Source organism: Micromonospora tulbaghiae, assembly GCF_900091605.1.
GTDB lineage: Bacteria > Actinomycetota > Actinomycetes > Mycobacteriales > Micromonosporaceae > Micromonospora > Micromonospora tulbaghiae.
On record NZ_FMCQ01000003.1, the window covers coordinates 292,554 to 347,413 of the forward strand.

The window sequence follows — 54,860 nt, forward strand, 5'->3', positions numbered from 1 at the left end:
GCCCGGTGGCGTGTGCGAATCCGGTGCCCACCGTCAGGAACCGGCCGGCGGCGGTCTGGTCCCGGCCGGTCGCGTCCAGCACCTTCGGGAACGCCGCGCCCACAGTCGGGTCGTCCAGCTCGGCCACGAGCCGCTCGATCGCGCCCGGCCGCACCAGGATGTCGTTGTTGGACAGCACCACCCGGGACCGGGTGCTGTGCCGGACACCGAGGTTCATGCCCTTGGCGTAGCCGAGGTTCGTCTCCGAGCGCACGTACCGGGCGCCGGTCTCCGCGCACATGGCCCGCAGCCGGTCGCTGATCTCGGCGGCGCTGCCGTTGTCCACCACGACGGCTTCCACGCCGTCCGGCAACGAACGGACGCAGCCGTCGGTGCGCTCGAAGTCTTCCCAGGTCAACACGACGATTGAGACGTCCACCGCTAGGCCATCCGATTGACGAGGAGGTGCGTGGACCGCTGGAGTCGCTGCCGGGTGCGCAACGCGTAGACGCCGTAGGCGACCGACGACGCGACCGCGGCGCCGAGCGCGCCGGCCCACGGGATGAGCAGAACGTACAGCACCACCGACACCGACATGGTGACGAGGGCCACGGCGGTGGTGGCCTGCTCGCCCGCGCGCTTGAGCAGCGCCGCGCTCCACGTCTTGCCGGCCGACAACGCCAGCGTCCCGGGCAGCAGGAGCAGCCCGAAGATCCAGGCGTCGCGGTAGTCCGGCGCCAGCACGCCGAGCCCCGCCAGCCCGATCACGGCGAGCGCGGCGATCGGCAGCGCCGACCTGACGACCTCGCGGCCGTGGTCGCCGATCGCGTCCGGGTCACGCTCGGCCAGGATCCGCTGCGCCCGTACCACCGCGCCGGACTGCGCGAACTCCAGCGCTGCCACCGCCAGCGCGAACACGCCGAGCGCGCCCGCGCCGGCGAAGCGGGCCACCAGGACCTGGCTCAGCCGGTACGTCAGCATCTGCGCGCACACCCCCACGTGCAGCCGGCCCACCGCGAGCAGGTCGGCGCGGTACTCCGTGCGCCCCGCCGTCGCCGCCGGCACCGGCCCGAACCGCCGCGCCCAGCCCAGCACCGCCACCCCGAGCACCGTGGCGGTGGCGACCTGGACGCCCAGCCACAGCACGCTCCACAGGCCACCGTCGAGCCGATGGCCCAGCCAGAACAGCCCGTACCCGGCGACCAGCACCGCGCCGCCGAGCGCCCGCATGGTGTAGACGAACCAGAACCGCTTGAGGCGCAGGCCGAGCGCGGCCGCCGTGTTGAACACGGTGAGCGCGCAGCCGGCCCCGATGCCCACCGGGTGGCTGCCCAGCCCGGCCAGCGTGGTCAGCAGCGCCGCGGCCAGCGCGGTGAGCCCGAGCGAGACGGTCAGGATGCCGGCGATCCACAGGCGACCACGCGACATGATCCAGCCGGCCGGGCGGGACAGCAGGAACGTGTCCACGGACAGGCCACCGAGTGCCGCGCCCACTGTGGCGCTCACCATGTTCGCCGCGAGTTCGCCGCGTTCGGCAGCCGGCAGCGTCACCGACACCAGCGCGGCGAGCCCGGTCAGGCCCAGGGCGACCAGATAGAGACGCTCGGGGGAGACGATCCGCCGGACCCGGCCTAACACCCGGCGCCCAGGCGCCGGTGCCGGCCGCGAGCCGGCCACGCGGAATCCACTCGTCTTCCCCCAAGATGCGCGGATGGTGCGGGCTTGTTCTACCCGACATGAGCGCCGTTGCGCAATGGACCCGGCGGGCGGGTACGCCCGCGGCGGTCCGCCGCCGGTAGGGTGACGCGTCGTGGACCTCGCCCACTTCCGCGACACGATCGGCAGGCGGTGGCCGATCGTGCTGGCGCTGACGCTGCTGTGCGGCGTGCTCACCGGGGTCCTCGCCGAACGCCGGCCACCGGTCTACCGGGCCGAGACCCAGATGGTCGTCACGTTCGCCGCCGAGAAGTCGGCCACGCCCCAGCCCCGCCCGCCGGCCGACGAGGCGGGCCGGCTGATGCAGCGGCGGGTGAAGACGTACGCCACCATGATGAACACGCCCCGGCTGACCCGCCCGGTGATCGACTCGCTCGGACTGCCGTACACCACCGACGACCTGGCCGGTCGCGTCGTCGCGTCGTCCACCGTCGACTCCCTGGCGATCGACGTGGCGGTCACCGACCGGTCCGCCGGCACCGCCGCGGCGATCGCCGCCGCGCTCGCGGCCGAACTGCAACGGATCGCCGAACGCGACCTGCCGCCCGCCGGGCTCGGGCTCAAGGCCCAGGTCGCGGTGGTCCGGGCCGCCGCGCCGCCGCCGCGTCCCGAGCCGGTGCGGTGGCAGTGGTACGCGGCCGGCGGCGGGCTCGGCGGCCTCGCCGTCGGGGTCGGGATCGCCCTGGTGCTCGGCTACCGCCGGGCGGGTACGCCGGTGAGCGCGGACGTGCGGACGCTCTGGGCGACGACGGTGCGCCGCCGTCCCGCCGAGGCCGTCGCGGAGCCGGCGGATTCAGAGGCTCCGAGAACGCCCGTCCCGGACGCGGCCACCTCCGGACCGGACGCGGTCGAGGACTCGGCCGGGGTGCCGGGTCAGAGCGACGGCCGGGTGTCCAGCGCCGCGGTGAAGGAGCGGCAGGCGTCGTAGTCGGGCAGCAGCCCTGCCGCGCGTGCCTCGGCCAGGCGCGGCGCAGCCGCGTCCCGCCTGGACAGCAGCGGCGTCGGCGCCGGCCAGTCGATCCCGAGATCCGGATCCAGCGGGTACAGGGTGTACTCGGCCGCCGGGTTGTACGTCGCGGAGCAGAGGTAGCTGAGCGTCGCGTCTTCGGTGAGCGCGCAGAACCCGTGCCCCAGTCCTTCGGCCAGGTAGACGGCCCGCCGGTCGGTGTCGTCGAGGCGTACCGCCTCCCACCGGCCGAACGTCGGCGAGCCGACCCGCACGTCCACCACCACGTCCAGCACCGCGCCGCGTACGCAGGTGACGTACTTGGCCTGGCCGGGCGGTACGTCGGCGAAGTGGATTCCGCGCACCACGTCCCGCGCGGACACGGAGAGGTTGGCCTGCGCCAGCCGCAGCGGATGGCCGACCGCCTCGGCGAGCCGGTCGAAGCGGTACCACTCCAGGAACAGGCCCCGGGTGTCGCCGTGCTGGCGCGGGGTCACCTCCCAGGCGCCCTCGATGCTCAGCGGACGGATCTTCACGACGCACTCCCCGAACCGGACTGTCCGGCCAGCAGACTCAGCAGGTAATCACCGTAACCGCTGCGGGTCAGCGGGTGGGCCAGCATCCGCAACCGCTCGTCGTCGATCAGTCCGGACCGCCACGCGACCTCCTCGACGCAGCCGATCTTCATGCCCTGGCGTTCCTCGATCACCCGGACGAACTCCGCGGCCTGCATCATCGACGTGAACGTGCCGGTGTCCAGCCACGCGGTGCCCCGGTCGAGCACTGTCACGGTGAGTTCGCCCCACACCCGGTACGTCTCGTTGATCGCGGTGATCTCCAGCTCGCCCCGGGCGCTCGGGGTCAGCTTCCGGGCGATGTCGACCACCCGGTTGTCGTAGAAGTAGAGGCCCGGCACCGCGTACCGGGACCGGGGACGGGCCGGCTTCTCCTCGATCGACAGCACCCGGCCGGCGTCGTCGAACTCGACCACGCCGTAGTCCTGCGGGTTGGCGACCGGGTACGCGAAGACCCGCCCACCGGCCGGTTCGCCGTGCTGGGCGAGCTGCCGGCCGAGCCCGACGCCGTGGAAGATGTTGTCGCCCAGGATCAGCGCCACCGACTCCTCGCCGATGAAGTCCGCGCCGAGCAGGAACGCCTGCGCGATGCCCTCCGGGCGGGGCTGCTCGGTGTACGTCAGGCGCAGCCCCCACTGGCTGCCGTCGCCCAGCAGCCGCTCGAACTGGGCGCGGTCGTCCGGCGTGGTCACCACCAGGATCTCCCGTACCCCGGCCATCACCAGAGTGGAGAGCGGGTAGTAGACCATCGGCTTGTCGAACACCGGCATCAGTTGCTTGGAGACGGCCCGGGTGATCGGCCAGAGCCGGGAACCGGTGCCGCCGGCGAGAAGGATTCCACGCACCCGCGGAGACTACCCGCGACGCCGCCGCCCCCGCGGCCCGTCGACGTCCCGCCCGGGCTGCCGGCACGGCGTAGACTCCACGACCCGTGAGGATCCTCGTCACCGGCGGCGCCGGCTTCATCGGGTCGGAGTACGTGCGGATGCTGCTGGGCGTGCCCGGCGGCGACGCGGCCGGGGTGCCGGTCGAGGGCCCCGACGCGCTCACCGTGCTGGACAAGCTGACCTACTCCGGCAACCTGGCGAACCTGGCCTCGGTACGCGACGACCCCCGGCTGCGCTTCGTGCGCGGCGACATCTGCGATCCGGCGCTGGTCGACGAGGTGGTGCCCGGGCACGACGTGATCGTCCACTTCGCTGCCGAGTCGCACGTGGACCGGTCGATCACCGGCGCCGCCCCGTTCGTCACCACGAACGTGCTCGGGACGCAGACGCTGCTCGACGCCGCGCTGCGGCACGGCGTCCGGCGGTTCGTGCACGTCTCCACCGACGAGGTGTACGGCTCCATCGACTCCGGCTCGTGGACGGAGAGCTGGCCGCTGGCGCCGAACTCGCCGTACTCCGCCTCGAAGGCCGGGTCGGACCTGCTGGCGCTGTCCTACCACCGCACCCACGGCCTGGACGTCGTGGTGACCCGCTGCTCCAACAACTACGGGCCGTACCAGTTCCCGGAGAAGGTCGTCCCGCTGTTCGTGACCAACCTGCTCGACGGCGGCACCGTCCCGTTGTACGGCGACGGCGGCAACGTCCGGGACTGGCTGCACGTGCACGACCACTGCCGGGGCGTGGCGATGGTGCAGGAGAAGGGGCGGGCCGGCGAGGTCTACCACATCGGCGGCGGCACCGAGCTGACCAACCGGCAGCTCACCGAGCGGCTCCTGGCGGCGTGCGGGGCCGGCTGGGACCGGGTCGTGCCGGTCACCGACCGCAAGGGCCACGACCGCCGCTACTCGCTGGACATCAGCAAGATCAGCAGTGAGCTGGGGTACGCCCCGAGCATCGACCTCGACCGGGGCCTGGCCGAGACGGTCCGCTGGTACCGGGACAACCGGGCCTGGTGGGAGCCGCTGAAGACGGCCGGCCACTGATGACCCGGGTGCTCGTCACCGGTGCGGGCGGGATGCTCGGGCGGGACCTGCTCGCCGTGCTGCGGACCCGGCCGGACCTGTCGGTCACCGTCGCCGCCCGCGCCGACCTCGACGTCACCGACGCCCACGCGGTCCGGGACGCGGTGGGCGGGCACGACGTGGTGCTCAACGCCGCCGCCTGGACCGACGTGGACGGCGCCGAGACGCGCGAGCGGGACGCCACAGCCGTCAACGGCGACGCGGTCGCCGCCCTGGCCCACGCCTGTGCCGTGTCCGGCGCGCGCCTGGTGCACGTCTCCACCGACTACGTGTTCGCAGGCGACGCCACCGAGCCGTACCCGGAGGACGCGCCGACCGGCCCGGTCAACGCGTACGGGCGCAGCAAGCTCGCCGGGGAACTGGCGGTGGCCCGGCTGCTGCCCGAGACCGGGTACGTCGTGCGCACCGCCTGGCTCTACGCCACCCACGGGCGCAACTTCGTCAAGACGATGCTGCGGCTGGCAGCCGAACGCGACCGGCTCGACGTGGTGGACGACCAGTACGGGCAGCCCACCTGGTCGTACCGTCTCGCGGAGCGTCTCGTGGCGCTCGCCGACGCGGCGCTCGCCGGCGACGCGGAGCCCGGGACGTACCACGGCACCGCCGCCGGCGAGACGACCTGGTACGGCCTGGCCCGCGCCGTCTTCGCCCTGCGCGGTCTCGACCCGGACCGGGTCCGGCCGACCACGAGCGACCGCTTCCCGCGCCCGGCGGCGCGTCCCCGCTACAGCGTGCTGGCGCACGGCCGGTGGGAGGCGGCGAAGCTGCCGCCGCCGGGGGACTGGTACGCGGACCTGACCGACGCGCTCAGCGCCCCCCGCCCCGGAAGACCTCGGTGACGGTACGCAGCACGATCTTGATGTCGAGCCAGAGCGACCAGTTCTCGACGTAGTAGTTGTCGAACCGGGCCCGGTCCGAGATCGGCGTGTCCCCGCGCAGGCCGCTGACCTGCGCCAGACCGGTGAGCCCGACCGGTACGCGGTGACGCATCGCGTACCTCGGGTATTCCATGGAGAACTTCTCCACGAAGTAGGGCCGCTCCGGCCGGGGCCCCACCACGCTCATCTCACCGCGCAGGATGTTCCACAGCTGCGGCAGCTCGTCCAGCGAGGTGCGCCGCATGAACCGCCCGATCGGCCCGACCCGCTCGTCGTGCGCGATGGACCAGGTGGTCTGCGACTCGTGCTCGTCGGCCGGGCGCATCGACCGGAACTTGATCACGTGGAACGGCTTGCCGTACCGGCCGATGCGCTCCTGGCGGAAGAACACGCCCCGGCCGCCGTCGAGGAACGTGGCGACGGCGCAGAGCAGCAGCAGCGGGCTCAGCAGCACCAGGGCGGTCACCGCGAACACCACGTCGGAGGCGCGCTTGAGCCGCCACCGGGGACCGGTGAGCGTGGTGTCGCCGATCTTGATGAGCGGGATGGCGCCGATGTGGTCGGGGTAGCCGCCCTGCGACCGCGACCCCCACAGGCGCGGCACCGCCCACAGGTCACAGCGGGAACTGGCCGGACGCAGCAGCGCCTCCATCAGGTCGGCCTCGGAGCAGTCCGGGTCCGCGATGATCAGGACCTCGCACTCCAGCATGTCGGCGAGCTTCTCCAGGTCGTCGATCGTGCCGATGAGCGGCAACGCGCCGATCCGCGGCCGTGACGGGGCGTCGACAGCGCCGACGAACCGCAGCCCGTACTGCGGGTAGCGACGCAGCAGCCGGGCCAGCTCGCCGCCGATCGGCCCGCCGCCGATGACGATCGCGTTGTGCTCCACCCACCGTCGCTTGCGGGCCAGGAGGATGAGCCGGCTGTTCAGCGCCCGCCCGACGATCACCAGGCCGGCGGAGAGCGCGACGCCGCGCATGAACCCGCTGACGTACGGCACCGAGTCGTGCCGCAGCGCCGCGATGATCGCCCCCACCGCGCCGGAGGCCAGCAGCCGGCCGCCGAGGCTCGGCAGCTCGTCCAGGATGCTGATGTGCCGGCGCGGCCGGTAGAGCCCGCCCGCGGCGAACAGCCCCACGGCGAGCGCGGCGTTGAACAACGTGCCGCGCCAGTAGTTCTGCGTGAGCAGCAGCGGCGCGAGCAGCGCCGCGACGTCGATGGGTGCGGTCACCATCCAGGCTCGCAACCAGCGGGTACGCGTCGACGCCCGCGAACCCGCGTACGGCAGCACCGTCGTCGTGTCCAGGCCACTGTCCATCGGCGTGTTCATGGCCACACCGGACGGTGGCGCGGACGAATGCTCGAACGCCGGCAGGCGTGGCATGGTCGATCCTCCCCCGTGACGCCCCCGGCCCGGATGCAGAGACCGACGGCGATCGCAGGATACGAGCGGCCCCGCCCCGCCGCCAGCACCGGCATGACAGATCGACGTCCTACTTTCCGCTGATGGCGAGGATCTCGGGGACCGAGTCGCGGCGGACCGCGTCGAACAGCGTCTTGGAACGCGCCGCATCGGGGAACACGACGCTCTCACTGCCGACCCGGCCGGTGCCCTTCACCGGGCAGGTGAAGAACGTCAGGTTGCCGCCGCGCAGGCCACGCATCTCCATCGCCAGATCCACCAGCGACAGTGACTTGTCGACCGCCACCGAGTCCGACGTGGCGCGGACGAACGAGTTCAGCTTGGCCGGGTTGGTCAGCACACCGCCCGAGGCGGCCTTGTCCAGAATGGCCTTGATCACCTGCTGCTGGTGCCGGATCCGCGCGAAGTCACCGTCGGGGAAGGCGTGCCGCTCCCGCGCGTAGTCGAGCGCGGCGGCCCCGTCCATGGTCTGCCGGCCCTTCTCGAAGGTTCGCGTGCCGATCAGCGAGTACTTCGTGGTGAAGCCCTTCTCCACGTCGATCTCGACGCCGCCGAGCGCGTCGATGATCTCCTTGAAGCCGGCGAAGTCGACCATCGCCACGTTGTCCACCCGTACGCCGCTGAACTTCTCCACCGTCTGCACCATCAGCGGCACGCCGCCCCACGCGTACGCGGCATTGATCTTCGCGTCGCGACCGCCGCGGCCCTCCTTCGACTTCGGGATGGCCGTCCAGGTGTCCCGGGGGATCGAGATGAGCTGGGCGCTCGACCGGTCCTTCGGCAGGTGGGCCAGGATGATCGTGTCGCTGCGCGAGCCGCCGGTGCTCTCCGGATCGCGGGAGTCGCTGCCCAGGATCATGATGTTCATGGCGCCCTTGGCCTCGACCTGTGGGCGCGACTCCTCCGGCACCCCCTCGAAGGCGTCGACCCGCTCGATGGACTTGTCGACCGAGCGGTAGTAGAGGCCACCGGCCAGGGCGCCCCCGCCGGCGAGCAGCACGACCACCAGCAGCACGATCAGGGCGATCCGCCGGCCCCGGCGGCGCCGGGGCCGCTTCTCCTCCACGGGCCCGCCCGGCTCCATATCGGAGCCCTGCTCGCGTGGGTCGGAATCGGTGAGCTGGTGGCGATCTGACATGCCGCGATGCTACTGATTCGCGTCGCACCGTGTGGACCCGCGCCCGGACGGTGACGCCCCCGGCGGCGCTCGACCGCCGGACCGAGGTGGCGGCTCCGGGCCTCGCCGCCGGGCACCCGCCGGATCCGGTGTCCGGCGCGTCCGCCTGGAGGGCTCGCTGCGGCAGCACCCCGACCTCGCCGGCGGCAGGGGGAGGGGAGTGGCCTCACCGTCCGCCGCCACCAGCTCGGCAACAGTGGTCAGATTCCTCCGGGCTGGCCGGTGTCGTCTCCAGCGCCCGCGCGCTGCGCCCGGTTTAGCTTTCGCTTAGCTCGCTTGTCGGGCGGCAGACCGGTCCGGCAGCATCGACCGGCGTGACCGACGGCACCGCACCCCACCCGCCGACCGCCGGCGACACGTTCGGACCCGCCACCCCGGACGGTCGTCGCCGCGCCGCCGCACGCCGTCGCCGTCTGGCCGCCGCCGGTCTGGTCGCCGTCGCCGCCGCGGTCGCGGTGACCCTCGCGGTACGCGGCGGCGCCGCCCCCGCCTGCGCGGCCCCGCCTCCCCTCGCTGCCGGGGCACCCGTGGTCGCCCTCCCGCCCATGGTCGCCGCCCTCCCGCCGGGTGCCGCCGCCCTCCCGCCCGTGGCCGCCCTGCCGGTGGCCGCCGCCCCGCCCCTCGGCGGCGCGACGCGCAGCGGCAAGGCGACCTTCTACGACTCCGAGGGCGCCGGCGGCAACTGCTCCCGGCCGGGCGCGCCCGCCGACCGGATGTACGTCGCGCTCGGCCCGGGCGAATACGCCTCCGGCGCCTCCTGCGGCGGCTTCCTCGACGTCACCGGCCCACGGGGCACCGTGCGGGTGCAGGTGATGGACCAGTGCCCGGAGTGCGCGCCGGGTCACCTCGACCTCTCCGCCGAGGCGTTCGCCCGGATCGCCGATCCGGTGCAGGGGGTGGTGAAGGTCAGCTACCGCGCGGTGGTGAACCCGAGGTTGACCGGTCCGCTCACGTTCCGGATGAAGGAGGGCTCGTCGCAGTGGTGGTTCGCCGTCCTCGTCGGTGACCACGGCAACCCGCTGCGCTCGGTCGAGGTGCGGCAGAACGGCTCGTGGCGTGCGGCGCAGCGGCAGGACTACAACTACTGGCTGATCGAGTCAGGGGCCGGTCCCGGCCCGTACGAGATCCGGGTCACCGACGTGTACGGCCACCGCGCGACCGCCACCGGCATCCGGATGCTCCCCGGCCAGGTGCAGCGCAGCAAGACCCGCATGTACGGCACCAATGCCGCCACCCCCAAGCCCACCCCGAAGAAGCCGAGCCCCACACCCCCGAGCCCCACCCCCAGCCCTTCCGCCACCACCCCGGTTCCGGCTCCCGCCGCACCCACCGAGCCCGTGATGCAGGCAGCCGCCGCCCCACCCACCCCGGCTCCCTGCTCCTGACGCCGCCCGTCTGCTCCTGCCCTGCCAGCGGCCCCGCCCGCCCTCAGCCCTCGTCGATCTTGCACTCGCGGCCCCTCCGTTGCCGCACAAGCACCTTTCGCCCGGGCACCAACCGCAAGATCGCCGGGAGCCGGGAGCCGGGAGCCGGGAGCCGGGAGCCGGGAGCCGGGAGCCGGGAGGGGTCGGCGAGAGGGCGGCGCCTCGTGGCCAGCCCTCGCCGATCTTGCACTTGCTGCCCTGCATCTGTCCTGGATGCGGTTTTTGTCGGGGCTATAAGTGCAAGATCGCCGGGCGGGGCCGGGTAGGGCCGAGCCGAGCCCGAGTCAACCCAAGCCGGGCCGAGTCGAGCCGGGGCGAGTCCGGGGTGGCCGGGCCGGGCCGGGGCGGGTCAGGTTGGGGTGGGGAGGTCTCGCCACATGAGGATCTCGTCCCGGGCGTCGGTGGGGGACAGGCGCAGCGCGGCGGGGAGGCGGCCGATCTCGCGGTATCCGAGGCGCTTGTAGAAGCGGTCCAGTCCCAGACCGTCGCGGACCGTCACGTGCAGCGCCGTCAGGCCGAGCCCTCCGGCGATCCGCTCGGCCTCGCGCATCAGCGCCGCGCCGTACCCGTGTCCCTGGGTGTCGGGGTGCACCATGACGCGCTTGAGCACCCGCCAGTGCGTCTTGAGGTGGAACCGGTTGTCGGCGACGACCAGGACGGCGACCAGGCGTTCGCCCTCGTAACCGGCGAGGAGCCGGTCCGGCCCGTCCGCCACCTCGTCGAGCGTCGAGGTGGCGAGCGGGCGTACCTCGTCCGCCGTCACGGGGGCGACGAAGCCGACGGCGCCGCCGGCGTTCGTCACGTCCACCCAGAGCGCGATGATCTGTTCGCGCAGCTCGGGGGTGAGGTCGGGGTCGAGTACGAAACGCAGGTCCACGACGCCATCCTGCGCGTGGCGACGCGGCCCGCACCCGCGTTCGTGATGGGCGTGACACCGCTGATGGTGCGGGAGGGGGGTTTCGAACCCCCACGTCCTTTCGGACACAGGCTCCTAAGGCCTGCGCGTCTGCCGTTCCGCCACTCCCGCCCGACCCGCCGAGTTTAGAGTGTCGCGCCGGAGCCGTGTGTACTCCGGGCCGCGACCGGCCGCGACCGGCCGCGACCGGCCGCGATGCGACGAGGCGCTCCGGGCCGGTGACCTCAGTCGAGACCGAGGTCCCGGCGCAGCTTGGCGACGTGACCGGTGGCCCGCACGTTGTAGAACGCCTGCTCGATCTTGCCGTCCTCGTCCACCACGAACGTCGAGCGGATCACGCCGGTGACGGTGCGGCCGTACATCTGCTTCTCGCCGAACGCGCCGTACGCGGTCAGCACCGCCTTGTCCTCGTCGGAGACCAGCGGGAACGTGATGGCGTCCCGGTCGCGGAACTTCGCGAGCTTCGCCGGCTTGTCCGGCGAGATGCCCACCACCTCGTAGCCGGCGGCCTGGAGGGAGGCGAGCGAGTCCCGGAAGTCACACGCCTGCTTCGTGCAGCCGGGCGTCATGGCGGCCGGGTACGCGTACAGGATGACCTTGCGGCCGCGCAGGCCGGCCAGGGACAGCGTGCCGCCGTCGTCGGTGGGGAGGGTGAACTCGGGGGCGGGGTCGCCGGGCTTGAGGCGGTCGGTCATGGCGGTGACGATACCGCCGGGCCGGTGCGGTCGGCGGACGGCGACGCGCGGGCGCGGTGACGGGCACCATGTGTAGTTGCAAGATATTGGCAACAGTGCCTTCCTGGAAATAAGCTGAGCCCGTGGACACCCTGGCGATGCACATCTCCAACGGGATCATCAACGGCCCGGTCGCCGCGATCTTCGCGGCTCTCGCCCTCGCCGCGCTCGCCTTCTGCGTGCTGCGGGGCCGCGCCGACCTCGACGACCGGCTGGCTCCGATGGCCGGGCTGGTGGCGGCGTTCATCTTCGCCGTGCAGATGCTCAACTTCCCGATCTTCACCGCCGGGGTCAGCGGTCACCTGCTCGGCGGCGCACTGGCCGCGCTGCTCGTCGGCCCCTGGGTCGGCGCGCTCTGCGTCGCCGTGGTGCTGATCGTGCAGGCGCTGGTCTTCGGTGACGGCGGGGTCGCGATGCTCGGCCTCAACATCACCAACATGGCGCTGCTGGGCACCGCCGCCGCGTACCTGCTGATCGCGCTGCTGCTGCGCGTGCTGCCGCGTACCCCGGCCGGGCTGGCCGTCACCGCGTTCGTCTCCGCGCTGGTCAGCGTGGTGGTCGCGTCCCAGGGCTTCGTGCTGCAGTACTGGCTGGGCGGCACCACCGACCTCGGCGGCAACCTCACCGGCCTGGCCGGCACCATGGCCGTCGCCCACCTGCTCATCGGCATCGGCGAGGGCCTGATCACCGCGACCACAGTGGTCACCGTCGCGAAGGTCCGGCCCGACCTGGTGTACGCGCTGCGCGCCCTCAAGCCGGCCACGCCGGCTCCCGCCGTCCCGGTCGCCGGAGGTGCCCGATGAGCAAGCGTCACTGGCCGTTCCTGCTCGGCGGCCTGCTGGTGGCCCTGCTGCTGGCCGGCGTGGTCAGCAACTACGCCTCCTCGCACCCGGACGGGCTCGACTCGTCGCTGCTCAAGGGCTGCACTGTGAACGCCGACGACGAGATCACCGGCGGCAGCTGCCCGGCCCAGCAGGCCAAGGACCACGAGCTGGCGGACAGCCCGCTCGCCGACTACGGCGTCCGCGGGATCGGCAACGACTTCGTCTCCACCGGCCTGTCCGGCGTGCTCGGCGTGCTGCTCACCTTCGCGCTCGGCGGCGGCCTGTTCTGGCTGGCCCGCCGCCGCACCCCCGCCACGAACGCCACGCAGGCCGCACCCGCCACGAGCGCCGACCCGGTGGAAGAGGCCGCGACCCCGTCCACCGGCACACGCTGACCATGGGTGCCGGGCACGCGCACGTGCTCTATCGCGAGTCTGGCTCGCCGGTGCACCGCCTCCCGCCGGAAGTGAAGATCGCCGCGATGGTGCTGTTCACCGTCGCGGTGGTGGCCACGCCCCGGGAGGCGTACTGGGCCTTCGGCGGGTACGCGCTCCTGGTCGCCGTGGTGGCCGCGCTGGCCCGGGTCGGCCCGCGCTGGCTGCTCAGCCGGGCTTTGATCGAGCTGCCGTTCGTACTGTTCGCGTTCGCGCTGCCGTTCCTGGGCGCGGGGGAGCGGGTCGAGGTGGCCGGCCTCGCCCTGTCCGTGGACGGGCTGCACGGCGCGTTCAACATCCTGGCGAAGGGCACGCTCGGCGTACTCGCGTCGCTCCTGCTGGCGGCGACCACGACGACGCGTGACCTGCTGGTCGGCCTGGACCGGCTGCGGTGCCCGCAGATCCTCACCCAGATCGCCACGTTCATGCTGCGCTACCTGGAGGTGCTCGTCGGCGAGGCCCGGCGGATGCGGGTGGCGCGGGTGTCCCGGGGTGACGACCCGCGTTTCCTGTGGCAGTTGCGCGGCTTCGCGGCCGGGGTCGGCGCGCTGTTCCTGCGCGCGTTCGAGCGCGGCGAGCGGGTGTACCTGGCGATGCTCTCCCGCGGCTACACCGGCCGGATGCCGGCGGTGTGGCAGGGGGCCGGCGCGGCCACCGCCGGCCAGTGGGCGGCCGCCGCGACGGTGCCGGCGATCGCGGCCTCCATCGCCGCCGTCGCACTCGTCCTGCGATGATCGGGTACGTGCAGCAGCCGCCCTCCCTCGACATCAGTGGCGTCCGGTACGCGTACCCGGACGGTCACGTCGCCCTGCACGGGGTGGACCTGACCGTGCCGCGCGGCGAGCGGGTGGCGCTGCTCGGGCCCAACGGCGCCGGCAAGACCACGCTCGTGCTGCACCTCAACGGCATCCTCACCCCGACCGAGGGCACGGTGAGCGTCGGTGGCCTGACTGTCAGCCGCGACCGGGAGACGCTGGCCGAGGTACGCCGCCGCGTCGGCATCGTCTTCCAGGACCCGGACGACCAGCTGTTCCTGCCCACCGTCGCCGAGGACGTCGCGTTCGGCCCGGCGAACCTGGGCCTGCGCGGGGCCGAGCTGGCCGCGCGGGTCGACGAGGCCCTCGCGGCCGTCGGGATGAGCGAGCACCGGGACCGGGCGCCGCATCACCTGTCGTTCGGGCAGCGGCGCCGGGTGGCGGTGGCGACCGTGCTGGCCATGCGCCCGGAGATCCTGGTGCTGGACGAGCCGTCGTCGAACCTCGACCCGGCCGCCCGCCGGGAGCTGGCGGAGATCCTGCGCGGGCTGCCGGTGACGCTGCTCATGGTCACCCACGACCTGCCGTACGCGGCCGAGCTGTGCCCCCGCTCGGTGATCCTGGACGGCGGCCGCATCGTCGCCGACGCCCCCACAGCCGATCTCCTGTCCGACGAGGCACTCCTCAAGGCTCACCGCCTGGAACTCCCTTACGGCTTCGCCCCCCGCCCGACCTGACCCCGCCCCTTCACACCCTCCGCCCGTCCGCGATCTTGCACTTCCCGCCCGGGCATAACGGGACAGAAGTCACGCCCAAGGGTCAGCAACTGCAAGATCGCCGGGGTCGAGGTCGCCGAGGGCTGGGCGGGGAGGCTTGGGCTAGGAGATTGAGGTGCGGGTTGGGTTGGGGTGTGCGGGGGTGGGGCGGGCTGCTCGTGCGGCGGTGCGCAGGCGCAGCAGGCCTGCCGCCACCGCGCCGGCGCCTGTCGCCAGGCCGACCACCACGAGCACCCGGACCAGCACGGCCGGGCCGGCGGCCGGGGGGATCGAGCGGGACAGCGCGGCCAGGTTCGTCACTCCGGCGAACAGCGTGAGGCAGGCGCCGGCGAGCGCCAGCACGAAGTCGGCGGCCGGGCGGCGGGCCAGCGCGTACCCGCCGGCGGCGAGCGCACCGAGCCCGGTGAGCAGCGTCCACACCTGACCGGTGACCAGCTCGGCGAGCGTTCCGCCGACGCCGGGGGGGCCGGTGTCCAGCGCGCGGGCGACGGTGAGCGCCACCGTCGCCGCGCCGCCCAGTGCGAGCAGCGCGCCCACCGCGCGCAGCGCCCGTACCCCGGCGGCGGTGCCGCCCGGTGCCAGTCCCGCCGCGCCGATGAGCAGGAAGCCCAGCGTGGCGGCCACCCACCAGGGGTACGGGTCGGGCGGCGGTACCCAGTCCAGCGTGCCGCGTACGGCCCCGGTGGTGTCACCGGCGCGCAGCGGCACCGTCCAGTCGCGTACCCGGTGTTCCCGGTCCGGGTCGGCGGCGACGGCGGCGGGCGGGGCGTCCTCCCGCCACAGCGTGCGCTGGTCGTGCCAGCGGGCGGTGGGTCCGTCGTCGATCCGCCGCCAGTCGGGCGCGGCGGCCGGGTTCGCCTCGGCGGGCAGCCGGGTCTCCCCGGCCAGCGTCCGGTTCAGGTAGGTGGCGGGGGAGCGGGTGTTCTCGTACACGCCGACCGGGCCGATGCGCAGGTACGGCTCACCGGAGTAGCCGAGCACCGTGACGTCGGCGTCGGTGTCGTTCGTCAGCTCCAGCCGCGCACCGGCCTCCACCATGCGCGCGGTGAGCCCGGGACCGTCCGGGTCGACGCCGCTGATGGTGGCGCGGTAGTCGGTGCCGTCGGGCGCGTCGGCACCGTGTGCGGCGGCCGGCGCGGCGAGTGTGAGCAGGGCGGTTGCCGCGACGGCGAGCACCAGCGCGGCCCGGCGCAGGGGTGTGATCACTTGCCGGCCGCCTCCACCGCCGACTTGAGCCCCTCCGGGCTGCGGTCCTGGAGTTCACTGCCGTTGATCTTGATGGTCGGGGTGCCGGTCACGCCGGACTTGCTCGCCTCGTCGGTGACGTGCTCGGTCCACGACCGGTACGTGCCGTCGGAGACGCAGGAGGCGAACTCGTCGCGGTTCAGCCCGACGCCCGCGCCGATGTCGACGAGTTCGTCGTTGCTGAGCCCGGCGCCCCCCTCCGGCGGCTGCCTGTCGAAGAGCTGGTCGGTGAACTCGCGGAACTTGCCGCCCTGCGCGGCGCAGCCGGAGGCGGCCGAGGAGCGGGTGGAGTATTCCGTGGTGGAGAAGCGGTTCAGGAACGCGACCGGGTGGAACACCAGCTTCGCCTTGCCCTCGCTGACGAGCTGGTTGAGCGTCTCGCCGTTGATCTGCTGGAACTGCTTGCAGGCCGGGCAGAGGTAGTCCTCGTACAGGTCGATGGTGACCGGTCCGGTGCCGAGCACGATGCCGGTGCCGGCGTCGTTGGCCCCGGGCGGGGCGGTGAACTCGTCGGACTTCTGGCTGGAGTAGGCGGCCCAGCCGATGCCGCCGGCGATGACGAGCACCAGCACCGCGGCGATCGAGGTCCAGAGCGTGCGCTTGCGCCGCTTCTCCCGGGCGATCTGCTCGCGTACGACCCGGGCCGCGTCCCTGCGCCCCTTGCGACTACTCATCGGTGTCCTCCACGGTGTCGTCGCCCGCCAGCCACCCGTCCACGGAGAACGGGGTGCGGGGCCAGATCAGCAGGAACCCGGCGAGTACCAGGAACCCGAGGTCCCGGAGGATCTCCGGGAGGTAGCTGGGCGTCTGGCCGGCGGCGAGCTGCCCGCCGGTGCCGAAACACCCGCAGTCGATGGCCAGGCCCCGGGCCCAGGCCGAGGCGATGCCGGCGATGAAGACCACGAGCAGCGCCGCGGACACACCGGCGCTGATCCGGGTGGCGATCCCGGCGAGCAGCAGCACGCCCAGGGCCAGCTCGACGAACGGCAGCGCCGCGCCGATCACGGTGGCCACGTCGTACGGCATGACCTGGTACGCGTTCACGGCCCGGCCGGAGGCGGCGAGGTCGCCGACCTTGGTGCCGCCGGCGATCAGCCAGACGGCGGCGAGCCCGAGGCGGGCGGCGACGCCGAGCCAGGGCCGCAGCGTCTGCCAGCGACCGGCCGGGGAGGGGGAGGGGGTCACAGTCATTCGTCGTCCGAGTGTCACGAAAGGTTCCCGCTATCCGGTCATCGTGTCGCCGACGGCGCCGACCAGCTCGTCGCGGGCGCGTGCCACCCGGGAGCGGATGGTGCCCACCGGCACCCCCTCCACGTCGGCGGCCTCGGCGTAGGACAGGCCGAGCAACTGGGTGAGCACGAACGCGGAGCGCCGCTCGGCGGGCAGCCGGCGGACGAGGTCGGTGGCGCCGAGCTGACCGGCCGGGTCCGGGTACGGGCGGTCGGTGGCGGCCTGGGCGGCGAGCCGTGCGTCGAGCCGGCGGCGGCGCACCACTGTCCGCAGGTGGTCGGCGCAGGCCCGCCGGGCGATCCCGAGCAGCCAGGTACGCACGCTGGAGCGCCCTTCGAAGCCGGGCAGCGCCCGGAACGCCCGCAGGTACGTCTCCTGGGTCAGGTCGTCCGCGCTGTCCGGGTCGACGAGCGCGGCGGCGAAGCGCCACACCTCGGCCTGGGTGGCCCGGACGAAGGCGGCCTGCGCGTCGCGGTTCCCGTCGCGGGCGGCCAGGGCCCAGCCGGTGGCCGCGTCCCGGGCAGCGTCGGGTGCCGCCTCGGGGCGGTCGGCGGCGGTGTCGCGCGAGCCGGGGATCACGTCACCCGAGGTTACGCGGCGTACCTGGAGGGGACAGGGTCCTTCGACCCATTCCGTGGTCCGGCACACGCCGGGAACTTTTCCCGTCCGCCGTCCGACTACCCTCCCATGACCTCGGAGCAGGCCCGGCGTGGCGCGCGCCGCCGTGCCGGGTGGGCGCTCGGTCACGCCCGCCGGAGACCGGCTCGCCGGACCCGCCCCGGTTCGGGAACCATGGCGGTCATGACTGCTGCCGTACGCCGCCCGTCCCGGGTCGTCGCCGCCCGTTCCGGGGCCGCCGCCGGGCTGCTGCTCCTGCTGGTCGCCCTGCTGCTCGTCCCGGCCACCCCGGCCGCCGCCCACGCGGTGCTGGTGAGCAGCAGCCCGGCCGCCTCCGCCGTGGTGCCCGAGGCGCCCGCGCAGGTGGTGATCACGTTCAGTGAGGGCGTCCGCAAGGTGCCCGGGAAGGTACGGGTGATCGCCCCCGACGGCTCGCGGGCCGACCGGGGCGAGCCGACGTTCCAGGGCGCCGAGGTCACCATCCCGGTGGACCCGTCCGGCGCGCGCGGCACCTACCTGGTGAGCTACCGGGTCATCTCGGCCGACAGCCACCCGGTCTCCGGCGCCTTCACCTACTCCGTCGGCGCGCCGTCGGAGCCGCCCACCGACAGCGGCTCGGACAACCGGGCGAACCCGGTCACCGAGAACGCGGTGAAGGTGGCGAAGTACGCCGGCTACGCCGGGTTGCTGCTGCTGGTCGGCCCGGCGCTGGTGCTCGCCGCGCTCTGGCCGCGCCGGCTGTCCCGCCGGGGACCGGCACGGCTGGCCTGGACCGGGCTGGGCCTGCTGGTGGCGGCGACGCTCGCCGAGGTGTGGCTCCAGGTGCCGTACGTCAACGGCGGCGGCCTGTTCGACGTGACCGGTTCCGGCCTGGGCGACGTGCTGGGCAGTGCCTACGGCACCACGCACCTGGTCCGGCTGGGCCTGCTCGCCGCGGCGGCGTTCCTGCTCCGGCCGCTGTTCGCGGGTCCGATCGGCCGTACCGACGGGATCATCCTGGCCGTTCTCGGCGGCGCGGCGTTGTTCACCTGGCCGCTGGCCGGGCACGCGGCTGCCTCGCCCGCGCCCGCCGTCTCGGTGGTGGTGGACGCGGTGCACCTGGGCGGCATGGCCGTCTGGCTGGGCGGTCTGGTCATGCTCGCGGTGTTCCTGCTGCGCCGGGCCGACGAGCGCGAGCTGGACGCGATCCTGCCGATCTGGTCCCGCTGGGCCGCGCTCGCGGTGGCCGCGCTGCTGCTGGCCGGCACCGTGCAGGGCCTGATCGAGGTGGCCGGCATTCAGGCGCTGTTCGGCACCACGTACGGGCGGCTCCTGCTCGCCAAGATCGTGCTGTTCGCGCTGGTGATCGGCGTGGCCGCGTACTCCCGGGCGCTGGTGCGGCGGCGGGTCGCCGCCGGCCGGCCGGGCGCGATGCGACGGGCCGTGGTGGCCGAGCTGGTGATCACGGCGGTGGTGCTGGGCGTGTCGGCGACGCTCGTGCAGACCACCCCGGCGCGCACCGCCGCCGCGGACGTCGGGGGCGCCGAGCGGGGTTACTTCTCCACGACGCTCAGCAGCCCGATCTACTCGCTGGAGGTCCAGCTGGACCCGGCCGAGACCGGCAACAACTCGCTGCACCTGTACGCCTACACCAAGGACAGCCGTCCCCAGCCGGTGCAGGAGTGGAAGGTCACCGCCGCGCTGCCGTCGGCCGGGATCGAGCCGATCACCGTCCCGCTGCTCCCGCTCAGCGACAACCACGCCACCGGCGAGGTCAACCTGCCGGCGCGAGGCGACTGGCAGTTGCGCATCACCGTCCGCACGACCGACATCGACCAGGCCACGGTGACCGCCACCGTGCCGATCAAGTAACGGAAGGTCCCATCTGATGATCCGTCTCCGGCGCCCCGCGACAGTCGCCGCGCTGACCCTCACCGCCGTCGCCACGGCGGTGCTCGGCCTGGCCGGGCCGGCCTCGGCGCACGTCACGATCAACCCGGCCGAGGGTACGCAGGGCGGCTACGGCCGGTTCGCGTTCCGGGTGCCGAACGAGAGCGACACGGCGTCGACAGTCAAGGTCGAGGTGAACCTGCCGGAGAACGCGCCGGTCGGCTCGGTCTCCACCATGCCGGTGGCGGGCTGGACGGTCGCGGTGGAGAAGCGCAAGGTCGACCCGCCGATCGAGGTGCACGGCAGCCAGCTCACCGAGGCGGTCTCCAAGCTGACCTTCACCGCCGCGCCGAACGGCGGCGTGAAGCCGGGCGAGTTCCAGGAGTTCCCGGTGTCCATGGGTCCGCTGCCGCAGGCCGACACGATGGTGTTCAAGGTGCTCCAGACGTACTCCGACGGCAACGTCTCCCGGTGGATCGAGGAGCCGACGCCGGGCGCGGAGGAGCCGGAGAACCCGGCGCCGGTGCTCAAGCTGGCCGCCGCGGCGCCCGCCTCGCCGGGCGCGAGCGCGCCGGCCGCCGCCGCGGCGGACGACGACGATGACGACGACGGCTCCGGCGCCGCCACCGCCCTCGGGGTGGCCGGCCTGGTCGCCGGACTGGGCGGCCTGGCCCTCGGCGGCCTGGCGTTCGCGCGTACCCGGCGGGAACCCGCAGCGAAGTCCTGAACGTGAGCGGTTCACCGGCCCGGCGGAACGATCCGCCGGGCCGGTCGCCGTCCCGGACGGGTGCCGCCGATATCCGGCGATCGGCCGACGCGCGTCGGTAAGGTCGGCCGGGTAATTGGCTACGGAGAGGGACGACGCGAATGCGTTTCGTACGCACGATCGCCGGCATGGTGCTGCTGGCCCTGGGGATTCCGGCGCTGCTGGCGGGTGGAGGTCTCTGGCTCGCCGCCCGGCACGCCGGCCCCGACGGCGGGTTCGGAGCCCGGTTCGAGCCGGTCCGCACGCCGGCCCGCGCGGTGCTGGTGGCCGACGTGGACGCGTTGCTGCGCGCCGACCTGCCGCTGGCGCGCACCGGGCAGGCCCGGCTGCACCTGACCGCGCGGGACGACGACGGCGAGGTCTTCCTCGGCCTCGCCCCGGCCGACCAGGTGCGACGGTGGCTGGCCGACGTCCCGCACAGTACGGTGCGCCGCGTCGCTGTCACCCGAGGCCAGCTACCTGTCGATCTCGACCCGGCCACCGCCGGCGCCGGCACCGCCGCGCCGATGTCCCAGCCCTTCTGGGTACGCGAGGGCGTCGGCTCCCTGGAGTGGAGCCCGGCGGAGCTTTCCGGCCGGTCGTTGAGCCTGGTCGTGATGCGCGTGGACGGCGCGGACGGGCTCGACCTGCGGATGCGTGCCGAGCTGCGGGCCGGGTGGTTCCCCGGGCTGGCGTGGGCGCTGCTGGCCGGCGGGACGCTGCTGGTGGTCCTCGCCGTGGTGGTGCTGGTGCGCCCGCTGCGGCCGCGTGAGGTGGTCTTCGTGGTCGAGCCGGACCAGGTGCCGGTGCTGGCCGGGCGTCTCGGCGTCACGTCGCTGAGCGGGCTGGGCCGGCAGCCGGGCCCGGCGTCGCGACCCGAGCGGCACCTGGTGGCAGTGGGTTCAGGGGCCGGCGCGCGGACCCGTGCGGCGATCGCTCCGCCGCCCGGCCGGTGCCCCGACGAGGACTGACGACGAGAACCCGAACGGCCCTCCGCGCTGCCGACGCGGAGGGCCGTTCTTCACCGGGGGATCGGTGCTACCTGGAGAAACCTGAGGTAGTTGATACCAGATTAGCGCTGATCGCCGTTTGTTGCGAGGTGTGTCCGTTCAGTCCGAGTCGCCGGTTCCTCGTCCGCGTGCCGGCGGATCGGCAGGACCGCGAGCACCAGCAGGCTCAGCAGGACGTACACGTTGCGGACCACGAAGTCGACCGGGTCGTCCGTGTGCACGATGGCGGTGCCCCAGTCCTGGAACGTCACCAATCCGTACACGATCGGCAGGCCGACGACGGCGGCCAGCGCGAAGAGGCCGCCGCGGCGGCGGGTCCCGGCGGGCGTCGCCGGATCGGCGTCCAGTGCCGCGTCGACGAGCACCACCACTGCGGGGATGAACCAGTACAGGTGGTGGATCCAGGTGATCGGGCTGACCAGCCCGCCCACCAGCCCGGTCAGGGTGAGACCCACCAGCGCGTCACCCGCCCGGGCCGCGCGCGCCGCCCGCCACAGTCCGAACGCGGCCACCGCCAGCGCGAGCAACAGCCACAGCAGCCGGTCCGGCTCGGCCGGCGCGGTCAGGCGGCTGAGCAGCCCGAACAGCGACTGGTTGCCGGTGTAGTCGGGGCGGCCCACCCGGTCGGTCACCCACAGCTCGTGGGTCCAGAACCGCCACGAGTCGCCCGGCGCGACCGCCGCCGCCAGCAGCGTGGCCACCGCCGCTGTCACCGCCGCCACGGCCGCCGCCCGCCACTTCCGGGCGGCGAGCAGGTAGAGCACGAAGATGCCGGGGAAGAGCTTGAGCGCCGCGGCCAGCCCCACGCCCACGCCGGCCCAGCGCCGACCCTGCGGTACGGCGAACAGCAGGTCGGCCAGGATCAGCACCACCAGCAACATGTTGATCTGCCCGAGCGTGAGCGTCTCCCGGGTGCTCTCCACCGCCAGCACCAGCAGCACGGCGACGGTCAGGCCGAACCCGAGCGGCAGGTCGTGCCGCCGCAGCACCGGCAGGACCAGCCACCGGGTGGTCACCACCACGGCGGCAACTGTCAGCACCGCGAAGGCGGCGATGGCCACGCCGAGCCGCAGATACCCGAACGGCGCCAGGAGCAGCGCCGCGAACGGCGGATAGGTGAAGTAGAGGGCACCCTGCACCCGGTCCGGCTGGACGTAGTCGTAGAGCGGGTGCCCGGCCGCCCACCAGTCCATCGCCGACATGTAGATCTTCTGGTCGTAGTAGTCGTGCCGCAGGTTGCGCAGGTAGGGCGCCGGCAGGATCGCGATCAGCGCCAGCACCACGACCACCCGGAGAGCCGTACGCCCGCCCGCGTCGTCGCGGGCGACGGCGGGTGGGGCGGCGGGTTCGGCTGGCACGCAGGAAACCCTAGCGGTCCACCTCGGCCGCCGGGCCGAGGCGCGGGCGGGTCGGCGGCGCGTAGTCTGTCCCGGTGGCTGATCTTCTCGTCTGGATCGACTGTGAGATGACCGGGCTCGACCTGCGGCGCGACGCGCTGATCGAGGTCGCCGCGCTCGTCACCGATCCCGACCTCAACGTGCTCGGTGACGGCGTCGACGTGGTGATCCACGCCGACGACGAGGCGCTCGACGGCATGCCGGAGATCGTGCGCACCATGCACGCCAAGTCCGGCCTCACCGAGGAGGTACGCCGCTCCACGGTGACGCTGGCCGAGGCCGAGGACATGGTGCTCGACTACGTGACCAGCTACGTGAAGGATCCGCGTACGGCCCCGCTGTGCGGCAACTCGATCGCCACCGACAGGGGTTTCCTGGCCCGCGACATGACCCGGCTCGACGCCCACCTGCACTACCGGATGATCGACGTGTCCTCGATCAAGGAGCTGTGCCGGCGCTGGTACCCGCGGGTGTACTTCGGGCAGCCGCAGAAGGGCCTGGCCCACCGGGCGCTCGCCGACATCCGGGAGAGCATCCGCGAGCTGGAGTACTACCGGCGGACCGTGTTCGTACCGCTGCCGGGGCCGGACGTCGAGGCCGCGAAGGCGATCGCCGCCCAGCTCTGACGCCCGCGCCGAACCCGGTGGACGGGGTCGGCCGTGGTGTGGCTATGATTGGTCCGCGCACCGCCCCGGGTGACCGGAGCGGCGAGCATGGTGGCTGTAGCTCAGTTGGCAGAGCACCGGGTTGTGGTCCCGGTTGTCGTGGGTTCAATTCCCATCAGTCACCCCAACACGAAGCCCCCTCCTCCGGGAGGGGGCTTCGTCGTGTGCGGGGGTCAGGGGGTCGGCTCGACGCTCGGCGTACCGGCGTCCGGGGTGGCGTCGGCGGCCGGCGGCTCGTACGGCAGGGCGCTGCCCTTGACGTACTCGTCCCAGCTCATGTTCCAGTCGGTCCAGCCGTTGCCGTTCTGGAGCTTGCGCTCGGTGCCCTTGACGGTGATCGGGTCACCGATGCGGGTGTTGGCGAACAGCCAGTTGCCTTCCTTCATCGAGACGTTGACGCAGCCGTGCGACACGTTCGTGCGGCCCTGCACGCCCTCGGACCAGGGCGCGGCGTGGATGAACTCGCCGCCCCAGGTGAGCCGCTGGGCGTAGTCGATCTCGGTGCGGTAGCCCTCCTCCGGGCCCAGCTCCTCCATGGTGTCGAAGACCGTGTGCCGGAGCTTCTCGATCACCACCATGGTGCCGCTGGAGGAGGGGGTGCTCTTCTTGCCCAGGCTCACCGGGATGGTCTTGACCACCTTGCCGTCGCGGGTGACTGTCATCCGCTTGGTGCGGTTGTCGACAGTCATCACGAACGACGGGCCGATCTTGACGTCGACGCTGAGGTCGGCCCGGCCGTACCAGCCGCCGCCCAGCGGCAGCCCGCCCGCCTGCACCTTGTAGCTGACGGTGCTGTTGGCCTTCCAGAACGTCTTGGGCCGGTAGCGCACCTCGGTCGGGCTCACCCAGTGCCAGATGCCCTCCTGGGCCGGCTTCGAGGTGACGGTCATCCGGCGCTGGATGTCGTCGCGGTAGTCCTCCGGGATGGCCCGGCCGAACTTCACGATCAGCGGCATGGCCACGCCCACGACCTGGTTGTCGCCCAGGAAGCTGGTGACCCGGATCTGCTTGGCCGGCTTCGCCATCGTGGTGAACGTGCTGGTCGCGGTGGCAGGCTTGCCGTCGTCGCCGGTCGCCGTCACGGTCGCCGTGTACGTCTGCCCGTACTCCAGGGCCGCTGACGGCAGCCAGCTCCCGCCGTCCGCCGCGAGCGTGCCGTCGACGACCTTGCCGGCGGCGTCCTTCAGCTCGACGGTGGTGTCCTGTGCGTCCTTCGTGGTGAAGGTGACGGCGGTGGACGCGGGCACGTCCTTGGCGTCGGCGGCGGGCTCGCTGATGGTGGCCGCCGCCTTCGGGGCCTTCTCGCCGCCGTCGCCGCCGCCCTGCCAGCTCGACGGCTTGTCGCCGCCGCCGCTGGTGCAGGCGGTCAGGGCCATCGCGGCGGCGAGCAGCCCGGCCGCCAGCGCACGGCGGCGGCCGACGCGTCGGGCGCTCGCGCCCCGGATCGGTTCGTCCTGGCCAGCTCGCATGACTCCCTCACAAGGTGATGCCGTTCCCCGTCGTCTCAGGTCAGACGCGCCGGAGCGGGTACGCGTTGCCGGACGTGAAACGGAACACCCCGCCCGGGTGTAACGATTCCACTGGTGTCCGGCGCTTCGTCGGAGGTGGCGTGTCCGACCACGTTACGCCGGTCAGAACGGCGCCGGCTGCCCGCCCTGCGGAACCGGCAGTGCGCTGCCGGCGACGAACTGCGACCAGCTCATGCTCCACGCCGTCCAGCCGTTGCCCGGGGCCAGGCGGCGTTCGGTGCCCTTCACCGTGATCGGGTCGCCCACCATCGTCTTGCCGAACAGCCACCGGCCGTTGGCCATCGACACGTTGACGCAGCCGTGCGAGACGTTGCGGCGCCCCTGCACGCCCTCGGACCAGGGCGCGGCGTGGATGTACTCGCCGCCCCAGGTGATCCGCTGGGCGAAGTCGATCTCGGTGACGTAGCGGTTGGCCGGGTCCGGCTCGCTGCGGGTGTCGAAGACGGTGGACTCCTTCTTCTCCATCACCACCATCGTGCCGCTGGAGGAGGGGGTGCTCTTCTTGCCCAGGCTGACCGGCAGCGTACGGATGACCGTGCCGTTCTCGGAGACCGTCATCTGCTTGGTCGCGTTGTCCACGGTCATCTCGAACGCGCGGCCGATCTTGGCGGTGGCGCTGCGGTCGATGTTGCCGTACCGGCCGTTGCTCAGCGGGATCCCGGCGAGCGCCAGCCGGACCGTGATCGTGGTGCCGGTCTTCCAGTACTCCGGCGCGCGGTAGTACGCCTGGGTGCCGTTGTCGACCCAGTGCCAGGCGCCCGGCTGCGGCGGGTCGGTCTGCACGAACATCCGCTTCTGCACCGCGGCCCGGTCCTTCTTCGGGATGCCCGGGGAGAACTCGGCGACCACGGGCATTGCCACCCCGTACGTCTTGCCGCTGAACATGTAGAGGCCGGAGCCGATCATCGACTTGGGCTTGGCCATCGTGGTGAACGTGCTGGTGCCCTGGTAGGTCTGGCCGTCCTTGCCGGCGCCGGTGACCGTGGCGGTGTACCTGGTGCCGTACTTCAGCGCGGCCGACGGCACCCAGCTGGAGCCGTCGCGCCGCATCCGGCCGGCGACGGTGGCGCCGTCGGCGGTGGCGAGCGCCACCTTCGACACGGTGCCGCCGCCGGGAATGCGGGCGCTGATCTCGGTGCTGACCGGCCGGCCGTTCGCGCCGTCGGCCGGGCTCACCGTCAGCGGCGGCGCGGCGGCGCTGACGCTGGGTGCGACGCTCGGGTCGGGCGCGGTGGACGAGACGCCGCCGACCTGCTGCTGGCCGGGCACGAACTCCGGCTTCTTCCCCTCGTCGTCGTCGCCGCACCCGGTCAGTGCCAGCGACGCCGTCAGGACCAGGGCACCCACCGTCGCCCCGGCCCGCGCGAACCTGCCCATGCCCACCCCTGTCCTCGCGTGCCTGGCGGACATCGTGCCGTATCGACGCTCCCGCGCCCGCCCCCGCGCCGGATCAGGTGACCGTTTTAGCCGCTTTCGCCGGTTAAGCTCGTCCGAAGGGTGGACCCCGGTATCGGATTGGAACCCGCCTCGGCGGGCGTGCTAATCTTCTTCCCGTTGTCAGAGAGCGCCGCTAGCTCAACTGGCAGAGCAGCGGACTCTTAATCCGCGGGTTCGGGGTTCGAGTCCCTGGCGGCGCACCAGACGAGCAAGGCCCTGACCGGGCGTTCCACGCCGGGTCGGGGCCTTTTTCGCGTACGTGGGTGCCGGTGCGGCGCGGTGATGTCCGTGGGTGGAACGCCGCGGGCGTCAAACGGGCCGGAAGGCACCCATGACGTTCCAGCGAGGCGCGGCCAGCCTGGTGGCGGGGTGGGGAACCGGCCCGGGGGTGCGCCTTGTGCCGCCGCCCTAAGCTGATCATGGTCGTGCGGCCATGATGGACGGTCGGGCGACGACGACCAGAATGGGAGAAGACATGAAGGCCTTCCGACGGCCGCGGATCCGCAGCCTCGTCGCCGCCACCTCGGTCGCGGGCGCCCTGGTGCTCGGTCTGGGGGCGCCCGCGTACGCGGACTACTCGAGCCCGACCTACTCGACCCTGAAGGCCTGCAACGAAGCCCGGCCCAAGTACCAGTCGTCGTGGACGAAGCCGCAGGCGTGCCGCCCCATGTACAACTGGGACGGCACGAAGGTGATCGGGTACGCGTTCCTGGTGATCACCCGGGCCTGATCGGCGTCCGCCTGCGGTACCTGACGTCAGGGAGGGATCGTGTCCGCTGAGGCCACCGGCAGCTCGGGCACGATCCTCGTCTGCATCCGGGGCAACTCGGGCTCGGGCAAGAGCAGCATCGCCCGCGAGCTAGGCATCCTGTACACCGGCCGCTACCGCGACGTGCTGACCGCGCTGCGGGACGGCCACCGGGGGCGGTCGCTGTTCTGATACCTCGACGTGTCGCTGGACGAGACGCTGCGCCGGCATCTGACCCGCCCGCAGGCCGGTGAGTGGTCCGCCCCGACGGCGTGCTGAGCAGCGCTCCTGTCGACGACGACCGGCGTGACCCACCGGGCCGGTCCCTCGGTCAGACACCCCGGAAGCTGCGGCGGTACGCCTGCGGACTGGTGCCGGTGATCCGCTTGAAGCGGTCCCGGAACGCCGTGGTGGAGCCGAAACCGACCTGGCCGGCCACCCGGTCGACGGGATGGGTGGTGGTCTCCAGCAGGTGCTGAGCCTGGTGCACGCGTACGCGGTGCAGCCACCGCAGCGGGGTGGTGCCGGTCTGGTCCCGGAACCGGCGGTTCAGCGTGCGGGTGCTCAGCCCGGCGTGCCGGGCGATGTCGGCGAGGGTCAGCTCACGCCCGGTGTTGTCGCGCATCCAGGCCAGCAGCGGCTCCAGCGTCGCACCGTCGGGGGCGGGCGGCTCGTGCGTGATGAACTGCGCCTGCCCGCCCGCGCGTTCCAGCGGCATGACTGACAGCCGCGCCGCGTCGGCGGCGACGGCGGCGCCGTGGTCGCGCCGGACCAGGTGCAGGCACAGGTCGAGTCCGGCGGCGGCGCCGGCGGAGGTCAGGAACTGACCGTTGTCGACGTACAGGACGTCGGGGTCGACCCGGACCCGCGGATGCCGGGCGGCGAGCCGGCCGGTGGCGACCCAGTGCGTCGTGGCGCGGTGCCCGTCGAGCAGCCCGGTGGCCGCGAGGGTGAACGCGCCGCCGCAGATCGAGGCGATCCGCGCGCCGTTCGCCGCCGCGGTGCGCAGCGCGTCGAGGACCGCCGCGGGCGCCGCGGCGGCCGGGTCGGCGACGCCGGGTACGACGACGGTGTCCGCGTCGGCGAGGACGTCCAGGCCGTACGGCACCGCGATGCTGAACGCGCCGGTGGTGACCGTCGGCGTCGCGGCGCAGACGACGACGCGGTACCCGGGGCGACCGTCGGGCAGGCGGGTGCGGCCGAAGACCTCCATCGGGGTGGCCAGGTCGAACGGCACGACGCTGTCCAGGGCGAGCACTGCCACTGTGTGCATGGCGGGATTCAACCAGTCGGGACCGGGCGGCGCGTGTCGGCCGTCGGCCGCCTGAGCCGGTGGTACATCTCCTTGACCGACAGGCCGCCGGTGAGGCACCAGAGCGCGATGACCGGATCGCAGAGCGCGCAGCCGAACGACGAGTCGTGCAGCGACGGGATGATCGGGGTGCCGCGACGGTGGTGCAGCACGTCCCAGGCCGTGTGCAGAAGCCAGCCCACCCCGATGAAGGTGTACGAGGTGAGCCCGGCGTAGCCCACCACCAGCAGCACGGCGCAGAACGCCAGTTCCCACAGCCCGAACCCGCCACCGCTGATGTAGGCGGCCCCGGCGCCGGTGACGACGAGCGCGTTCAGCCGCCGCCGATGGGGCTCGGGCACGAAGGAGTTGAGCCCGGCGTAGACCAGCCCGATCACGACCGGCATGACATAGCGAAGCACGATCCAGCCCCGTTTCCGTTCGCGTAAAAGCGTGTCGGAACGGAGCCTAGGAAGGCCGGTTGCCGGCGACGAGAGGCGAAAATGCCAGGATCCGCCGGATTCTCGCCACGCCGGTGCCGACGGTCAGCGGTCCGCGTCCTGCTCGGCGAGCCGCTTGAGGTTCAGCAACTGCCGGCGGGCCATCACCAGGTCTCCGAGGCATCCACCGAGGGCGATCACCGGGTTCGTCCGCATCACGACCTTGAGCAGCAGGCGGGTCGTGTTCCCGGCGTCCGGCACCAGGACGTACGACAGGACCGCGCCCATGATCCGACCGGTGAGGTGACGCCCCGGCTCGACCGCGAGGATCCGGCCCCGTCGCCGGCCGCCCGCGGTGGTGAACGGCTCGCCGACCACCGGCTCGGGAAGGCCCACCAGCAGTTGCGGTGAGCGGCGGCCGAGGTTGTCGATCCAGTCGTACGAGTAGGGCGCGAGCCGGATCTGGCCGACCCACTGCCACACGGCCGCCGGTGGCGCGTCCACGCTCACCCCGCGCCACGCCCGCAACGTGGGCGCGGGCACGAAGTCGTCGCACGGGTAGCGGCGCAGCGTCTCGCCGTCCGACACGCCCCACCGGTCACCGAGCATCGGCGCGGCCCAGCACGAGCGTGGTCCGCAGGTCGAGCACGACGGTGCCGGCGAAGTCGTCCACCAGCCGGTCCAGGGCGGCGATCCCGCGTCGCTGCTGCTCCGGCGTACGGGACAGGTACGGCCCGAACGTGCGCATCAGCGCCAGGTAGCTCTCCTTGGTCAGCGGCAGTTCCCGGCGGAACACCTCGCGGCGTACGTCGTCGAACTGCCCGCTGTCGAGGACGTCCCGGTGGAACCAGTCGACGGGCCGTTCCCGGACGGTGGGGTCGGCGGATCGCAGCGCGGCCCGGACGGCGTCCCGCTGGGCGGCGTCGGCGTAGTCGTAGCGGTGCCCGAACACGGCGAGCGTGCCGCCGGGCGCCAGGGCACGCCGGGCCAGGGCGTTGCGGGTGGCCGGGTCCAGCCAGTGCCAGGCCATCGCGCAACCGAGCACGTCGGCTCCGTCGTCCGGTGGCGACCACCGCTCGAACGTCGTTGTCTCGACACGGGCGTCCGGAAACCGCTCGACCAGCCGGGCCGCCATCCGCGCGTCGGGCTCCACGCAGGTCAGGGGCGCACCGAGGCGGGCCAGCACCTCGGTGCCCTTCCCGGTGCCCGCGCCCACCTCGACGACTGACGCCGGCGTGCCCCGGTGGTAGGCGAGGATCGACTCGGCGATCTCCGGCGGATACCCGGGCCGCGCGCGCTCGTACAGGTCGGCCACCGTGCCGAAGACATTCATCACCAGCAGGATACGGCTCCGACCGGTCCCCGACAGACCGCGACGAAACCGGCCACCCCGCCCCTACAGTCCGCACCATGAGGTGGACCCTGCGGCTGGCGGCAGCGCTCGGCGTACTCGCGACAGCTCTGGCGACCGGGGCGGCGAGCGGCGCCGCGGCGCCCGCCGACGGCGGCCTCGGCCTGGCCCTGCGGTCCGGCCAGGCCGACTACCGCGCCGGGGAGCAGGTCCGTCTCGACCTCACCGTCACGAACACCACCGGCGCGGCGTGCGCGCTCGCCACCCGCGCCGTCGGCACCGTGCAGGTCACCGGGGTACGCCGGGACGGGCGCGACCTCACGCCGACGCTCGCCCGCAGCTTCTTCGAGGACGGGATCGGCGCTCCCGCCACCGCCGGACTGACCACAGTGGAGAGGGGCGCGACCGCCACCGTGGCGTTGACCGGGGTACGGCTGCACGACGGCGACGTCATGCTCCGCTCCGTGGCCGCCACCCCGGACGGCGGTGGGCTGGACACGCTCTGGCCGGTCGGCGCACCCGGCCGGTACGAGGTGACCGCGGGCTACGTGACGCTGCCGGTGACCGGCGCGGCGGATCTGTGCGCGGGCGCGACGGCGCTGCGGACCACCACGTTCACCGTGTCCGACGACGGCGGGACCGGCCTCCGCCGGCTCTGGGTGGTGGCCGGGGGAGCGCTGGCGCTGCTCGCCGTCGCGCTGGTCGTACTGCTGCGGGTACGCCGCCGACGTCGGCCGACCGCCGCCGCCGTGGTGCTGCTGCTGGTCGCAGTCGGCGCGCTCGTCGGCGGTGGCTCCCGGCCGGCGCGGGCCGACTACGGCGTCGACCCGACCGCCGGGGTGCCGGTCAGCGGCGTCGACTTCCAGGCGGCTGTCGACGGCTGCCTGGCCGGGTTCGCGCTACCCGGCGGCGACCCGTCCGGCCTGCTGCCCCGCCTGCGCGACAAGAAGAGTCCCCGGGTACGGATCATCCCGACGACAGGTGGCTCCGGCGCGTTCGAGACGCCGCAGAGCGCCGACGGCAAGGGCTCCTCGACCGTCACGTGGAACCCGACCTCCACCGACCCGTACGGCGACGGCGTGGCCCGCGACCCCTGCGCCGCGCTCTACCACGAGCTGAACCACGCCGACGACATCTCCCGGGACGCCGTGCCGCAGGGCGAGTGCGGCGGCACCGGCATCCGTACCGCCGAGGTCAAGGCGACGCTCGCGGAGAACCGCTACCGGGCGGCGAAGGGGTTGCCGCCGCGCACCGAGTACGACGGGAAGACGCTGCCGAAGAACCTCGACGAGTGCAAGAAGCCGGCAAAGAAGACGCCGCCGCCGAAGGGGCCGGTGAAGCTCTGCGAGGACGGCGCGGACTGTGGCGGCAGCAACGGCGATCCGCACCTGGTCACGTTCGACCGGGTCGCCTACGACTTCCAGGCCGTGGGCGAGTTCACGCTGGTCGCCTCCACCGGCGGTGACCCGCTGGAGGTGCAGGTCCGGCAGACCCCGATGGCCGGTACGCGTACCGCCTCGGTCAACTCGGCAGTCGCGTTCCGGGTCGGCGCGCACCGCGTCGCGCTCACCCTCACCGACGGCGGCACCCGCGTGCACGTCGACGGCGCGTCACCGGCCACGCCGGACCGCACCGACCTGGCCGGCGGCGGCACCCTCACCCGCCGCCCGTCGGACACCGGCCCCACCGACGGGTACGACGTGACGTGGCCGGACGGGTCCGCGGCGGCGGTGGACCAGATCGGCAGCTACGGCTACCGGATCCTGGTGCGGCTGGCCGACGGCCGGGCCGGGAAGGTACGCGGCCTGCTCGGCGACTTCGACGGCGACCCCGCCGACGACATCGCGCCCGCCTCCGGGGCGGCGCTGGTCCAGCCCGTGCCGTTCGCGAAGCTCTATCCCGCGTACGCGGACAGCTGGCGGATCGCCCCCGACCGCTCGCTGCTGCACTACGACGACGGGCAGGACACCGGCACGTTCACCGACCGCGCATTCCCGGAACGGGAGTTCACCGTCGGCGACCTCGACCCGGCCCGGCGCGCGGCGGCCGACCAGATCTGCCGCTGGGCCGGTGTCACGGCACCCGCCCAGCTCGCCGAGTGCGTCTTCGACGTCGCGGTGAGCGGGCGACCCGAGTTCGCCGTGGCCGGCGCGAGCACCGAACGGGTCGCGCCGCCGGCGGCCACCCCGATCACCGCCGCACCCGTCGCCACCGCCACGCTCACCCCCGGCGGGGAACCGCTGACGTTCGCCGCCCGCGCCGGGGACGCCGTCTTCGTCGACGCCACCGCGCCGGGGATCGGCGACCGCTGCTCGCCGTACGTGCTCACCGATCCGGGCGGCCGGGAGATCGCCAGCGGATGCAACATCAAGGGCGCCGGGTACGTCGACCGCGTCGACCTCACCGCCACCGGCACGTACGCGCTGAGCGTCGCTGCCGCACCCGGTGACACCGGCCGCGCCGCCGTGCGGGTGTACAAAGCCCGGGACAGCGAGGGCACGCTGCAGCCGAACGGCCCGGCGGTCACCGCGACAGTGGAGCAACCCGGCGCGCGGGCGCGCTACCGGTTCACCGCCCGCGCAGGTGAGCGCGCCTACGTGGAGGTGCCGACGAGCAGCCTCACCGACCAGTGCTCCCCGCTGGAACTGCGGGACGCCGACGGGCGGCTGCTGCACAGCGGCTGCGTGATCAACGGCGTCGGCGAGGTCGACGGCACGGTGCTGCCCACCGACGGGACGTACACCGTGGTGGTCGACCCGAACGAACGCGGCACCGGCACGACCACGCTGCGGGTGGTCACCAGCCGGGACCGGGAGGCGGCGATCACGCTCGGCGGGCCGCCTGTCGTCGCCGTCGTGGACCGGCCCGGTGCTGTCACCGGCTACCGGTTCACCGCCGCGGCCGGCACGTCGGTGACGGTGAGCGCCACCGCCTCCGACCTACCCGACCAGTGCGGCGTGCTGGCGCTGCGCGCGCCTGACGGCAGCACCGTCGCCACCGGCTGCGTGATCAACGGGGCCGGTGAACTCGGGCCGGCGGTGTTGCCTGACTCGGGGGCGTACACCCTGGTGGTGGACCCGTCCTGGGCCGCGACCGGGCAGGTCACGCTGGCGTTGCGGTGAGGCCGACCCTGCTTTTCCGGGGTGGCGTGCGGGCGTGCTAACGTCTCGTCCCGTTGTCAGCGAGCGCCGCTAGCTCAACTGGCAGAGCAGCGGACTCTTAATCCGCGGGTTCGGGGTTCGAGTCCCTGGCGGCGCACCAACGATCAAGGCCCTGACCTGGTGGTTCACACCGGGTCGGGGCCTTTTCGTGTCTGCTGGTGGGTGGGGCGACCGGCCGACCTGCCGCGCCGGGTGGTGCATGATGGCCGGGTTCTGACTCGGAGTGCAACGCCGCTGCTGTCGAGGAGCAGGGCCGGCGTGTTCCTTCGTGAACGGTAAGCGCTTCTTGGCGAACGCCACCACCTGACGGCGTCCGTCAATTCCTTGGCGAGGGTGGTGTAGGGCAATTTCACTGTTGCAATGTGGAACTCCCCAGCGACTTTACAGATGCTGTCAAGTGCCTGCTAGGCTGGGGCGCGAGCGCGGAGGTGCACTGTGAACGGCGAACCGGCAGCTGGCAACGATCTCGTGGACGGCAGGCCCGCGTGGGGCGAGGTGTCGACCGCAGTTCACGTGGCCATCGTCCGTCAGCTCGTGTGCGACGTCGGGGCGCGCCTCCTCGATCCGCTGGACCGGCTGCTGGGGACGGCCGACGACGATCCGCCCGTGTCCTCGGTGCTCCGCGGCCAGCTGGAGATCGCCGCCGAGGTGTGGGCGGCGCAGGTGCTCGGCCCGGACGAACGGCTCGCCGCCGAGACCGCTCGACGCCTGACCGCCGAGATCTACCAGTCCGGCGACGTCTTCGCGCCGCCGTTCGAGTGGTGGCGCACGCCCTTCGGGGCGCTCGTGGCGCGCCGGTTCGGTCATCCGGCCGCCGAGGCGGTCTCGCTCACGGTGGCGAGCGCGATGCTCGGCATCACCCGGCAGGGCGTCCATGATCTTGTGAAGCGCGGCAAGCTGCGGCGGGACGAGGCGAGCGGCGGCGTCCTGGTGAGTTCGGTCCGGGACCGCCTCACGCAGTTGTCGGAAGTCTTGTCCTCCGAGCGCTGATGGGATCTGGATGGCATTGACGGGACTTCACCCGGAATTCTCCGGAGATGATTGGGGCCGCGGAGCTACGGCCGTTCTTGAAGCCGATCGGACCGTCGAGAAAGCGACGCCTCTGATTCGTTTCTCCTACCCCGGTGAATCGTCTGCGACGATGTTCGTCAAAGATGAGTCGGCGCGGCCCACCGGAAGTGTCAAATACCGCTTCGCCCGCAGCCTCTTCCTGCACGCGCTCTCCCGGGGCGTCATCCGTCGGGGGACGCAGCTGGTGGAGGCGACCAGCGGGAACATGGCGGTCGCGGAGGCGCACTTCGCCCGGGTGCTGGGGCTGCCGTTCACCGCGGTCGTACCCGGTAAGTCGTCGCCGGACCGCATCGCCCGGATCGTCGCGCAGGGCGGGGCCGCCCACCGGGTCGATCCGCCGCTGGCGGTGTACGAGAACGCCGAGCGGCTAGCCGGCCAGTCGAACGGGTACTACCTGGACTGCCTGTCCACGCTCGGCCCGGCCATCGACGCAGACCTCGACGACGGCGTGCCCGGCCTGCCCGACGAGATCCTGCGCGACTTCGCGGCCCAGGGCCGTCCGGAGCCCGCGTGGATCGTGACCGGCGCCGGCACCGGGGCCACCTCGCGGGCGATCGGCCGCTACCTGCGGCGGCACGGGCACGCCACCCGGCTGGCGGTCGTCGACGCGGAGAACTCGGCCTATTTCCCCGGCTGGGCCACCGAGTGCCGGGACTACGCGACCGGAATGCCGTCGCGCATCGAGGGCATCGGGCGGCCGCGGATGGAGCCGGCCTTCGATCCCGACGTCGTCGACCTGGTCATCCCGGTGCCGGACGTGTCGAGCGTGGCCGCCATGCGATATCTCGCCACGGCAGGCGGCGTGGCGGCCGGACCGTCCACCGGCGCCTGTCTGTGGGGCGCGTGTCACCTGGTGAACCGTATGAGTCAGGCGGGCGAGTCGGGTGCGGTGGTCATCGTGGCGGCCGACGGTGCCGAGCCGTACCGTCGCTCCTACTACGACGACGAGTGGGTCGCCGGAAAGCGCTGGGACCTCACCGAGCCCACGTTGCGCCTGGAGCGCTTCATGCGGACCGGCGACTGGGAAGGTTGAGGGGACTGCCACCATGAGGCGCCCCGGTCCGCCCGGCGGACCGGGGCGCGCTCGACGTCCGGCGCGGCCGGTCTGGTTCGCGCCGGCATGTGACAGGCCCTTCAGTAGTCGATGTTGATGGCGGCGACCTGGCGGCTGCCGTTGAAGACGATCGCCGGGCCGGCGAAGCGGGAACTGGCGTACGTCAGCGCCGTCTTGTGGCCGGGACTGTTGAACCAGGCCTCGATCATCTGCTCCGGCGAGGAGTTGCCCGACGAGGCGAACAGCACCTCGTGCCCGCAGTGCTGCAGGCCACTCCCGTTCAGGTTCTGCCGTACGCAGGACTCCGCGGCCCGGTGCTGCGCCGTGCCGAGCTTGACCTCGTTCAGCCCGAGCGCGCGACGCCGCTCGTTGAGCAGCACCAGCAGGCGTCGCTCCGCTGCTGACAGGCCGGTCGACGTGGCGGTGGACCTGGTCTGCGACGGGGTCGGCTTCGGCGACTTGCTGGGCTTCGCCGAGCGGGTGGGAGTGGGGCTCGGACGCGCGGCGGTCGGGGACGGCGCGAGCGGGGTCGGGGAGGACGTGAGCGCGGGTGCGGTGGTCTCGGTCGCGGGCTGCACGACAGTCGCGGCCGCCGGCTGTTCGTCCGGCCCGTCCGGGTAGTTGGCCAGGACGAGCCCGCCCCCGCCGACCACGGCGACGGCGGCGACGACGCCGGCCAGGGTCTTGGACAACGAGAGCCCGCGTCTCGCTCCGGCCGCCACGGCGTGCGTGCCCGTCGGGGCGACCCGCGACACGGAGGCGACTGTGTGCAGCTTGTGGGTGACGTCCGAGGCGAGGCCGGCTGGGACCGGCGTGAGCGCCAGCCCGGCGAGCAGCCGTTCGGCGGGGACCAGATCGGATGTCGTGTTCGGGCAGTGGGCACAGGTGCGGATGTGCCGCGCGATCCGCTTGCGCCACAGTGGCGCCGGCTGACCGTTCCAGCCCGACGCGGTGTTCCGCAGGTCGACGCAACCGGGCCGGGCGGTGAGGGCCCGCACCACCAGCCGCGCGGTGTCCAGCTGTGCCTTCATCCGGGCCACGCGGACCGTCACGTGGTGCGGCTCCAGGCGCAGGGCGTCGACCAGGTCGGCGCGGGTGAGGTGACCGGCCTCGACCAGCCACCACAGGGACAGCAGGTGGCGGTGGTCGTCGTCCAGCCAGCGCGTGGCCAGCACGACCTCCCGGCGCTGGTCGGAGAGATGGAGCTGGGTCAGGGTCAGATCCTCGAAGTCCGAACCCGGGTCGATCACGTTGTCGATGTCCTCCGGCGGCGCCGGTGTGGTGTGCCGGTGCCGCATGTAGGTGCGGATCTCGTTCATGGTGACGGCGACCAGCCAGGACCGGAAGAGCTGCGGCTCGCGTACGCCCGGCAGCCCTCGCACGACGTTCACCATCGCGTTCTGCACCACGTCGTCGACGTCGGACGACCGGTTCAGGGCCCGGCCCACGATGTTGTAGACGAGCGGCAGACAGTGCGCGACCAGCTCGTCGAGCGCCGCCTGGTCGCCGCGGCGTGCGGCGTCCACCACCGCCGACATGTCGGCCCTGCCTGGGTACGCGTGATAGGACACGCTCACAACCTCGCCTTCACGGAACGGTCTCGTACACCAGCGGAGACTGTCCGGTACGCGGCCGGGTCACACAAAGTGCGTGAGATGTCGGAGGACTCGGCTACGTTCTCCGCCATGCCATTGATCACAGTCACCGACGAGGTCGTCGGAGCGCCGAGCGGACCCGCGTGGACCATGGAGGTCTTCGAGGAGACGGTACGTCTCGACGAGCTGATCCGTCGTCGGGTGTTCCTCGAGATCGCCGAGTCCGGCGTGGACGCCGACCCCGAGGAGCGGACCCGGACGACACTCGCCGCGTTCGGCCGCAACGCCTTCGTGGTGCTCGTCGACGACCGCCAGGTGACCGAACTGGACGAGAGGGTCCGCCTGCACGCGGGCACCCGGGTCACGTTCCTCAAGCTCGTCCCGCTGGTGGGTGGCTGATGGACACGTACGACCCCGAGTCGGCTCTGCGCGATGTGGCCGCCACCGTCAAGAGGTGGTGCGAGCTGAGCGGTCAGACCCTCAACGAGCATGGTCAGCGGGATTCCATCAGCCGGGTGGTGACCGTGTGCGGCTGGGCGCCGACCCGGACGGTTCCGTCACTGCTCGCCGCACTGAACGATCCGCACGGGCCGTACGATCTCGCTCCGCTGGTCGAGCTGCTACCGGAGGCCACGCGGCAGGCCGAGTCGGTCGCCGCGGCCGTGGCCGACCTGGCCGGTGACGACGCGGATCACGACCGCCGTGCCGCCGCCGCGCTGACAGCGATCGGCCATCTGCCGGGGTTGCCGCACCGGCACGAGAGCCCGTGGGACCGGGCCCGAGGTGAGGCGTGGCGCCGGGCGGAGGAACTCCTTGCCGCACAACCGGCGCCGGTACGGCAGGTGGTGTTCGACGCGTTGACGGTGCCGGGGGAGGACCGCAACGGGCAGGGCAGGTTGATCCGTGCCGTGAGCTCCGGCGGCGGGCTCGACGGCGCGGCCTGGCTGGACCGGCTGGGCGGTCAGGCCTGGTTGGGCTTCGGTGGCTGGAGCACGAATCTCATTCGGTTCACCTGGGAGTCCATCCGGGCGGAGGCGTCGGCCGGGCGGGTGAACCCGGCGGCGCTGGCGACCTGGCGCCGGACCCGGATCGAGCGTTCGCTGAGGGACATGAGCGACGAGATCGACCGGATGTGGCCGCTCCCCAACGTCGGTGAGCAGTGGGCCGACCGCGCGATCGCGGACATCGAGGCGATGCCGGAGGACCGCCGGTCCGCGTGGCAGGCGCTGCTGGCCCACTGTCCGGTCGAGGCGGACAAGGCGAAGCCGACGGCGGGCTGGCGCAAGCAGGCCCGGTCGCTGCTCGACGCGGTGGGCGCCGACGAGTTCACCGCCCGGCTCGACGACTGGCTCCCGCTCGTCGGGCAGGCGCGTAGCCTGCCGCTGCGCATGACCACGTGCTGCCCCGGCCACATCGCTGACGTTCCGCCGCGGACGATCGACCGCTACAACGTCGGGCTGCTGTGGGGCCTGCTCTGGATGCGGACGATGTGCGCGCCGTCCGAGGAGACGCTGCGCAGCCTCGGCCAGATCGCGGATCGGGCCGCCCGCAAGATCCCCGGCCACGGCCCGGCGAGCCCGAAGCTGGCGAACGTCGCGGTGGCAGCGCTCGTCGACACCGATCATCCTGCCGCGCTCGCGCAACTGGCTCGGCTGTCGTCGCGACTGACCTACAAGAGCACGCTGCGACTCGTCGAGAAGGGGCTGGCGCGGCACGCCGAGGCGCTCGGCGTCAGCCGGGAGGACGTCGAGGAAATGGCCCTGCCCGGCTTCGGGCTGCCGCTGGCGGACAAGCTGGGCGACTGCTCCTACGAGCTGGAGGTGCGTAGCGTCGACGCCGTGCTGGTGTGGCGCAACGCCGACGGCAAGGTGGTCAAGGCCCCTCCGGCGCAGGTGCGCAGGGATCACGGCGACGAGGTGAAGGAGCTGAAGGCGACGGTCGTGGACGTCGCCGCCACGCTCGTCGCCACCCGCGACCGCCTGGAAGGGCTGCTGCGACGTGACCGTTCGTGGACCGTCGAGCAGTGGCGCGAGCGGTTCCTCGACCACCCGCTGGCCCGTACGCTGGCCCGGCGGCTCGTGTGGACGGTCGACGGCGTGGCCTGCTGCTGGGCTGGTGCGGCCCTGCGGACGGTGGACGACGCGGTGTTCGATCCGGCAGGCGACGCCACGGTCCGGCTGTGGCATCCGGTGCACGACCAGGCCGCGGTCGGACCGTGGCGGGACTTCCTGACCCGGCACGCGATCACCCAGCCGTTCAAGCAGGCGCACCGGGAGCAATACCTTCTCACCGACGCGGAGCGGGCCACGGGCATGTACTCCAACCGGTTCGCCGCGCACGTCGTCCTCCAGCACCGCCTCAACGCGTTGCTGTCCCGGCGCGGATGGTCGTACGTCCAGCACCGCAACGACGGCGCCTCGTACAACCTGCCCTGGCTGGCCCTCCCGGACTGGGGGCTGCGCGCCGAACTGGGTGTCGCCGGGATCGAGGACCGGGGCGACGACCTCGTGTTCGACACGATGGGCACCGACCAGCTGTTCTTCATCCGGGGAGAGCGCCTGCCGGTTCCGCTGGCGGAGGTTCCGCCGGTCGTGCTGAGCGAGGTGATGCGCGACGTCGACCTGTTCGTGGCCGCGGCCGGGGTCGGCGCCGACCCGGACTGGTACGACGGCGGCACGGCGGGCCGGTATCGCGACTACTGGGCGCAGAGCAGCTTCGGCGAGCTGGCCCCGACCGGCCGGACGCGCCGGGAGGTGCTGGCCGACCTGATCCCCCGGCTGGCCATCGCCGGCCGCTGCACTCTCACCGACAGGTTCCTCGAGGTACGCGGCGACCTGCACACGTACCGCATCCACTGCGGCTCGGGCAACATCCTGATCGCTCCGGACGAGCGGTACCTGTGCATCATCCCGGACTCGGCGAAGGCGAAGGAGCCGGAGATGTACCTGCCCTTCGAGGGTGACAGCCGGCTCGCCGAGATCATCAGCAAGGCGTTGCTGCTGGCCGCCGACAAGAAGATCAAGGATCCGGTGATCCTGCGCCAGCTGTGAGGCGGCCGGCGGGCGCCGGGCCCGGAGTCAGCCCGGCGCCCGCTTCGGCAGCAACAGCTCCTCGTGGTCGAGTTCGCGTTCCAGCACCCGCAGCTCCTCGTCCGGCAGCCGGCCGGAGTCACGCCACCGCAACAACTCCTCGCGCTGCGCTTCGAGGACGGTCCGGCGCACCCGCAGCGCCGTCTCGTACTCCGGCGAGGTGGGCAGCTCCGACGAACCGCTCTGCTGGATCAGGTCGAGCCGCCCCCGGTAGCGGGCCAGCCGGGTCTGCAACTGGGTCCGCGTGGTGTCGACGGCGACCCTGCTGTCCGGCTCCTCGGCGACGACGGTGTCGAGGCGGGCGAGCGCGGCCTCCACCGCGGCCGAGCGGGCCTCGTTGCGTACCCGGGCCTGGTCGGCCTCGTTGGCGCGCAGGCCGAGCATCCGCACGAGCGGCGCGAACGTCAGGCCCTGTCCGACCAGCGTCACCAGGACGACCACGAAGGTGCAGAACAGCAGCAGGTCACGATCGGGGAAGGGGTCGCCGCTGCGGGTGGTCAGCGGCAGCGTGAAGATCGCGGCCAGGCTGATCACGCCACGCGTACCGGACCAGCTCAGCGCCACCACCTCGCGGGAGGTCAGCCCGCGGGCGTTGCGGTCGACGCCGCCGAGCCGCCGTGCGGCGTCCGGCTCGTCGGTGTCGTCCTGCTCGGCGACGCCACCCAGCCGCGTGTGCAGCGACCCGGGGAGCCACTGGGTCAGGATCAGCCAGGCCGGGCGCAGGAGCAGCACCACGCCGACCGATACGGCGACGGCCACGACGATGGTCGACGTGTCGTACTGGCGCAGACCCCGCATGACGGCGGGGAGCTGCTGGCCGATCAGGAGGAAGACGAAGCCCTCGAGGAGGAAGTCGACGAGGCGCCACACGGCGTTGGTCTGGAGGCGGGCGGCCCCGGACCCGAACTGCGGTGTCTGGTGACCGACGATCAGTCCGGCGACCACCACCGCGAGCACACCGGAGACGTGCAGCGCCTCGCCCAGCAGGTAGGCCACGAACGGCGTCGCGAGCGAGATCGCGTTCGACAGCAGCGGGTCCGCGGTGAGCGGCCGGACCAGCCGCTTCGCCCGGGCGACGACCACGCCCACCGCGATCCCGCCTGCCGCCGCCAGCACGAACTGCCCGACCGCGGCGTGGAACGAGAACTCGCCGCCCACGGCGGCGGCCACAGCGACGCTGAGCATGGTCAGCGCGGTGGCGTCGTTCAGCAGTCCCTCGCCCTGGATGATCGTGACCATCTTCGGCGGCAGGTTGACCCTCCGGCCCACGGCCAGGGCGGCGACCGGGTCGGGCGGGGCGACCGCGGCGCCGACCGCGATGCCTGCCGCCAGCGTCGCGCCGGCGACGAACAGGTGGAACCCGACGCCCACGAGCAGTCCGGTGAGGAGCACCAGCACCACGGAGAGGCTGACCACGATCCGCAGGTTGCGGCGGATGTCCAGCAGGGACGAGTCCAGCGCGGCACTGTAGAGCAACGGCGGCAGCACGACCATGAGCACCAGCTCGGGATCGAGCCCGATGTTGGGGCCGGGGAGCAGCGCGTACGCGATGCCGATGAGGGGCAGGAGCGCCGCCGCCGGCAGACCGGTACGGGCCGCCACCCACCGCACGGCGATGACGACCGCGACGGCGGCGAGCACGAACAGCAGTGTCGAATGGGTGCTCACCCCGACCGACCCTACCGGGCCAGAGATCATCGCGCGACGCGGACAGTGCCGTCAACCAAGGGTTGACGCGTGCGGTTCGTCAATCTACGGTTGACGCATGGAGGAGAACGAACCGCTCAAGATGACCCACCCCGTACGCCTGGACGACCTCATCGAAGGCATCAAGAAGACGCGCACCGGCGCGCTCGACCAGCTGGCCGACGCGGTCCTCGTGGCCGATCACCTGGGCGACGTCGCGGACCACCTGATCGGGCACTTCGTCGACCAGGCGCGCCGCTCCGGCGCCTCGTGGACGGAGATCGGCCGCAGCATGGGCGTGAGCAAGCAGGCCGCCCAGAAGCGTTCCGTCGCCAAGGTGGAGACCGCCGCCGCGCTCGACCCGGACTCCGGGTTCGGCCGGTTCACCCCGCGCGCCCGCAACGTGGTGCTGGCCTCGCAGGAGGAGGCCCGGAGCGCGGGCAACGCCGAGATCGCCCCGGGGCACCTCGCGCTCGGGCTGCTCGCCGAGCCAGAAGGGTTGGCCGCCGCGGCGATCGTGGCCCGGGGCGTACCGCTGGAACGGCTGCGGGAGGTCGTCACCGCGACGCTGCCGGCGAAGGCCGACCAGGTGCCGGACCTGATCCCCTACGGCGCGCGGGTCAAGAAGGTGCTGGAGCTGACCTACCGGGAGGCGCTGCGGATGGGACACAACTACATCGGTACGGAGCACATCCTGCTCGCCCTGCTGGAGGAGGAGGGCGGTGACGGTGTGCTGAGCGGCCTCGGGCTGCAGAAGGACGAGCTGGAGTCGGCGTTCGAGGCGGCGCTCGCCGAGATCACCCGGAAAGGGGCCTGACACCACGCCGGGCACGCGTCACGGGGGCGCGTGCCCGGTGCGCGGGTTGTCAGTCGGCGACGGGGAAGCCGTACCGGGCGGCGTGCTCCGGGTCGGCGGGGTCCACCTGGCGGATGCCGGCGTCGGCGAGGCGCTTGTTCACCTCGTCGAGGTGCTCCCGGACCAGCCGGGCCTCCTCCTCCGTGACCCGGCCGCGGTGCGGGCGGCCGGCGTGCTCGATGGTGCCGTAGTCGATCTTCTCGGTGGCGCGCCGGGCCTTGGGCGGCTTGACCCGCTCGGCGGTACGCAGCAGTTGCGCCATCGGCACGTCGGTCGCCATCGCGTCGAACTCGCTGGCGGTCAGCACCACCCGGCGCGGCTCGCCGTGGCCGTGCCGGTCGTGGATCTCCACCACCGCGACGTCGAGCGCCGCGTCGTCGATGCTCTCCACGTCGACCGGGGTGGCATCCAGCTGCACGGGCCCGGCGACCAGATCCGGGTGCTCCAGGACGACGACCTTGACCACCTCGTCGTCGGGACTGAGCACCTGACCGGTGAAGTCGGAGACGTGGATCGTCTTCTTGCCCATGCGCGGAGCTTCTCCTGTCGTAGGCCGGAAATCGGACCACAAGACGCTACCGCACAGGTGTGCGAAGGCCGGTACGCCCGCCCGGCCGGTGTGTCGCCGCCCGCGTTCCTAGAGGGGGGAGAGGCCACGCCAGGCGGCGGTGCCGGCCGGTTGCGCGTTCAGTTCGGCCCAGGAGAGCCCTCGGTCGCGCGCCTCGCGGTAGGCCGGCTGCGCCGGGAACCGCCCGGCGTCCGCGGCGGCCCGCCAGCCGCGCTCCGTATCCTGCTGGAATCGGTCATTCGGTTCGTGAGGCATGACCACTACCGTCCCAGAGAAACTTGTCCATGTATGGAAATGAATGTGACGCAGGGGCGATGCCTTCGGTTCCGCGAAGCGCCGGAATTCCTGCGGCCGGTGGCGGGACCAGGAATCGGCGTCCGTCGCTGGCGTGCCGACCCTCTACCCGTCTGCGGCGCGTCTCAACCGCGCCGCGATCGGCGAATTCCGCGGGCACGGGCGCGGCGTACCGGCGTACCATGATCACGTGCTCGACCGGCGGGTCTTCCTTCATCTGGCGACCTGGTTGGGACAGTGGCCGGCGGGCCCCGGGCTGCACGTGGTCCGGTCGTACCGCCGCGCCCGTCCGGCCTGGGACGGGCGGCTGCGCCCGGCCGTCGCGGTGACGGCGGACGGCAGCACCGTCCTCTCGGTGGCCGCCGCCCGGGTGGAGGCGGTACGGGCGCTGGTGCGGGACCGGCCGCTCGGCGACTGGCTGCCCGCCCTGCCGGGCACGGTCGGCGCGTCGGAGTTCATCGCGCACACCTCGGTCTTCCGCTGGTCCACCGACCCGGCGCCGTTGCCCCAGGTGGGGGAGTGGGTGCCGCCCACGCTGCCCGGGCTGCCGCCGTGGCTGCGGCTGTTCGACCGGGAGGTGCTCGTGGTCCGGGGTGCCGACGGCGCGTACCGGGCCGGCGTGGGGATCAAGCGGCACGACGCGTACGGGCACGAGCTGGCGGTGGGCACGGTGCCGACGGCGCGCGGGCGTGGCCTGGCCCGGCGGCTGGTCGCGCAGGCGGCCCGCCGGGTGCTGGACGAGGGGGCGATCCCCACCTACCTGCACGACCCCGGCAACGCCGCGTCAGCGCGGGTGGCCGAGGCGGCCGGATTCCCGGATCGGGGCTTCACCGGGTTCGGTGTGTTCCCCCGCTGACCGGGCTGGGATTCCGGCGTGGCGCGGACCGTGGATCCCGGACCGGATCCACGGTCCGCAGCTCTCCTCCCAGGCCCCGACATCGGTAACGCTATGTGTTAGTCCCGGTGGTGAACAAGGGGTGGGTCGCTGTCCGGTTATGGACTCTCACCTGCGGAATCGCTGGGCCGTGCGCCTTCGGAGTCAGTGACGCAGTGTGTGGATCAGGGCGAGCGCCTGTCGGGTGACCGGCCGCAGCACGCGTAGCCGGGACAGTCCCACCAGCCGGTCCACGAGCGGCACCACGCCGTCGATGAGCTGCCGGGTCTTGACCTGGCCCTCCGAGCGGTCGTGCACCCAGTAGAGCACCACACCCATGTAGCCGAGCCAGAGCAGCTCGGGCAGAGCCTCGCGCAGCTCGTCGTCGAGCTTGACGGCGGAGCCGGTCAGCGCCTCGCGGAACAACGCTATCGACATGTCCCGGGGCGCCGACGACTCGGCGGAGAACGGGCTGAGCGGCGAGGTCGGCTCGGCCGCCGTCTTGAAGAAGGCGCCCGCGAACGCGTGGTACGGGCTCAGTACGTCGATGCCCGCGTGCAGCACTCCGGCCAGTCGCCGGCCGAAGTCCCGCTCCCGGGCGAGTGCCGGCGCGGCCGCCTCCCGGTGCTCGCGCTGGGTGCCCGCGTAGAACTCCTGGACCAGGTGCTCCTTGGAGCCGAAGTAGTAGTAGGCGTTGCCCACCGCCACGCCCGCCTCCTGGGCGACCGCACGCATCGTCGTCCGCGCGTATCCGCGCTCGCGGAACAGCCGCATCGCGGTGTCCAGGATCAGTTGGCGGGTCTGCTCACCCCGGGCCGTCGACCCCTGCCCACCCGCAGCGGTCGTCGGCGCACTCTGCTCGGTCATCGTCGTCACCGTATCCCGGTTCCCGGATCCGCTCGCGGACCGCGGAGGCCGCCGCCACCACCCGCCGGGCCAGCGGCAGCAGGTGTGGACGGGCCAGCCGCTCGGCCGTACCGCGATGCTCGGCGAGCGCCCAGAGACAGGCGAACCAGGCGCCGTCGCCGCGGTAGACCGCGCCGGTGTCGGCCACCACCGTCAGGTCGCGCAGCGTGGCGTCGTGATCCAGCCCGGGGAAGCGCCGCCGGGCCTCGGCGGACCCGGCCGGCACGAACTCCAGCGGTACGAGCTGGGCGCGCGAGGCGAGCCACCGCCGGGCGGCCCGGCACATCGGGCAGTCCGCGTCGAACAGGACGGTGAACCCGCGGATCCCACCGGCCCCGTGCCCGGTGGGATCCTGCTGGTGCCCGCCCGCGGCGGACGTCACCGGGCCGGCGGGTTCGGGCCCGCCGCCGGTACGGGCCCACCTTGCGGCGGGAGCATTCGGACCGGCGGCAGCGGCGGGTGGGTGGCCTGCTGGCGCAGGCGGCCACGGCGGTATCGGCCGAGCGCGAAGACGTTGAAGAAGTGCAGCGCGCCGAGCACCAGCAGGACGAATCCCACCTTCATGGAGAGCTGCTCCAGCGCCTGGCTGGTGTCGCCGACCGGATCGGACTCCTTCATCGCCACCGTGACGTAGCCGAGGTTGAGCAGGTAGAAGCCGACCACCAGCAGACTGTTCACCGCCCCGGCCAGCCGGCTGTCGGCGAACACGTCCTCCAGGAACACCAGCCCGTTGCGGGACAGTGCCCGCGCCACCCAGATGGTCAGACCGATGCTGACCGCGAGGTAGGCCAGGTACATCCAGACCTTCACGTCCATCCCCGTCGCCTCTCTTGAACGTGTTCAAATTCCGGACGTCCTGAGCGTACGACAGAATTTGAACGTGTTCAAGAGAGTGGCCCGCCGTCCGGAGACGGCGGGCCGGGTGGGGACGTGGGTCAGGCGGTCAGGCCGAGCACCTCGGCGGCGGCCCGGCCGTTGGCGTGGCTGGCGCCGTGGGTGGCGACGAAGGCGCGCGCGCCCGCCGGCCGCCAGGCGCCCGGCCAGCCCATCTCGACCACGACGACGCGGTGCGTGGCGGCCAGCGCCTCGACCAGCTCGCGCGCGCCGGGCAGCCGGTGCAGATGCCGTCCGACCAGCACGACCGCCCGGTCCCCGGCGAGCCGCCGCAACTGCTCCGGGTCGGTCTCGCCCGCCACGGCACGCGCCTGCTCGACGCCGGCGGCCAGGTGCGGGCCGAGCCCCCAGGGCACCCGCCCCTCGGCGATGGTGGAGGTGGCGTGCACCTGCACCACCAGGGGCGCGGTGTCGCGGGTGAGGTCGCCCTCGACGCGTACCGCCCGCAGCGCGGCGGCGTAGCCGAGTCCGTCGACGGCGGGCGGCGGGGCGTCGGCCGCGCCGGTGGCTGCGGCGAGCGTGGCGGTTCGGCCGGCGGCCTCCTCGACGCGGGCACGCGCCAAGCGGCCGTCGGCGATCGCCGCGACGACCTCGGCGGCGACCGACTCGACCAGCCCGGCGTCGACCCGGGCGCCGATGCAGAGCAGGTCCGCGCCGGCGGCCAGGGCCCGGACCGCGCCCGGACCGACCCCGCCGGCGGCGAGCACCGCCCCCTTCATCTCCAGCGCGTCGGTGATGATCGCGCCGGTGAAGCCGTACTCGACGCGCAGCAGGTCGTGCAGGACCGCGCGGCTGAACGTGGCCGGGCCGTCGGCGGTCAGCGCCGGCACCCGGATGTGCGCGGTCATCACCGCGCGGACGCCCGCGTCGACCACGGCGGCGAACGGTGGCAGGTCGCGTTCCCGCAGGACGGCCGGTGGCACGTCGACGGTGGGCAGTTCGTGGTGGGAATCGGCGACTGTGGCGCCGTGCCCGGGGAAGTGCTTGGCGCAGGCGGCCACGCCGGTCGACTGGAGGCCGGCGACGGCGGCGGCCGAGTGGACGGCGACCCGCTTCGGGTCCGCCCCGAACGAGCGGGTGCCGATCACCGGGTTCTCGTCGGCGGTGTTCACGTCGACAGTGGGCGCCAGGTCGACTGTGATGCCGAGCGCGGCCAGTTCCGCGCCGATCGCCGCGTACACCTGGCGGGTGAGGTCGGGGTCGTCCACCGCGCCGAGCGCGGCGTTGCCGGGGTACGGGCTGCCGGTGGCGTGCGCCAGCCGGGTGACGTCGCCGCCCTCCTCGTCGATCGCGACGATCACGTCGGGGCGGCCGGCGCGCAGCGCCGCGGTGGACGCCGCCACCTGGGCCGGGTCGTGGATGTTGGTGCCGAACAGGGTGTGCCCGGCGAGCCCGTCGGCGAGCAGGTCGACCGCCCAGTCCGGCGGGACCGGTCCCGGGTACGCGGCCAGCAGCGTGCCCAGCGCGAGCCGGCGCAGTCCTGGATCCAGACCCACGAGTATCCCCTTTCCCTGCCGGGTCGTCCGACCTCTGCGGATGGGGGTGGCCGATACGCTAACGGGCACCCCTCGGCAGGCGTTTTGTGGTTAGAAAACTTTACTGAAAATTGAGGACGACGGCATGAGTGCGACCCGGCTGCCCGGCACCCCCCGACTCCTGCGGGCGCTCAACGATCGTGCGGCGCTGGAGCTGCTGCTCGAACGCGGCCCGCTGACCCGGGCCCGGATCGGTGAGCTGACCGGGCTGTCCAAGGTCACCGCGTCCCAGCTCGTCGAGCGGCTGGAGGAGCGCGGCCTGGTCGCCCGGGTCGGCGAGCAGGCCGGCGGGCGGGGCCCGAACGCCCAGCTCTACGCCGTCCGGCCGGGCAGCGCGTACGTGGTGGGCGTGGAGGTGGGGGCGGAGCGGGTGGTGGCGGCCTGCGCCGACATCACCGGCACCGTGGCCGGCCGGGTCGAGCAGTCCACGAAGGACACCGACGACCCGGTCGGCGTGGTGCACAACGCCGTGGTCCAGGCGGCCAGCAGCGCCGGGGCGGAGCTGTCCGCCGTCCGGCGGGTCGTGCTCGGCACCCCGGGCCTGGTCGACCCGCAGACCGGCGACATCACGTTCGCGTTCAACCTGCCGCGCTGGCACAGCGGCCTGCTCGCCGCGCTGCGCGAGGACCTGGACACGCCGGTCGTGTTCGAGAACGACGTGAACCTCGCAGCGGTGGCCGAGGCGCAGTCCGGCGCGGCCCGTGGCACCGCCGACTTCGTGCTGGTCTGGGTGGACGCGGGCGTCGGCCTGGCGATCATGCTGGGCGGCCGGCTGCACCACGGCAGCAGCGGCGCGGCGGGGGAGATCGGCTACCTGCCGGTGCCTGGCGCGCCCATCCCGCGCGACGTGTCCAAGCGGGCCAAGCCGGCGTTCCAGCAGCTCGTCGGCGCCGACGCGGTGCGCGCGGTGGCCGCCGAGCACGGTTTCGCCAGCCCCGAGGCGGCCGAGCAGGGCGTTGCGGCGGCCCGGGCGGCCGAGGTGGTCCGTGCGGCCATCGCCGCCGGCACCGCCGGTGGCCCGATGCTCGACGAGCTGGCCCGGCGGCTGGCGCTGGGTGTGGCGAGCACCTGCGTCGTGCTGGACCCGCCACTCGTGGTGCTCGCCGGCGCTGTCGGTCAGGCGGGCGGGGCGGCGCTGGCCGAGCGGGTGCAGCACGAGGTCGCCGCGATCACGCTCGTGCGGCCCCGGGTGGTGACCACCGGGCTGACCGAGGAGCCGATCCTGCGCGGCGCGCTGCGTACCGCGCTGGACGCGGTACGCGACGAGGTGTTCGGTTCGACGGTCGGCTGACCACGTCGTGCACCCTGACGCCATGTGAAGGAATCCTTCATCATGGCGTCAGGGTTTGCAAGGAGTTGCCGAGGCATGGCTCCCGTCAGATCAGGTCGCGGCGGCGGAACACCGTGAACGCGGCGGCCACCAGCGCGCCGGTGAGCCCGAGCAGCACCACCAGGCCCGACGTCCAGGTCAACGTGTACGAGCCGTCGCAGTAGCCGGAGATCCCGGGGCCGCAGGCGTTGTTGTCCCAGAGCCGCACCTCGCCGGACAGCCAGGCCGCCAGGTAGCTGGACAGCATGTACCGGTCCGGCCGGCCGACCTCCAGGATCTGGAACACCAGCCGCGCCCCCAGCTCCCACACCACCACGTACGCGGCCACCGTGCCGAGCGCCGCCGACGTGTGCCGGCCCAGCGTGGCGACGGCGAACCCGAGCGCCGCGGCGAGCAGCACCAGCATCAGCCCGCGTACCCAGATCGCGGCCAGCGACGGCCAGAAGTCGCCGCCGGTCCGCCCGACCAGGCCGGACGCCTGGCCGATCAACCAGAACGCCCCGAGGTACGCCGCCGACGCCAGCACCGACAGGCCGAGCAGCCCGCCCAGCAGTGTGCCGAGCTTCGCGGCGAGCACAAGGGGCCGCCGTGGCCGCCACAGCAGCAGGTTGACCACCCCGCCCGAGTTCAGGTCGGCCCCGATGTAGGAGGCGCCGACCAGGAACCCGAACAGCGTCAGGAACGCGATCAGGAAGTAGAGCAGCGGCTCGGCCTCCTTGGCGAAGACGAAGACGCCGCTGAGGTAGTCGGCCGCGCTCGGCAACTCCTCGATCTGGGCCGGGTCGATCTGGGCGCAGTCGCGCGGCAGGTAGTCGTTCTCGCCCGGCGGGAGCGTGCCCTCCCGGATCCGCAGGCAGCGGTCGTACGTCATCTCCATCTGGCGCACGCTCTCCGCGGCCTGGGCCTGCGCCCGGCTCAGCTCCGCCGGGCCGGGCCGGTGCGAACCGGCGAGCGTGGTCACCACAGTCACCGCGAAGGCGGCAGCCAGCAGCACCACCATGAGCTGCACGAAGCGCCGGGCGGCCAGCCGCTCCAGCTCGGCACGGACCAGGTTCACGCGTCCACCTCCCGGCTCTCCCGGACGTCGAGGTCGATCACACCGTCGTTCGGCGGCGCGCCGTCGACCTGTCGCGGCACCGCCACGTGCTCGTGGTCGCCGGTCAGCTCCAGGAAGACGCTCTCCAGGTCCGGCCGCAGCGGGACCAGCTCGCGTACCCACATGCCCTGCTCGCCGAGCGTCCGGCTGATCGTCTCCGGATCCTGCACGCCGGTCACCACCAGGTGGTCCGGCGCGACCGTCACCGACAGGCCGGCCCGGCCCAGCAACTGCCCGGCCTGCTCCGGGTCGGCCACCCGGACCCGCCACTGGTGCTGGTCGAAGCCGGCCAGCACCTCCTCCACCGGCCCGTACGCGACCCGCCGCCCCCGGCTGACGATCGTCACGTGGTCGCAGATCAGCTGGATCTCGGCGAGGATGTGGCTGGACAGCAGCACCGTCACCCCGGCCTCGGCCAGTGACCGGGTCAGGTCACGCATCTCCCGGATGCCGGCCGGGTCCAGCCCGTTCGCCGGTTCGTCCAGGATCAGCAGCTCCGGGCTCTTCAGCAGGGCCGACGCGACCGCCAGCCGCTGCTTCATGCCCAGCGAGTAGCCCTTGACCCGCTCGTCGCCCCGGTCGCGCAGCCCGACCTGTTCCAGCACCTCGTCCACCCGGGCGGTCGGCACACCGCCGGCCAGGGCCAGCAGCCGCAGCGTCCGGTGGGCGGTGAAGTTGGCGAAGAACTGCGGGCTCTCCACGATCGCGCCGACTCGCCCGGCCACGTCCGGCAGGTGCTCGGGTGACTCGGCGCCCAGCACGCGCATCCGCCCGGCGTCCGGCCGGACCAGCCCCAGCAGCGCGCGCAGCGTGGTCGTCTTCCCGGACCCGTTCGGCCCCAGGAAGCCGTGCACCTGGCCCGCCTCGACGAGCATGTCGAAACCGTCGACGGCGATCCGGCGCCCCTGGCGCAGCGTGTGGAACGTCTTGCGGAGGCCGGCGATCTCGATGACCGCGCTCATCCGCGCGCCTCCCGGCAGCGGTCGGGCATGAGTGTCCTTCCGGAAGCGGTGACCAACGACACGGCGCCCCACCCTATGGCGGTGGCGCCGCCCGTGGGGGGCGCCGGGCCGGGTGCGTGATTGGATGGAGCGGTGACTGGTGACCTGATCCCCGGCGCCCCGGGCGCCCCCGCCCCCTCGACCGTGGACGCGGATCTGGTGGTCAGCCTCGACGGAGTCGTCGTCAAGCGTTCCGGCACCGCGCTGGTGCACGACGTCGACTGGCGGGTCGAGCTGGACGAACGGTGGGTGGTGCTCGGGCCGAACGGCGCGGGCAAGACCACGCTGCTCAACCTGGCCGCCGGCCGGCTGCACCCGACCAGCGGCGTCGCGCACGTGCTCGGCGAGCGTATCGGCCGTACCGACGTCAACGAGCTGCGTACCCGCATCGGCCTGTCCACCGCGACGCTCGCCGAGCGGATCCCCGCCGAGGAGCGCGTCGTCGACGTGGTGGTGACCGCCGCCTGGTCGGTGGTCGGCCGCTGGCGGGAGAGCTACGACCGCACCGACGTGGCGCGCGCCGCCGCGCTGCTGCGCCAGCTCGGCGTCGGCCACCTCACCGACCGCACCTACGGCACGCTGTCCGAGGGCGAGCGCAAACGCGTCCAGATCGCCCGCGCCCTGATGACCGACCCGGAGCTGCTGCTGCTCGACGAGCCCGCAGCCGGGCTCGACCTGGGCGGGCGCGAGGACCTGGTGGCCCGGCTGGCCGAGCTGGCGTACGACCCGGACGCGCCGGCCATGGTGCTCGTCACCCACCACGTCGAGGAGATCCCGCCGGGCTTCACCCACGCGCTGCTGCTGCGCGAGGGCGGCGTGGTGGCGCAGGGCCTGCTCGCCGAGGTGCTCACCGCCGACAACCTGTCGAAGACGTTCGGCCTGCCGCTGGTGGTCACGCGGTCCGGCGACCGCTGGGCCGCCCGCGCCGCCTGAGCGACGGGACGACACAGTGCCGCAGACCCGGATCGCCGTCGTCGGCAGCGCCAACATGGACCTGGTCGGTATCGGCGCGGCACTGCCCAGGCCCGGCGAGACGGTGCTGGGCGACGACTTCGTCATGCTGCCCGGCGGCAAGGGGGCCAACCAGGCGGTCGCCGCGGTACGCGCCGGTGCGAGCTGCGTCTTCCTCGGCGCGATCGGCTCGGACTCGTTCGGCGTGACGCTGCGGGCCCGGATGACAGCGGCCGGCGTGGACACCGGCCACCTGCGGGTGGTCTACGGCCCGTCCGGCGTCGCGCTGGTGATGGTCGGCGGCGCGGGGGAGAACGCCATCCTGGTCACCCCCGGGGCGAACGCCGCGTTCACGTCGCCGACCGCCGACGAGCTCTCCGCCGTACGCGATGCGGACGTGCTGATCGCGCAGCTGGAGGTGCCGGTCGAGACGGTGACCGAGGCGGCGCTGGCGGCCAGGTCCGCGGGCACCCGGGTGGTGCTCAACGCCGCGCCGGCCCGGCCGGTGCCGGCCGAGCTGCTGGCGGCCACCGACCTGCTCGTGGTGAACGAGCCGGAGGCGCAGGCGCTGACCGGCCGGGGCCGGGACGAGCCGGCGGCGCTGCTCGACCTGGTGCCCCGGGCGGTGCTCACGCTCGGCGGCGACGGCGCCTGGTACGTCGACCGGGACCGCCCGCCGACGCACGTGCCGGCCGTGCCGGTGGACGTGGTCGACTCGACCGCGGCCGGGGATGCGTTCACCGCCGCGCTCGCCGTGGCCTGGGGTGAGGGGCGGGACCTGGCCGACGCGGTGCGCTGGGCGGCGGCCGCCGGTGCGGCGTGCGTGCGCAAGCTCGGCGCCTCGGTGGCGCTGCCGCACCGCGCGGAGATCGACGAGCTCTTCCCGGCCGGCTGAGCCTCAGCCGGCCGGTTCGTCGGTGAGGCGCTCGCCCCGGCGGCGCAGCATGCCGAGCCCGGGGATACCGGCGACCGCGAGCTTGAGATCGCGTGTGACGTCCAGCAGGTCGTGCAGATCCGGGCCGACCCGGTCCAGCGTGGCCAGGATCGGCAGCACGTCCGAGGTGAGATGGTCCTTGAGCTTCGGCAACTCGTCCACCAGCCGGATCGCGGCGGTCACCTCCTCCGGGCTGAGCTGCTCCACGAACCGGGCCGCCATCGGCGCGGCCCGGCGCAGCGTCGCCTCGTACGCGGTCAGCAGCTCGCTCGCGGTGCCGGCCGCCTTCTCGGCGGTCGCCAGCGTGCCCGCCGCCCGCGCGGTCACCGTCTGCGCCTCGGTCACCACACCGGCCGCCGTCCGGGCCACCCGGTCGGCCTCGCCGACCACAGTGGCCGCCGCCTCGGAGACCCGCTGCGCCTCGCCGACCACGACCGTCGCCGCGGCAGCCACCTCGGTCGCCGTGTCGATCGCCGCGGTGGCGGCGGCGCTGATCACCGCCACCTCGCGGACCGCCGTCTCCGCGTCGGTGAGCACCCGGTCGGTGCGGTCGAGCGTGCCCTCGATCCGGTCCACCACCCCGTCGATCCGCCGGACCAGCGCCTCCACCTGGTCGAGGACGGCGAACGCGCGAGCGGGTACCGAGGCCACCGTGGCGGCCGAGCCGAGCGCCTGGTCCACCGCGGTACGGGTCAGGCCGAGCAGGGCACCGGGCCGGGGAAGTGGGATCGCCATGACATCCAGTGTGCGGCGTCGCGGCCAGTGCCGCCCGGCGGCTGCCGGGCGGTGAAGGTCACGCCGGGCCGCCGGCGCGGCGTAGGGTGCCGGCATGCCCACCCCCGGCCCGGCGTCGCGGCGACTGCTCGCCTGCGCCGTGGTCGCGCTGCTCGCCGTCGTCCTGGGCGTCCTGCTCCTGGCCCGCGCCGACGCCGGTCTGAGCACCCGGCGGGCGACAGTGGCGGGGGTGCCACTGACCGAGGTCCGGGCGGACGGCGCGAGCGCGGACCGGCGGCCCGGAGTGGTGATCGCGCACGGCTTCGCCGGGTCCGCCCGGCTGATGCGGCCGCTCGCCGACTCGGTGGCCCGCCAGGGCGGGATCGTGGTGCTGCTCGACTTCGCCGGCCACGGTGCCAGCCGCTCCCGGCTGCCGGGCGCGGGCCGGGACGAGGAACGCGCCCGAGCGCTGCTGCGGCACGACCTGGACGTGGCCGTCGCGTGGCTGCGCGAGCGTCCCGGCGTCGACCCGGACCGGATCGTCCTGGTGGGGCATTCGATGGGCGCCGGCGCGGTCACCCGGTACGCGGTGGCGCATCCGGAGATCGACCGGACCGTGGCTATCTCGCTGCCCGACGGCGGTGACGTGCCGGCCGGCTGGCCCGGGAAGCTGACACTCGTGGTGGGTGGGCTGGAGTTCGCCGGCTTCCGCCAGGCCGTCGACGAGGCGACCCGGGACGCACCGCCGGGCACCCGCACACGGGTGGTGGCACCCGGCGTCGAGCACGTCTCGGTGCTGTTCGCGCCGCGTACCCACGCCGCGGTGCTCGACGCGCTCCCGGACCGTACCGGCGGGCCGCCGCCTGACCCGTTGACCCGGCCGGGCGGCGCCGGGCTGCTGCTGGTGGGGCTCGCGCTGGGCTTCGTGCCGCTGGCGGCGTTGCTGCCACGCCGGGCCGGGGCGAGCACCGGCGGTCCGCGTACCGGCGCGGGCCGGTGGCTCGCCGCGGTGGTGCCGGCGGCCGGGCTGGGCGCCGTGCTCGCCGCATTGCTGCCGACCGCCCGGCTGCCACTCGCCGTGGGCGGATACGTGGCCGTGTTCCTCCTGCTCACCGGCGTGCTGCTGGCCGCCGCAGCGCGCTTCACGCGC

54 protein-coding genes, 4 tRNA genes and 1 pseudogene (2 of these 59 cut by a window edge) are annotated in these 54,860 nt (G+C 73.2%); 28 read left to right on the forward strand and 31 right to left on the reverse strand.

Annotation, left to right across the window (positions count from 1 at the left end):
• On the reverse strand, positions 1–400 hold the beginning of the coding sequence (locus GA0070562_RS10270) for a glycosyltransferase (RefSeq protein WP_254663784.1). It extends 434 nt beyond the left edge of the window; the window shows 400 of its 834 coding nt (coding positions 1–400); the start codon lies at positions 398–400; its stop codon lies beyond the left edge, outside the window.
• A gap of 20 nt (positions 401–420) precedes the next feature.
• Positions 421–1,617 (reverse strand): polysaccharide biosynthesis protein, encoded by a 1,197-nt coding sequence (locus GA0070562_RS10275; RefSeq protein ID WP_254663769.1) that lies wholly within the window; start codon positions 1,615–1,617, stop codon positions 421–423.
• A 172-nt stretch (positions 1,618–1,789) separates the two neighbouring features.
• Between GA0070562_RS10275 and GA0070562_RS10280 the strand changes: the two genes are divergently transcribed.
• Positions 1,790–2,623, forward strand: coding sequence for a YveK family protein (locus GA0070562_RS10280; RefSeq protein ID WP_091419114.1), 834 nt, complete (start codon positions 1,790–1,792; stop codon positions 2,621–2,623).
• On the opposite strand, the gene GA0070562_RS10285 is transcribed toward GA0070562_RS10280, so the two are convergent.
• Both GA0070562_RS10285 and rfbA read right to left on the reverse strand, forming a co-directional pair.
• Positions 2,569–3,177 carry a dTDP-4-dehydrorhamnose 3,5-epimerase family protein gene (locus tag GA0070562_RS10285; protein ID WP_091419117.1) on the reverse strand — a complete coding sequence of 203 codons (609 nt, stop codon included), beginning with the start codon at positions 3,175–3,177 and terminating at the stop codon, positions 2,569–2,571. The genes GA0070562_RS10280 and GA0070562_RS10285 overlap by 55 nt on opposite strands.
• Positions 3,174–4,061: a glucose-1-phosphate thymidylyltransferase RfbA gene (gene rfbA, locus GA0070562_RS10290; protein WP_091419120.1), complete on the reverse strand. Its 888-nt coding sequence runs from the start codon at positions 4,059–4,061 to the stop codon at positions 3,174–3,176. Before rfbA ends, GA0070562_RS10285 begins: the two co-directional genes overlap by 4 nt.
• Positions 4,062–4,147: 86 nt before the next feature.
• Here rfbA and rfbB point away from each other — a divergent pair, with 86 nt between their 5' ends.
• On the forward strand, positions 4,148–5,146 hold the full coding sequence (gene rfbB / locus GA0070562_RS10295) for a dTDP-glucose 4,6-dehydratase (protein WP_091419123.1): 999 nt from the start codon (positions 4,148–4,150) through the stop codon (positions 5,144–5,146).
• Positions 5,146–6,024, forward strand: coding sequence for a dTDP-4-dehydrorhamnose reductase (gene rfbD, locus GA0070562_RS10300; RefSeq protein WP_091419125.1), 879 nt, complete (start codon positions 5,146–5,148; stop codon positions 6,022–6,024). Before rfbB ends, rfbD begins: the two co-directional genes overlap by 1 nt.
• Here rfbD and GA0070562_RS10305 read toward each other — a convergent pair.
• Together GA0070562_RS10305 and GA0070562_RS10310 are read right to left on the reverse strand one after the other, a co-directional pair.
• Entirely contained in the window at positions 5,993–7,447 is a 1,455-nt protein-coding gene (locus tag GA0070562_RS10305) for a sugar transferase (RefSeq protein WP_091419128.1), read from the reverse strand. The two genes, rfbD and GA0070562_RS10305, sit on opposite strands and share 32 nt — an antisense overlap.
• Before the next feature lie 109 nt (positions 7,448–7,556).
• Positions 7,557–8,624, reverse strand: coding sequence for an LCP family protein (locus GA0070562_RS10310; protein WP_091419131.1), 1,068 nt, complete (start codon positions 8,622–8,624; stop codon positions 7,557–7,559).
• 353 nt (positions 8,625–8,977) lie between these two features.
• On the opposite strand from GA0070562_RS10310, the gene GA0070562_RS10315 reads away from it, so the two are divergent.
• The gene (locus tag GA0070562_RS10315) at positions 8,978–10,048 is read left to right on the forward strand and encodes an expansin EXLX1 family cellulose-binding protein (RefSeq protein WP_091419134.1); all 1,071 of its coding nucleotides are present in this window, start codon (positions 8,978–8,980) and stop codon (positions 10,046–10,048) included.
• A gap of 388 nt (positions 10,049–10,436) precedes the next feature.
• Here the strand turns inward: GA0070562_RS10315 and GA0070562_RS10320 are convergent, their stop codons facing one another.
• The 3 genes from GA0070562_RS10320 to bcp all read right to left on the reverse strand — a co-directional run bounded on the left by GA0070562_RS10320 (position 10,437) and on the right by bcp (position 11,698).
• On the reverse strand, positions 10,437–10,964 hold the full coding sequence (locus tag GA0070562_RS10320; RefSeq protein WP_091419136.1) for a GNAT family N-acetyltransferase: 528 nt from the start codon (positions 10,962–10,964) through the stop codon (positions 10,437–10,439).
• Positions 10,965–11,028: 64 nt separating this feature from the next.
• Positions 11,029–11,114: transfer RNA gene (locus tag GA0070562_RS10325), tRNA-Leu, on the reverse strand.
• Between the two features lie 113 nt (positions 11,115–11,227).
• Complete coding sequence (bcp, locus tag GA0070562_RS10330; RefSeq protein WP_013474255.1) at positions 11,228–11,698, reverse strand: thioredoxin-dependent thiol peroxidase; 471 nt, start codon at positions 11,696–11,698, stop codon at positions 11,228–11,230.
• A 122-nt stretch (positions 11,699–11,820) separates the two neighbouring features.
• On the opposite strand from bcp, the gene GA0070562_RS10335 reads away from it, so the two are divergent.
• From GA0070562_RS10335 to GA0070562_RS10350, 4 genes are read left to right on the forward strand one after another with little or no spacing between them, the layout of a single operon-like run.
• Positions 11,821–12,540, forward strand: coding sequence for an energy-coupling factor ABC transporter permease (locus GA0070562_RS10335; RefSeq protein WP_091419138.1), 720 nt, complete (start codon positions 11,821–11,823; stop codon positions 12,538–12,540).
• Entirely contained in the window at positions 12,537–12,956 is a 420-nt protein-coding gene (locus tag GA0070562_RS10340; protein ID WP_091419140.1) for a PDGLE domain-containing protein, read from the forward strand. Before GA0070562_RS10335 ends, GA0070562_RS10340 begins: the two co-directional genes overlap by 4 nt.
• Positions 12,957–12,958: 2 nt before the next feature.
• Positions 12,959–13,729: a cobalt ECF transporter T component CbiQ gene (gene cbiQ, locus GA0070562_RS10345; RefSeq protein ID WP_091419143.1), complete on the forward strand. Its 771-nt coding sequence runs from the start codon at positions 12,959–12,961 to the stop codon at positions 13,727–13,729.
• Positions 13,726–14,487 (forward strand): energy-coupling factor ABC transporter ATP-binding protein, encoded by a 762-nt coding sequence (locus GA0070562_RS10350; protein ID WP_091419145.1) that lies wholly within the window; start codon positions 13,726–13,728, stop codon positions 14,485–14,487. The genes cbiQ and GA0070562_RS10350 overlap by 4 nt, the downstream gene beginning before the upstream one ends.
• Before the next feature lie 141 nt (positions 14,488–14,628).
• Here GA0070562_RS10350 and GA0070562_RS10355 read toward each other — a convergent pair whose 3' ends face one another.
• From GA0070562_RS10355 to GA0070562_RS10370, 4 genes are read right to left on the reverse strand one after another with little or no spacing between them, the layout of a single operon-like run.
• Positions 14,629–15,732 carry a hypothetical protein gene (locus tag GA0070562_RS10355; protein WP_091419148.1) on the reverse strand — a complete coding sequence of 368 codons (1,104 nt, stop codon included), beginning with the start codon at positions 15,730–15,732 and terminating at the stop codon, positions 14,629–14,631.
• Positions 15,729–16,445, reverse strand: a complete 717-nt coding sequence (locus tag GA0070562_RS10360) for a DsbA family protein (protein ID WP_091419150.1) — start codon at positions 16,443–16,445, stop codon at positions 15,729–15,731. Before GA0070562_RS10360 ends, GA0070562_RS10355 begins: the two co-directional genes overlap by 4 nt.
• Positions 16,438–16,962, reverse strand: a complete 525-nt coding sequence (locus GA0070562_RS10365) for a MauE/DoxX family redox-associated membrane protein (protein ID WP_091419153.1) — start codon at positions 16,960–16,962, stop codon at positions 16,438–16,440. Before GA0070562_RS10365 ends, GA0070562_RS10360 begins: the two co-directional genes overlap by 8 nt.
• A gap of 30 nt (positions 16,963–16,992) precedes the next feature.
• Positions 16,993–17,580 carry a sigma-70 family RNA polymerase sigma factor gene (locus GA0070562_RS10370; RefSeq protein WP_091419155.1) on the reverse strand — a complete coding sequence of 196 codons (588 nt, stop codon included), beginning with the start codon at positions 17,578–17,580 and terminating at the stop codon, positions 16,993–16,995.
• Positions 17,581–17,802: 222 nt separating this feature from the next.
• Here GA0070562_RS10370 and GA0070562_RS10375 point away from each other — a divergent pair, with 222 nt between their 5' ends.
• The 3 genes from GA0070562_RS10375 (at position 17,803) to GA0070562_RS10385 (ending at position 21,204) form a co-directional block, all read left to right on the forward strand.
• Positions 17,803–19,470 (forward strand): copper resistance CopC/CopD family protein, encoded by a 1,668-nt coding sequence (locus tag GA0070562_RS10375; RefSeq protein ID WP_091420205.1) that lies wholly within the window; start codon positions 17,803–17,805, stop codon positions 19,468–19,470.
• Positions 19,471–19,486: 16 nt separating this feature from the next.
• Positions 19,487–20,215, forward strand: a complete 729-nt coding sequence (locus tag GA0070562_RS10380) for a YcnI family copper-binding membrane protein (RefSeq protein ID WP_091419158.1) — start codon at positions 19,487–19,489, stop codon at positions 20,213–20,215.
• A gap of 140 nt (positions 20,216–20,355) precedes the next feature.
• Positions 20,356–21,204 (forward strand): hypothetical protein, encoded by an 849-nt coding sequence (locus tag GA0070562_RS10385; RefSeq protein WP_091419161.1) that lies wholly within the window; start codon positions 20,356–20,358, stop codon positions 21,202–21,204.
• A gap of 101 nt (positions 21,205–21,305) precedes the next feature.
• On the opposite strand, the gene GA0070562_RS10390 is transcribed toward GA0070562_RS10385, so the two are convergent.
• Positions 21,306–22,601, reverse strand: a complete 1,296-nt coding sequence (locus GA0070562_RS10390; RefSeq protein WP_091419163.1) for a glycosyltransferase 87 family protein — start codon at positions 22,599–22,601, stop codon at positions 21,306–21,308.
• 74 nt (positions 22,602–22,675) lie between these two features.
• Between GA0070562_RS10390 and orn the strand changes: the two genes are divergently transcribed.
• On the forward strand, positions 22,676–23,266 hold the full coding sequence (gene orn, locus GA0070562_RS10395; protein ID WP_013474266.1) for an oligoribonuclease: 591 nt from the start codon (positions 22,676–22,678) through the stop codon (positions 23,264–23,266).
• Between the two features lie 90 nt (positions 23,267–23,356).
• Positions 23,357–23,432: transfer RNA gene (locus GA0070562_RS10400), tRNA-His, on the forward strand.
• Between the two features lie 46 nt (positions 23,433–23,478).
• On the opposite strand, the gene GA0070562_RS10405 is transcribed toward GA0070562_RS10400, so the two are convergent.
• Together GA0070562_RS10405 and GA0070562_RS10410 are read right to left on the reverse strand one after the other, a co-directional pair.
• On the reverse strand, positions 23,479–24,774 hold the full coding sequence (locus GA0070562_RS10405) for a L,D-transpeptidase (protein WP_091419166.1): 1,296 nt from the start codon (positions 24,772–24,774) through the stop codon (positions 23,479–23,481).
• A 162-nt stretch (positions 24,775–24,936) separates the two neighbouring features.
• Positions 24,937–26,211 (reverse strand): L,D-transpeptidase, encoded by a 1,275-nt coding sequence (locus tag GA0070562_RS10410; protein ID WP_091419168.1) that lies wholly within the window; start codon positions 26,209–26,211, stop codon positions 24,937–24,939.
• 187 nt (positions 26,212–26,398) lie between these two features.
• Between GA0070562_RS10410 and GA0070562_RS10415 the strand changes: the two genes are divergently transcribed.
• The 3 genes and pseudogenes from GA0070562_RS10415 to GA0070562_RS10425 form a co-directional block, all read left to right on the forward strand.
• Positions 26,399–26,474: transfer RNA gene (locus GA0070562_RS10415), tRNA-Lys, on the forward strand.
• 272 nt (positions 26,475–26,746) lie between these two features.
• Positions 26,747–27,001 (forward strand): hypothetical protein, encoded by a 255-nt coding sequence (locus GA0070562_RS10420; RefSeq protein ID WP_091329812.1) that lies wholly within the window; start codon positions 26,747–26,749, stop codon positions 26,999–27,001.
• A 39-nt stretch (positions 27,002–27,040) separates the two neighbouring features.
• Positions 27,041–27,283: pseudogene (locus GA0070562_RS10425) on the forward strand (P-loop NTPase family protein); the annotation flags it as partial.
• Between the two features lie 67 nt (positions 27,284–27,350).
• Here the strand turns inward: GA0070562_RS10425 and GA0070562_RS10430 are convergent.
• From GA0070562_RS10430 to GA0070562_RS10445, 4 genes are all read right to left on the reverse strand, one after another.
• On the reverse strand, positions 27,351–28,292 hold the full coding sequence (locus GA0070562_RS10430) for a GlxA family transcriptional regulator (protein ID WP_091419171.1): 942 nt from the start codon (positions 28,290–28,292) through the stop codon (positions 27,351–27,353).
• Between the two features lie 8 nt (positions 28,293–28,300).
• The gene (locus GA0070562_RS10435) at positions 28,301–28,717 is read right to left on the reverse strand and encodes a DUF6010 family protein (RefSeq protein ID WP_091419174.1); all 417 of its coding nucleotides are present in this window, start codon (positions 28,715–28,717) and stop codon (positions 28,301–28,303) included.
• A gap of 138 nt (positions 28,718–28,855) precedes the next feature.
• Positions 28,856–29,359, reverse strand: a complete 504-nt coding sequence (locus GA0070562_RS10440) for an SRPBCC family protein (protein WP_091419177.1) — start codon at positions 29,357–29,359, stop codon at positions 28,856–28,858.
• Positions 29,349–30,083: a class I SAM-dependent methyltransferase gene (locus tag GA0070562_RS10445; RefSeq protein ID WP_091419180.1), complete on the reverse strand. Its 735-nt coding sequence runs from the start codon at positions 30,081–30,083 to the stop codon at positions 29,349–29,351. The genes GA0070562_RS10440 and GA0070562_RS10445 overlap by 11 nt, the downstream gene beginning before the upstream one ends.
• 77 nt (positions 30,084–30,160) lie before the next feature.
• On the opposite strand from GA0070562_RS10445, the gene GA0070562_RS30890 reads away from it, so the two are divergent.
• The 4 genes from GA0070562_RS30890 (at position 30,161) to GA0070562_RS10465 (ending at position 35,366) form a co-directional block, all read left to right on the forward strand.
• Entirely contained in the window at positions 30,161–33,223 is a 3,063-nt protein-coding gene (locus tag GA0070562_RS30890; RefSeq protein WP_091419183.1) for a VWD domain-containing protein, read from the forward strand.
• A 63-nt stretch (positions 33,224–33,286) separates the two neighbouring features.
• Positions 33,287–33,362 (forward strand) — tRNA-Lys (locus tag GA0070562_RS10455).
• Between the two features lie 335 nt (positions 33,363–33,697).
• Positions 33,698–34,252 (forward strand): hypothetical protein, encoded by a 555-nt coding sequence (locus GA0070562_RS10460; RefSeq protein ID WP_254663770.1) that lies wholly within the window; start codon positions 33,698–33,700, stop codon positions 34,250–34,252.
• A gap of 10 nt (positions 34,253–34,262) precedes the next feature.
• Entirely contained in the window at positions 34,263–35,366 is a 1,104-nt protein-coding gene (locus tag GA0070562_RS10465; protein ID WP_091419189.1) for a PLP-dependent cysteine synthase family protein, read from the forward strand.
• Positions 35,367–35,467: 101 nt separating this feature from the next.
• Here the strand turns inward: GA0070562_RS10465 and GA0070562_RS10470 are convergent, their stop codons facing one another.
• On the reverse strand, positions 35,468–36,958 hold the full coding sequence (locus tag GA0070562_RS10470) for a sigma-70 family RNA polymerase sigma factor (RefSeq protein ID WP_254663772.1): 1,491 nt from the start codon (positions 36,956–36,958) through the stop codon (positions 35,468–35,470).
• A gap of 114 nt (positions 36,959–37,072) precedes the next feature.
• On the opposite strand from GA0070562_RS10470, the gene GA0070562_RS10475 reads away from it, so the two are divergent.
• Positions 37,073–37,381 carry a hypothetical protein gene (locus GA0070562_RS10475; RefSeq protein ID WP_175438693.1) on the forward strand — a complete coding sequence of 103 codons (309 nt, stop codon included), beginning with the start codon at positions 37,073–37,075 and terminating at the stop codon, positions 37,379–37,381.
• Entirely contained in the window at positions 37,381–40,032 is a 2,652-nt protein-coding gene (locus GA0070562_RS10480) for a DUF4132 domain-containing protein (RefSeq protein ID WP_091419194.1), read from the forward strand. Before GA0070562_RS10475 ends, GA0070562_RS10480 begins: the two co-directional genes overlap by 1 nt.
• Positions 40,033–40,059: 27 nt before the next feature.
• Here GA0070562_RS10480 and GA0070562_RS10485 read toward each other — a convergent pair whose 3' ends face one another.
• Positions 40,060–41,769, reverse strand: coding sequence for a Na+/H+ antiporter (locus GA0070562_RS10485; protein WP_091419197.1), 1,710 nt, complete (start codon positions 41,767–41,769; stop codon positions 40,060–40,062).
• Between the two features lie 67 nt (positions 41,770–41,836).
• Here GA0070562_RS10485 and GA0070562_RS10490 point away from each other — a divergent pair, with 67 nt between their 5' ends.
• Complete coding sequence (locus tag GA0070562_RS10490; RefSeq protein WP_091419199.1) at positions 41,837–42,574, forward strand: Clp protease N-terminal domain-containing protein; 738 nt, start codon at positions 41,837–41,839, stop codon at positions 42,572–42,574.
• A 49-nt stretch (positions 42,575–42,623) separates the two neighbouring features.
• Here GA0070562_RS10490 and GA0070562_RS10495 read toward each other — a convergent pair whose 3' ends face one another.
• Complete coding sequence (locus tag GA0070562_RS10495) at positions 42,624–43,142, reverse strand: hypothetical protein (protein WP_091046979.1); 519 nt, start codon at positions 43,140–43,142, stop codon at positions 42,624–42,626.
• A gap of 108 nt (positions 43,143–43,250) precedes the next feature.
• The gene (locus GA0070562_RS10500; RefSeq protein WP_091420209.1) at positions 43,251–43,436 is read right to left on the reverse strand and encodes a DNA repair protein; all 186 of its coding nucleotides are present in this window, start codon (positions 43,434–43,436) and stop codon (positions 43,251–43,253) included.
• A 229-nt stretch (positions 43,437–43,665) separates the two neighbouring features.
• Between GA0070562_RS10500 and GA0070562_RS10505 the strand changes: the two genes are divergently transcribed.
• Positions 43,666–44,331: a GNAT family N-acetyltransferase gene (locus GA0070562_RS10505; RefSeq protein ID WP_175438694.1), complete on the forward strand. Its 666-nt coding sequence runs from the start codon at positions 43,666–43,668 to the stop codon at positions 44,329–44,331.
• A 183-nt stretch (positions 44,332–44,514) separates the two neighbouring features.
• Here the strand turns inward: GA0070562_RS10505 and GA0070562_RS10510 are convergent, their stop codons facing one another.
• The 4 genes from GA0070562_RS10510 to GA0070562_RS10525 form a co-directional block, all read right to left on the reverse strand.
• Positions 44,515–45,216, reverse strand: coding sequence for a TetR/AcrR family transcriptional regulator (locus GA0070562_RS10510; RefSeq protein WP_091419205.1), 702 nt, complete (start codon positions 45,214–45,216; stop codon positions 44,515–44,517).
• On the reverse strand, positions 45,155–45,637 hold the full coding sequence (locus GA0070562_RS10515) for a thiol-disulfide oxidoreductase DCC family protein (protein WP_091419207.1): 483 nt from the start codon (positions 45,635–45,637) through the stop codon (positions 45,155–45,157). The genes GA0070562_RS10510 and GA0070562_RS10515 overlap by 62 nt, the downstream gene beginning before the upstream one ends.
• On the reverse strand, positions 45,634–46,071 hold the full coding sequence (locus tag GA0070562_RS10520; protein WP_091419210.1) for a hypothetical protein: 438 nt from the start codon (positions 46,069–46,071) through the stop codon (positions 45,634–45,636). Before GA0070562_RS10520 ends, GA0070562_RS10515 begins: the two co-directional genes overlap by 4 nt.
• 119 nt (positions 46,072–46,190) lie before the next feature.
• Positions 46,191–47,645 (reverse strand): glycoside hydrolase family 3 protein, encoded by a 1,455-nt coding sequence (locus tag GA0070562_RS10525; protein ID WP_091419212.1) that lies wholly within the window; start codon positions 47,643–47,645, stop codon positions 46,191–46,193.
• 124 nt (positions 47,646–47,769) lie between these two features.
• Between GA0070562_RS10525 and GA0070562_RS10530 the strand changes: the two genes are divergently transcribed.
• Positions 47,770–48,975: an ROK family transcriptional regulator gene (locus tag GA0070562_RS10530; RefSeq protein WP_091419215.1), complete on the forward strand. Its 1,206-nt coding sequence runs from the start codon at positions 47,770–47,772 to the stop codon at positions 48,973–48,975.
• An 85-nt stretch (positions 48,976–49,060) separates the two neighbouring features.
• Here GA0070562_RS10530 and GA0070562_RS10535 read toward each other — a convergent pair whose 3' ends face one another.
• Together GA0070562_RS10535 and GA0070562_RS10540 are read right to left on the reverse strand one after the other, a co-directional pair.
• Positions 49,061–50,071, reverse strand: coding sequence for an ABC transporter permease subunit (locus GA0070562_RS10535; RefSeq protein ID WP_091419218.1), 1,011 nt, complete (start codon positions 50,069–50,071; stop codon positions 49,061–49,063).
• Entirely contained in the window at positions 50,068–51,072 is a 1,005-nt protein-coding gene (locus tag GA0070562_RS10540; protein WP_091419221.1) for an ABC transporter ATP-binding protein, read from the reverse strand. The genes GA0070562_RS10535 and GA0070562_RS10540 overlap by 4 nt, the downstream gene beginning before the upstream one ends.
• A 132-nt stretch (positions 51,073–51,204) precedes the next feature.
• Between GA0070562_RS10540 and GA0070562_RS10545 the strand changes: the two genes are divergently transcribed.
• Both GA0070562_RS10545 and GA0070562_RS10550 read left to right on the forward strand, forming a co-directional pair.
• Positions 51,205–52,044: an ABC transporter ATP-binding protein gene (locus tag GA0070562_RS10545; RefSeq protein WP_091419224.1), complete on the forward strand. Its 840-nt coding sequence runs from the start codon at positions 51,205–51,207 to the stop codon at positions 52,042–52,044.
• Positions 52,045–52,060: 16 nt separating this feature from the next.
• Positions 52,061–52,957, forward strand: coding sequence for a ribokinase (locus GA0070562_RS10550; RefSeq protein ID WP_091419226.1), 897 nt, complete (start codon positions 52,061–52,063; stop codon positions 52,955–52,957).
• A gap of 3 nt (positions 52,958–52,960) precedes the next feature.
• On the opposite strand, the gene GA0070562_RS10555 is transcribed toward GA0070562_RS10550, so the two are convergent.
• Positions 52,961–53,731: a hypothetical protein gene (locus GA0070562_RS10555; RefSeq protein ID WP_091419229.1), complete on the reverse strand. Its 771-nt coding sequence runs from the start codon at positions 53,729–53,731 to the stop codon at positions 52,961–52,963.
• Between the two features lie 94 nt (positions 53,732–53,825).
• On the opposite strand from GA0070562_RS10555, the gene GA0070562_RS10560 reads away from it, so the two are divergent.
• Positions 53,826–54,860, forward strand: the 5' portion of a protein-coding gene (locus tag GA0070562_RS10560) for an alpha/beta hydrolase (RefSeq protein ID WP_091419232.1). Its footprint extends 459 nt past the window's final position; only the first 1,035 of its 1,494 coding nucleotides appear in the window; it begins with the start codon at positions 53,826–53,828; its stop codon lies off the right edge, out of view.

Excerpts from the sequence above, each read along its gene's own strand:
- GA0070562_RS10480 (WP_091419194.1), top strand. The coding sequence starts at position 37,381 with ATGGACACGTACGACCCCGAGTCGGCTCTGCGCGATGTGGCCGCCACC.
- GA0070562_RS10375 (WP_091420205.1), top strand. The coding sequence starts at position 17,803 with ATGACTGCTGCCGTACGCCGCCCGTCCCGGGTCGTCGCCGCCCGTTCC.
- GA0070562_RS10360 (WP_091419150.1), bottom strand. The coding sequence starts at position 16,445 with ATGAGTAGTCGCAAGGGGCGCAGGGACGCGGCCCGGGTCGTACGCGAG.
- GA0070562_RS30890 (WP_091419183.1), top strand. The coding sequence starts at position 30,161 with ATGAGGTGGACCCTGCGGCTGGCGGCAGCGCTCGGCGTACTCGCGACA.
- GA0070562_RS10490 (WP_091419199.1), top strand. The coding sequence starts at position 41,837 with ATGGAGGAGAACGAACCGCTCAAGATGACCCACCCCGTACGCCTGGAC.
- GA0070562_RS10500 (WP_091420209.1), bottom strand. The coding sequence starts at position 43,436 with ATGCCTCACGAACCGAATGACCGATTCCAGCAGGATACGGAGCGCGGC.
- GA0070562_RS10410 (WP_091419168.1), bottom strand. The coding sequence starts at position 26,211 with ATGGGCAGGTTCGCGCGGGCCGGGGCGACGGTGGGTGCCCTGGTCCTG.
- GA0070562_RS10340 (WP_091419140.1), top strand. The coding sequence starts at position 12,537 with ATGAGCAAGCGTCACTGGCCGTTCCTGCTCGGCGGCCTGCTGGTGGCC.
- GA0070562_RS10485 (WP_091419197.1), bottom strand. The coding sequence starts at position 41,769 with ATGATCTCTGGCCCGGTAGGGTCGGTCGGGGTGAGCACCCATTCGACA.
- GA0070562_RS10365 (WP_091419153.1), bottom strand. The coding sequence starts at position 16,962 with ATGACTGTGACCCCCTCCCCCTCCCCGGCCGGTCGCTGGCAGACGCTG.
- cbiQ (WP_091419143.1), top strand. The coding sequence starts at position 12,959 with ATGGGTGCCGGGCACGCGCACGTGCTCTATCGCGAGTCTGGCTCGCCG.
- GA0070562_RS10385 (WP_091419161.1), top strand. The coding sequence starts at position 20,356 with ATGCGTTTCGTACGCACGATCGCCGGCATGGTGCTGCTGGCCCTGGGG.
- GA0070562_RS10475 (WP_175438693.1), top strand. The coding sequence starts at position 37,073 with ATGCCATTGATCACAGTCACCGACGAGGTCGTCGGAGCGCCGAGCGGA.
- GA0070562_RS10530 (WP_091419215.1), top strand. The coding sequence starts at position 47,770 with ATGAGTGCGACCCGGCTGCCCGGCACCCCCCGACTCCTGCGGGCGCTC.
- GA0070562_RS10420 (WP_091329812.1), top strand. The coding sequence starts at position 26,747 with ATGAAGGCCTTCCGACGGCCGCGGATCCGCAGCCTCGTCGCCGCCACC.
- GA0070562_RS10380 (WP_091419158.1), top strand. The coding sequence starts at position 19,487 with ATGATCCGTCTCCGGCGCCCCGCGACAGTCGCCGCGCTGACCCTCACC.
- GA0070562_RS10430 (WP_091419171.1), bottom strand. The coding sequence starts at position 28,292 with ATGCACACAGTGGCAGTGCTCGCCCTGGACAGCGTCGTGCCGTTCGAC.
- GA0070562_RS10440 (WP_091419177.1), bottom strand. The coding sequence starts at position 29,359 with ATGCTCGGTGACCGGTGGGGCGTGTCGGACGGCGAGACGCTGCGCCGC.
- GA0070562_RS10495 (WP_091046979.1), bottom strand. The coding sequence starts at position 43,142 with ATGGGCAAGAAGACGATCCACGTCTCCGACTTCACCGGTCAGGTGCTC.
- GA0070562_RS10510 (WP_091419205.1), bottom strand. The coding sequence starts at position 45,216 with ATGACCGAGCAGAGTGCGCCGACGACCGCTGCGGGTGGGCAGGGGTCG.
- GA0070562_RS10350 (WP_091419145.1), top strand. The coding sequence starts at position 13,726 with ATGATCGGGTACGTGCAGCAGCCGCCCTCCCTCGACATCAGTGGCGTC.
- GA0070562_RS10465 (WP_091419189.1), top strand. The coding sequence starts at position 34,263 with ATGGCATTGACGGGACTTCACCCGGAATTCTCCGGAGATGATTGGGGC.
- GA0070562_RS10540 (WP_091419221.1), bottom strand. The coding sequence starts at position 51,072 with ATGAGCGCGGTCATCGAGATCGCCGGCCTCCGCAAGACGTTCCACACG.
- GA0070562_RS10555 (WP_091419229.1), bottom strand. The coding sequence starts at position 53,731 with ATGGCGATCCCACTTCCCCGGCCCGGTGCCCTGCTCGGCCTGACCCGT.
- rfbD (WP_091419125.1), top strand. The coding sequence starts at position 5,146 with ATGACCCGGGTGCTCGTCACCGGTGCGGGCGGGATGCTCGGGCGGGAC.
- GA0070562_RS10310 (WP_091419131.1), bottom strand. The coding sequence starts at position 8,624 with ATGTCAGATCGCCACCAGCTCACCGATTCCGACCCACGCGAGCAGGGC.
- GA0070562_RS10445 (WP_091419180.1), bottom strand. The coding sequence starts at position 30,083 with ATGAATGTCTTCGGCACGGTGGCCGACCTGTACGAGCGCGCGCGGCCC.
- bcp (WP_013474255.1), bottom strand. The coding sequence starts at position 11,698 with ATGACCGACCGCCTCAAGCCCGGCGACCCCGCCCCCGAGTTCACCCTC.
- GA0070562_RS10520 (WP_091419210.1), bottom strand. The coding sequence starts at position 46,071 with ATGGACGTGAAGGTCTGGATGTACCTGGCCTACCTCGCGGTCAGCATC.
- GA0070562_RS10405 (WP_091419166.1), bottom strand. The coding sequence starts at position 24,774 with ATGCGAGCTGGCCAGGACGAACCGATCCGGGGCGCGAGCGCCCGACGC.
- GA0070562_RS10305 (WP_091419128.1), bottom strand. The coding sequence starts at position 7,447 with ATGCCACGCCTGCCGGCGTTCGAGCATTCGTCCGCGCCACCGTCCGGT.
- GA0070562_RS10435 (WP_091419174.1), bottom strand. The coding sequence starts at position 28,717 with ATGCCGGTCGTGATCGGGCTGGTCTACGCCGGGCTCAACTCCTTCGTG.